Below are 50,707 nucleotides of genomic sequence, written 5' to 3' on the forward strand. Positions count from 1 at the left end.
ATGTTCGGCGCGGTGGTCTGGGTCTTCCAGGACGGCCATCTGTCCGGGCTGCTGGGCTTCACCGCGACAGGCAGCATAGAGACGAGCCTGCCGGTGCTGATGTTCTGCGTGGCGTTCGGACTGTCCATGGACTACGGGGTGTTCCTGCTCTCCCGGATCAAGGAGGAGTACGACCGGACCGGCGACCACCAGTCGTCCATCGTCTTCGGCCTGCGGCGGACCGGCGGGCTGATCACCGCCGCTGCCGTGATCCTGGCCGTGGTGATGGTGGGGGTCGGTATGTCCCGGGTCGCCAACACCAAGATGCTGGGCCTGGGCATCGCGCTGGCGGTCCTGATGGACGCGATGGTGATCCGGACGCTGCTGGTGCCCGCGGTGATGCGGCTGACCGGGCGGGCGACCTGGTGGGCGCCGCCCGTCCTGCGCCGCTTCCACGAGCGGTTCGGCATATCCGAGGGCGGGGACGCGGCCCACGGGGGAACGGACGACGGAGCCCCGCGCCCCGGCGGGCGGCGGGACCCCGAACCGGCGGGCAGGAGCTGACCTCCGGCCCGGCGGCTAGCGGCTAGCGGCTAGCGGCCGCGGTTTCCCGGCCGCCGGGCGCTCCAGGCCCGGATGGTGTCGGCGTACCAGTACGGCTTGCCGCCCTCCACGCGGTCGGGATCGGGGAGGTGCCCGTGTTTGCGGTAGGAGCGCACCGTGTCGACCTGCACGCGGATGTACGTCGCGATGTCCGCGTACGACCAAAGAGTCCGGTCCGGCATATCGCTACCTCCCGAGCGAGCGTGACTGTCCGTCAGCACACTCGCCCTGGCAACGTCGCCGGTGGGGAAGCCACGTGGGCCTGTCGATCATCTGTGACGCGGAACCCGCGTAACGGTGACAAATGTCGCGAACAGGTAACAGTACGCCAGGAGGCGGGTGGAGGCCCGGGTCAGCTGTCGGCCAGCTCGTCCGTGGCCAGGCGTCCGGCACGTGCCGTGCGCAGCAGGAAGTCGGCGATCAGGAGCAGTTCGGCGTCGTCGTAGTCGGAGCAGATTCCGTCGACCGCGTTGTTCATCGCGGTGAAGAGCCGCGCCACCTCGGTCGTGCGCTCCTTGACCACCTGGACCAGAACGGACCGGCGGTCGGCGGGGTTGGGCGTGCGCACCACCCAGTTGCCCCGCTCCAGCCGGTCGAGCACGCCGGTGAGGGTCGCCGGGTGCATGCCGGCGCGCTTGGCGAGGGCGGTCGGTCCGATCGGCCCGTGCCGGCTGATCAGGTCCAGGCACTCCAGGTCGGCGTCCCGCAGATCGAGGTGCATGCCCACCTGGTGGTTGAGCAGCGCCATCTGGATGCTGAGATCGCGCAGGCCGTCCTGGATGCGGTGAGTCAGTCGCCTCCGCCGCCGTGCTGCCGAAGCTGCCGACGTGGTCCCGGGGAGTGTGGAATCCATACGCAGACGATCCTCGTAATCGCTAGCACGCGGGGACAGGCAAAAAACTACCGCACCACCGCGGCGCGACGTCCGGGCGGACGTGATCCTTCCGGCTGCCGCATCTGCGGTCCGGCAGAGGTGGCTTTGGTGCACACCCTCTCACAACCCCATAAGCAGCTCATACGACTTAGGCAAAAGGCCGCTACCCCTGCTGACCAGTGGGGCGGAGGGGAATGGCGAGGTTGTCCGCCTCCCTTGTCCCTGCCTCGTCGGCCGGGTGCGGCGCCCACGGATACCGCAGGCGGAGGCGCCGAAACGGCGCCAGCGGACCGCCGGGTTCCTTTACGTCGTCGCTACGCGTACCCCGCTAGATTCGGGCCGCCCGAACCAGTGGATCCCGGTGGACGTCCGTGATCGACGGGGCACGTGCCGCCGGGGTGCGGCGCGGGCGCAGGCTGCAAGGCGACGGCCGGTGCCTCTGGGGGAGGCACCGGCCGCGCAGAAGCGCCCCCGGCAGGACTCGAACCTGCGGCCAAGTGCTTAGAAGCTATGCCGTGCTGAACGCTACGCTTACCTGCTGTTTCCTGCGGAGATGCTACCCCGTACTTATCAGGGGCACTTGGCGTATCTCCGCTTCGAGTTTGGCCTGATCAGCGCACGGGCCCCGGCCAAGGTACGGCACGGGGCCCGGCGCCAGCCCGCACAGTCCACCATCTGGGTGGAGTTCCCTCGCGCGAAGGAGCTGCTGCACGAGCCGGTCTGGATGGTCGCATATCTGCTACTGACACAAGATCCGATTTCGCCCGAGCGTGGGCCGTGTGCCCGACCCCCGGCCCGCATGGGTCCTCACTCGCCGCCACGCGCTCGGCCACCGCATCGCCCTGTGGCGGGCGGCGCGCGGATGGACCGTAGAGGAGCTGGCGCACGCGGCCGAGGTGCACAGGACGTCCGTGATCCGTGCCGAGAACGGCGCCGTGTCCACGGGCCTCGACGTCCTCCTCCAGCTCGCGGACGCCCTCGGCGTCAGCGTGGAGACGATGCTCGGCCAGGACCCGCCGCGGTAGGGCCCGCCCCCGGCGCTCGACAGGAGGAGTGGCCGGGGGCGGGCGCGTGCCCGTGCCGCCGCCCAATAGGGGCTCCGTGGGCCCACGGCGGAACGGACGGTCAGGGGCCTGGGCCTGGGCCTACATGAAGACCTTGTGCGACGGCAATCGGGGGGGCACCGGCTCTGGCTCTGGCTCCGGGTCGGGTGTGGGGTCGGCCGGGGGCTCGGCGGGCGCCGGGTCGGGCGTGGGCTCGGTCATGCTCATCTCCTCGTGTGGGTGGGGTGGGGTGGGGTGCCTGCGCGGCCCGGCACGGGGGAGCCGGGCCGCACAGGCGATACGACCCCGGCAGATCGGCCCGCCGGGACCGGTCTCAACGACCGCGCCGTGGCGCGGCCAGCCACGTCCGCGGCTGCACGCGCGCCCGCCGCGTCTCCCCGCACGTGCGCATGTCCCGGCACCACACGACCTCTACGGGCCCATGGTCGGCACGGCGGTCCCAGACCATCCACGCGGTCGTGACGCGCCCGCAGTGGTGACAGCGGCGCGGCGCCTGGGGAGCGATCTCGGGCAGAGCTGGTGGCGCGTCCCGGCGCCCTATCAGCGGAGCGCTCACCGGGGGTCGGTGCCGCAGCCCATCTTGCGGCAGTTCGGGTTGTCACAGGACACGGGTCTCCTCCTCTCGCGTGCGGGTGGTGCGGCGGCTGCGGGTGAGTGCGCGGCTCACCTCGGCGCGGAGGCAGCGGGTCAGGGGGATGCTGGCGTTGCACTGGTGGTAGAGCTGGCTGATCAGGATGTGGAGGCGCCGGAAGTCCTCCATGCCGATGCCTTCACGCAAGGCGGCGCGGAGGTCGGCGACGGTGCCCGGCAGTGGCTGCCCTGCGAAGCGCCGAGTGAGCGCCTCCAGATCGGCGGTGCGCTGCGTCTGCCGGAGCGGGGCGTCCAGATACTCCCGCACCGTGTAGACGGCCCCGGTCACGGTGTGCCCGCAAGCAGGCGTACGAGACGGGCCACCAGGTCCGCGGGGAGCGAGGGGACATGGACGTACTCGCGCTCACCGAGGTCAGCCCAGGCGGAGACGCCGCGGACCACCTCGGGGTCTGCGCCGAGGTCGTAGAGCAGGCGCTGGAGGTCGGCGACCGCCTGCTGTCCAGTCGTGGTCGCGGTCGTCTCAGCGGGGGGTAAGGTCTCCATGCTGCGCCCTTCCCGGCGTGGCCACACCCCGGGCCGTGGCGCGGCCGCGGGGTCCTCACACGACGCTAGGGACAGCCCTGGCCCACGCTCCAGCGTGGTGCACGATGGTGCACGGATTCACCCGAGAGCGACGATCGCCGACCGGATCAGATCCCGGGCCCGCTCCCCATACACGGCGAGCTGGTGCAACTCGCGGAAGACGACCGTGTACATCTCGATCTCCCGCGGCTGGGTGATCGTCAGGTAGCCGGAGATCAGCTCCACGTTCACCTGCTCCCGGTCGAACATCACGAAGTCCTCCACGGGCCTCATCGCCGACCGGTCCGGCTGCTGGGGGATGACACCCAGGCTCACCGTCGGCATCGTGCCCGCGGCCATCAGCCGCCACAGCTGCTCCCGCATCACCTCGGCGCCGCCGATCCCCGACCGCAGCACGGCCTCCTCAATGACGTAGCCGAAGGTGCGATGCCGCCCGTGCAGCACGCGCTGGCGGTCCATGCGTTCGGCGACCGCCTCGTCGACGTCGTCGACCGCGATGCCGCGACGACGGCGCGTGGCGTGCAGCACCGCCGTGGTGTACCCGGCGGTCTGCAACAATCCCGGGATCAGCCAGGAGTGGTAACCGCGGATCGCCCGCGCCCGCTCATACCGCGGGCGCACTGCCTGCTGCGCGGCCCGCAGCCCGGAGCGTTCCATCCGCCGCCAGTCCACCCACATGCCCTCAGCCGTACGCAGCGCAGCGGTGAGATCGTCGGCCTGGTCACCGGCGCCGCAGAGGGTGGCCCAGGTGCGGAGGTCCGCGGGCGCGGGCGCGGTGCGGCCGGTCTCGATGCGGGACACCTTGCTGTGGGACCACCCCGCGAGGGCTGCGAACTCGCGGACTCCCAGCTCGGCGTCCAGGCGCAGGTCGCGCAGTCGGGCGGCGAGCGCCTGGCGGGCGGCCTGCGCACTGGACGACGACGAAGCGGGCACGCCCGTCTCAGACCTTGTAGTCCTCGTGCGGGACGGCCCGCGCCCACACCACCTCAAACGCCGCGCGGCACAGCTCGACGACCGCTGGCTCCTCGGTCCACTCCTCCGGCATGAGGTTGCCGTCGCCGTCGAAGTGCCCGAAGCGCACCAGCCGCCCGTCGATGAGCCAGAAGTCGTTCCCCGGCAGCGCCAGATCCGACGCCTGCCGGCGCGACAGCCACCGCACCTCCTCCCCCGCCGCAAGGTTCCGGGGGGTGGTGGCGTGCTCGTACCGGATGTACTCGCTGACCGGCTCCGAGACGATCCGGGCGCGGCGCACGGTCACGCCACGGGTCACCATGGAACGGACCAGGTCGACCCACGCCTCGTGGCCGGCGAGGGCAGCTACGTCGAGGGTGCGGTCAGCCTGCCAGGCGATGAACTGCGGGTCGGTGGGGATGTAGCCGTCGCGCATCTCCAGGTGCACGGCGGAGTGCTGCGCGGCGCGCAGCCGGTCGGGGAGGCTACTGGCCACCGGTCTCCTCAGGGGTGTCGTCCAGGGGCGGGAGGAACTGCCGCATCACCTTGGGCAGCCGGATGATCGTCTCGTGTGCGGGGACGTCCGTCGAGTGCCCGGGAACGCTGCCGACCTCCTTGCACCGGGCGACCTCCTCCTCGGTGGCCCGGTAGGACTGGATGAGGAGGTCGCCGGTGTCGGTGTCGAGCCAGAGCGTCGGGGAGTCGCCGTCAGGGCTGTTGGGGAGGATGCCCAGGAATTTCAGTGACATGCTGCCACCTTCCGGTTGCGGGGAGTTGAGCATCCTGGGTGGTGCTCGGTACCGTCAAGCACCGCTGGTGGAGGGGGAGGTGGGCGCGTGACGCGGCTGGTGAGGTACGTCGGTGGGCCGCTCGACGGGCAGGAGATGGACGTCAGCGACTGGGCCGACGAGGACATCGAGGGTGGCGTGTACCAGGTCGTCGACGGCTGGGAGGACCGAGCGGACTACTCTCCGGACGAGGGCGAGGACCCGCTGCTCTGGCATTACCGCGGGCCCGTCCCCGCATAGGGAACCGGGGCGGCCTGCGACATAGCTGCGACACGCCCCTGCGACCCTCGGACCACCCAACCGAGGAGGACCCGTGGACCAGCAGCCCGCGCCCGAGCAGATGCCCGACGTGCCGCTCGTGGACCGGATGGCGTGGCACGTACAGGGGTGGGACGCGGTGACGCCCGCCGAGAGGCGGTCGCAGGGCGAGTACCTACACCTGGCGACAGTGCTGCTGACAATGGTGCAGCGCGCGGACGATGACCGGGACGCCCGCCTCGCCGGCGAGGGAGAGTAGGCGTCTGCCCGGATACACGGCTGTCGGCGCCCCGCCGTAGGCTGCACTCATGGCCGAGACCCCTATCCCCGAGACCGTATCCGCAGCTCAGCGCACCGTAGACGCCGCCTGGGCAGCGGTGGAGAAGCACCGCAAGACGGTCGACGCCGCACGCCGCACGGAGGCGGCAGCGGCCGGGGCGGAGACGCTGCGGCCCTGGACCGAGGCTGAGGACGCCGAGTACGCGCAGCTGCACCAGGCTGCGGTCGCCGCGGCGGAGGCTCGCGCGGCCGCGCTCATCGAGGCGGGGATCGTGTCGACGTACGACAACGAGGTGGCGATCCGGGGCGCCGCCCGCGAGACGCTGGCCGCCGAGCCCGAGGCGTGACCGAGCCCGCGGGCGCGCGCGAGGTGCCCGTCTGGCGGCCCGGTGACGGGCCCCTGCGCACCCGTTACTGGCGCATCCCGCCCCGGGTCGAGGTGCTGCTGGGCGGCGAATGGTGCCCGGCGGCGCTTGAGCAGCGCGAGGACCGCGCGGACGGCACGGTGGTGTACCACCTGAGCGTGCGCCTGCCCGGCTGCTCCAGCACGGCGAGCCGTTTCTACGCGTGGGGCCCGGCGACGATCCGGCCCGTGCAGCCTTCACCCGGGGAGCCGATCGACACGCACTGGGACGCCGAGGGGCGCATCACGGGGGAGACACGCCCCTCGGCGTGAGGGTGCCCGCGCCGCCGGTGAGGGGGCCGACCGTCCCGGCGGGGACACCTGCGGGGGGTGGGGCAAGACTGCGCCGCACGGGGCGGGTGGGCCATACGCCAATCAGCGCAGATCGGACCGCCGGTAGACCGCCGCGCTGCCGGGACTGTCCACCTGCACGAGCACGCCCTCGTCGGCCAGCACGCGCAGCGCGGTCCGGGCCTGCTTCTCCTCGGCTCGATCCCCCGCGCCGTGCGGCACCCCGGCGTCCCGCAAGGCAGTGACCGCGCGGCCGGTGTCCCACGTGCCATCCTGCGCCGCCACCGCGCGCGCGAGCACCGAGGCGGCTTCAGCGCCCGCCGATGCCGCCACCTCGTCGAAGGCCGCAGCAGCGCGCACGGCGGCGTCGCCCACCTTGGCCACGGCGTTTGCAGTTCGCGGGCGGCCGCCCTTCCGGGCCCGGCGCTCAGCCAGCTCCGTGTCGGCTGCTGCGAGCTCGGCCCGGTCTTCGTCGGTGCCGTGGGTGGCGATGACGGTTCGGACGTGGTCGAGGAGGTCGGCGGAGCGGTCGCGGTCGCCGAGGACGCGGCCGTAGGTGTCCCACATGCGGCGGGGGATGCGGAACTTGGTGCTGAAGGTGTGGTCGGCTTCGGGGTCTGGGGCCATGCGCTCATGTTCCCACAGGGTTTCTCTGACGCAACCCCTTGTGTGGGGACACGGTTTCTGATTACCTTGTGCCCACAAGGTTAGCCGCATCGCCGAGGGGGACCCGATGGCCACCACCGAACAGACCCGCTGCCACCACTGCGGCCGCACCCTCCGCTCCCCCCGCTCCATCGCCCTCGGCTACGGCCCCACCTGCCACCGCAAGATCCGCCGCGCCACCACCGCAACCGCCACCACCGCCAAGCCGGACGCCATCACCAAGGCGACCGAACTGATCGAGCAGGGCGGCATCCTCCCCCTCCGCGGCCGCCGCGTCTTCGCCGTCATCAGCAGCGACGGCGCCCGCACCTACCGCACCGCCGCCCAGGGCTGCACCTGCCCCGCCGGGGTCAAGGGCCGCCACGTCTGCTATCACCGCGTCGCAGCCACCATCCTCAGCCTCGCCGCCTGACCACCCCGCCACGACTGGAGACACATGCCCGACGACCCGCACGCCACCATCGGAGGAGAGATCCACTTCCACGGCGATGGCCGCCCCATCATCCTGGCTTGCGCCTCCTGCGGGGCCACCCGCTGCCACCAGATCCGCGGCGGTATCGGCGACGTCCCGCAGATCACCTGCGCGCACGGCCACGACATCCCGTTCCCCGGGTTTGCCGACCCGGTGACGTTCATGATGGACGTGATCCAGGCGGGCGCGGAGGTGATGCTCCCGCCCGAGTAGCCCGCGCAGCTGCCCCGTTCGCCGAACCCCCACGCGCGCGGGGCACTGCCACGTCAGCGGCTACTCGGCCAGATTTCGTGCCTCGGGTCCCACCAGATCACATGGAACACATTGCCGATCAAGAAGCCCCACAACCGCCCAGGGCCACCGATCCGCAGCTTCCAGACCTTCGTCTGGTCGGACAACCCAAGAGCCACCAACCGGTCCCGAGCCTCCTTGCTCGGCAGCGTGTCCACGTCGTGGCACTTCCCCGGCCATTCGCCCATGTGGAACAACTCGTTGATCGTCTGGCTCTCGAACTTCGTCATCGCAGCCAGCAGCTCGGCCGTCTCCGCCTGGCTCAACCCGGCCAAGCCCCACGGGCCCTCGTTGTCGACGTGCGTGAAGCGCCAGCAGATCCGCGAGTCCGACCGGCCCGCGGATGGCAGCAGAGTCCGAGGGGCACCGACCCGCTTCTCCCCCGCGGCCCCACGTTGCGGCGGGATCTTGACCGGCTTCTTCGCGTTCTTCTTCCCCCCGCTCATGGTCAGTCCTCGTGATCGATGAGGGCCCCGAAGAAGTCCGCTATCTCCTCGTCTCGCAGCTCCTCGTTGGAGCGCGCCATGTCCGGTACGCCGGCGCGGCGACGGGCGTCCAGCCACGGGCCGGGCCGATGGCTCATCTCGGACAGTTCGTGGGCGGTGAAGCCCCCGAGCCCGTCGAGGACCAGATCGATCGACTCCTTCTCGCCCTCGTCCAGGTTGGTCGGGTCGCCGTCGATGGCGTCACTATCGAGTTGGAACCGGCCGCGGTGCTGGTTGTACAGAGCGGGGGCAACGGGCCCGTTCGCCCAAGCCTCGAAGCGCTCGGGGAACAGGGGGCGGTCTTCCCAGGCAAGGTGGTAGCCGTACGAGAAGTAGCAGAGCTTCTGCAGCTTCATCGCGGACATCGGCGCAGCCTGCCGCAAGATGTAGGCGGCTACGTCGTGGACGGTGGCCATGATGGGGTCCCCTCTGGTGTTCTCCGCCCCACCGTAGACGAAGCGTCCCCACGTGCGCTCCGAGGGGCCTACGGCGGCGGAAAGCCCACCCAATCGCGGTAAGGCTAGCGTTCCCCACTGACAGGTGGAACACGCTTTCACGCGGATCCTCGGCGCCTATCAGTCGTTGTAATCGTCGGTGTAGGCCGGCCCGCCCGGCTCGCTCTCACACCCCTGGCCCTCACCGGGGGTACCGAAGTGCGTGATCACCAGCGTGTAGGACTGGGGGATCGCATCGCACCCCCGGTCGGTCCACCGGTTCGCGGCCAGCGACCAGCCGAGGAACACCAGCAGCACGATGCCGGCGATGGTCGTCTTCTGGCGTATCCAGGGGCGCGCGGGCGCGGGCGCGGGGGTCTCGTTCGACATGCCCGCGATTGTCCGGGCCGCCCCGCGCCACCGTACGGGCCGTCATCATTCTGTGACCAAAGGGCGGGTTTCCGGATCTCCGCCCGAACTGTCCGACCCATGCGGTAAACCACCCCCATGAACACCCTTAACTGGCGCAACGCACACGAAGTGCGCCTCACCGACGCGCTCATCCCGAACCCCGCGTCCACATCCCAGATGCAGCAGAACCTCAGCAACGTCCGCGTCGCCTTCGACGCCGGACTCGTCCACATCGACCCCCGGCACCCCGGCGCCCAGGACCTCGACCCGGGCAACGACGAGTTCACCGTCTACGTCGTGGCCGCCAGCGCGATCCGCACCATCTCCTACCAGGAGCCCAAGCGGGTCGTCGGCCCGGAGGTTGAACGGTCCGTAGCGGATTCCATCAGCGTCTGACCTGGTACGCCGCCGCCCCGCCACCGTGCTGCTGGTGGCGGGGCGGCGTTCTGTCCGGGATCAGGCGTCGATCAGAACCGTCAGCGCACCGCTACCAGGGGTACACGCATCCCTCAGCTGCGCGCACAGATGCCACGCCCGGTGCAGCGCCTCACCCTCCACGATCGGGCCGATGACGTACTGCTCGCACCATGCCTCGCACGCATCGCAGTCCGGCTGCCGCTCGGGCAGCCAGTCAGCGTGCGCAGCAATGAGGTGGTCGTCCAGGTTGCCTCTGGTCACCGCCAGGGGGAGGCCCCAGTCCCGAGGGTTCGCGTTCCACCGGCGGGAGCGGACCAGGTTCGTGCCGTAGTCGACGGCGAGCGTGCGGCAGTCGGGGCATGCGGCCATGCGCTGGATGAGGCCGGTCACGGCCGCCACTCCTGCTGGTAGTCCGGGTGGTCGGCGTACGGCAGCGCGAGCAACTGTACGACGACGTCTCCCAGGGCCGCCGCGCCGTAGCCGTCATCGCCAGCGGCTACGGCATCACGGGCGTTGAGGATCCGCCGCTTCGCCTCGACCTCGGCCAACACCCGCGCCGGGCTGTGATCCACGATATGCCGGGCCTGCGACGCGGACGGCCACCCCTCGTCGTAGACGACCGGCTCCCCATGCGAGTCGTAGATCAGCACGGTGTCCCCCTCGTGCTCTTGCAGCGACCACTCGGCGGCCCCGGCCGCCTGGGCACGCTCGGCCTCCTCTTCGAGCCGGGCCCGCAGGAACACCACCAGGTCATCCACCGCTACTCTCCCTCTTCACCCGCGGGCGTGTCGTCCCCGACCCCTTCCCCCGGAACACCGCCTGCACCGTCGCCTTCTTGAGCCCCAGCCGATCGGCGATCGCCTGATACGACAACCCGGCCCCGCCATCCCACAGCTCGCGGATCAGGTCGTCCCGCTCCTGCGACCAGTCCTTGTTCCGCTCGGCCTGCGCGGCCATCACCCGGCTCTTCGCCTTCACCCGCTCCTCGCGGTCGGGGATCGCCTCCACCGTGTCCAGGGCGTCCGCCACGCGCCGCACCTCCTCGTCGCCCACGTCAGCCCTTCCGTTCTCGGCGGGCCGCTTGCGTGAACTGTAGGGGACCCCTACGGTGGTCAGCAAGCAGCACGCACTGCCCAAGTAGAACGGCCCCGGCCGGAGTTGCACCTCCATATGGCCGGGGCCGGACCTCCACACCTGTGACAGCACTGGAGATCCCATGCAGCGTACCGAGACCCCCACGCCCGAGCCCACCCCCGGGCCGCAGCCCAACACCGTCGCGGCCGAGCCCGCCACCGTCGAGGCCTGCGCCAACGACTACCAGCAGCGCAGCAACGAGCACACCGGCGGGCACAGCAGCGCCACCCCCCACACGTTCCACCGCCGCGGCTGATGCCCGGCCTGTCCTGGCTCGGCGGCCGCGACACCGAGCGCACCGACGCCGCATCCGCACGCCGCGCCCGCCAACACCGCCGCAGCATCCCCAAAGCCGCCCGCGAAGCCGAGCGCTGGGAGCAGCAGGACCGCGCCCGCTTCGGCGGCGGCATCTTCCGCCGCGGCCGCTAACCCCCTCGACCGCCGCGCCCGGCGAACCCGTTCCCCCACGGCCGCCGGGCGCGGCACCACCCCAGGAAGGACCACACATGCGAGGCACCCGGGACCGCGCGACCGCCATGACGCCCGTCGCCGTGTTCTTCACCCTCGTGTCGCTCGCCTGGACCGGCTACAGCATCACCGACCTCATGGCCTCCGGACCGTGGGGACTCCTCGCCGCCGCCAGCGTCGACGGCCTGTGGGGCGTCGTGCAGTTCCTCGACTACAAGGGCATCGGCGGCAAGCCCGTGCGGGCCTGCGGGTGGGCGGCGCTCGTCTGCGCCAGCGGGCTCCTCGCCTACCACGGCACCACGATCAACCCCGCCGCCGCGATCGCCGGCGCACTCCCGCCGATCGTCGCGAAAGCCGCATGGCTCGGTGACATCCGGCTGCGCCGCGACCCAACCGCGCTCACCCCCGGGCAGGAAGCGGAGATCAACGACGTGATCCGCGACTCGGAGTACCTCGCCCGCATGAAGGCAGCCCAGATCCGCCGGGACGCCGCCGAGGAGATCGCCCTGATCCGGGCGCAGGCCGACGTGACACTCGCCCGCGACGAGGCCGACTTCGCGGTGGGCCTGGAGCGGCTACGGAAGCGCGCCGAGCTGGAGCGCCGCCGCCCGCTCGGGCTCACCCCGGCTGAGCCCGCCGCTCACCCGGCCGCTGAGCCCGGGGCTGTGGCACCTGAGCCGCTCGGATCAACGGGACCGGTCGCAGTGACGTCCTCGCTGGCCACCACGTCTGAGCCGCCCGCTCAACCCCCCGCCGTCGAGGGCAGGACCTTCGGGTTCACGGCCCCGACGGTGGCTCAGTCGGCTCAGCGGGCTCAGTCCGTTGCGCGGGTCGTTGAGCTTCTGGCTCAGGACCCGGGGCTCACCTCGGGCCAGGTTGCCGAGGCCCTCGCCGTGAGCCCGGCCACCGCGAAGCGCTACCTGCGCGAAGCCCGTCAGGGAGGCCGTTCATGACCGCCACGCCCGGCGCGGACGAGCGCCGCGCCCGCCTCAACCTCCTGCGCGTCCTCGACGGCGCGCGCCCTACCCCGCCACCACCGCCCCTGCCGCCTGCGGGGGAGGGGGAGCGGACGCGGGACTGGCTCGACGAGATCCTCGACGACCGGCCCGCCCCGCCGCCCGCGGCACCGCGCCTCCCCGACTGGCGGCGCCGCGAGCCCCTCCTCGACGCCAGCCGGAAGCCGGTCGACGTGCCCGAGCCGGACGCCGACGAGGACGACCTCGACGACGAGCCTGCGGGCGGGTGGGAAGACGTCGGCCAGCCGCCCGAGCCCGCCACGAAGCCCGGCACCGTACCCGTCCCACGTCCGGCCGCCCCGGCCGTACGCCGCGCCCATGCCGCCTACGCGGGCCTGCCCGCGCGGGTGCGCGTCCTGCTCTACACCGGCAGCGCCGCCGGTGCCGGTTGGGCGCTCGGGGCCGAGCCGCTCTTCGGCGGCTGGATCGCCGCCTGCGGCCACGACACCAGCACCGGGGGAGCACTCGCCCTCGGCACCGGCCTCATCACCGCCACCGCCGTCCTCGTCGACCGCCGCACCCGCGGATGGTGGCCCCCGCTCGCGTGGGCCTGCCGCATCCCCCTCGCGTCCGCCCTGCTCGCCCTCGCCCTCTACGCCCCCGGAGCCACGACATGACCATCCCCGCCACGTTCCTCGCCGCCCCTGCCCAGGCCCCCACCATCCAGGGCGGACACATCCTCGGCACCATCACCCTCTCCGGACTCGCCCTCGGCGCCGCCATCGCCCTCATCCTCGGCACTCGCAAAGCCGACCGCCTCAAGGTTATCCACACCCGCGACGGCATCGGCGTCGCAGGCATCGTCACCGGCACCCTGTGGATCGCCGCCGGCGGCGCCTGGGCCTCCACCGCCGCGAGCATCGGCAGCGTCCCCACCTCCGTCCTCGGGCCCGGCAGCGGCCTCGGTGACCCCGGGGCGGGCGGCGTCGCCCTCGCCCTGACCCTGCTGACGTTCGGCCCGAAGTGGCGGCGCACCATCTGGCCCGCCCTGCTGGGGGTGTCGGCCGCCGCGGCGTACGGCGTGGCCGGCGGCGTCTGGGGGATCGCGGTGAACATCATCCGGATGGTCATCACGCACCTGACCGGCGGCCACTGATGAGCCTGCGCGAGGAGCTGCTCATTCCGTTCCGGGGGAGCCGTGAGGTAGGGCGGGCCCTGGTCGCGGGGTCGCTGGTGATCTGCCGGTGCGCCGGACGCCTGGCCCGGCGGGGGCTGACGGCGGCCTGGGCGCACGCGACCGCGGGCACGACGGCGGGTGACCGGCTGGAGTCCCTCGGGGTGGCCGCGCTGAGCGTGGTGATGGGGGGCGCCGTGGTGGTCGTGGTCAGCGGGGCGGTGCTGCACCTGGTGGCACCGTATGCGCAGGTCATCGGGTGGGTGGCCATGGGCGGGTGGGTGATCGCGGCGTGGGCTGTGGCACCTCCGGTGAACCCCGAGAAGAGGAAGATCATCAAGGGTGGGGGAGCGGCCGCTCCCCCGGCGCCCGCCGGGCAGGAGACGGTCCCGCTGGACGGGTGGACGGTGGTCCGTACCGTCCGGGAGATCGCGGCCCCGCACGGGTGGAAGGGCGCGCACCTGGACGACATCCTCGCGCGCCTCCCCGGCCGGTCCCGGGAAGAGCTGCTCGCGGTTCTCGCCGACGCCCGGATCCCCGTCGCCGATCAGCTCAAACTGACGCTCCCCGGGGGGCGCCAGATCAACAGGCAGGGGGTGCGCGTGGACGCCCTCCCGCCGGGCCTGGAGGAGGCCCCCGTGTGGCCCACCAGCACCCCGCCCGCGGGGCCCGCCGACGGGCTGCCCGAGGCCGCTCCCCGCTCCCCGCACCTCACCGTCCATGGCCAGCAGTAGGCCGGTAGGACCAGCAGGTCAGGCTGTGTCCTACCGGCCGCCTACCCAGTGCCTACCTACCCGACGGGGCATCACGAGCCTTACGCTGGGCGGCATGTCGGCCTACCGGTACAGGTGCGAGCAGTGCGCCACCACGAGCCCCGTCGTGCGGACCCGCGCTGCGGTCGAGCACGAACGCGACCGGCATCGGCGGTACGCACACGGCGGCCACATTCCCGACGGCGAGCGGCTCCAGCGGGCGGCCCGCGCGGGCGTGGACCGCACCGCGGTGGTCGCGCTGGGCGTGCTCGCGGTGGTCCTCCTGCTGGCGCTGCTCGCGCGCTGACGGTCCTGGCTCCGGGCGAGGGAACACACGCCTGCCGTCCCCCCCTATTCTGCCGACATCTAGTGGTTGGATAGGGCTCCACCACCACCGATTGTGGTGAGGCGTCCGCGACGAAGGGCTCAACGCCGAAACGAGCCACTAGACTTCGGGCAGGACGTGCAAAAGGGAGCCCTGCTCTCCACCCCTGGTTGGCGCCTCGGTGGAAGGACTCCCTGCACGGTCATCACCAACCCCGACGGCTAGGAGGACCAATGCCATACTCGCATGCGCGCGAGCAACGCCACAAGGCGACTGCGCCCGACGTCACCAGCAGCGACGTGAAGCGCGAGGTGAAGCTCGGCGCGGCTCGCGGTGTCGGCACCGCGATCGTCACCCTGATCCTGTGGGGGCTGCGCAACATCATCTGAGCGTGACGAAGGCGCCCCCGCCCGGCCGTAGCCGAGCGGGGGCGTACTGCTGCTGCATCAGGTGCGGCGCCGGTCGAGCAGCGCGGGCGTAGTCGGCGCCGGAGTCGTAGGCTGCGGCGCCCCATCCCTCCGGCACACCAACGCATCCGGATCACCCGCGGGCGCCTGAAGGCTGTAGCCGTCCGGGCACGTCTGGCCGGACGGACCTGCGGGACCCTGCGGACCGGCGGGCCCGGCCGGGCCCGGGTCACCCTGCGGGCCAGCCGGTCCCGCAGGCCCGGCCACGCCGTCCGTACCCGCCGCCCCGTCCGCGCCTGGCTGCCCCGTCGCCGACACCCCGGTCGGGCCCGTCGGCCCCGGACTCCCCGGCAAGCCCGGCAGACCGGTCGGACCCTCGGGCCCCGGCGGACCAGACGGCCCGCTCGCACCCTGCTGCCCCGAATCCCCCGGCGCACCGCGCGACCCCGGCGGCCCCGCCACCGGCGTCGCCCCCAACTGCTGCACCTGGTGCGCCAGCTGGTCCCTCGCGGCGTTGGCCTGGGTCAGGTCGTGCGCGAGCTGCTGCATCGTGATGACGACCCACGCCAGGAGCGCCAGCCCGAGGACGACGCTCGCAGCGACCAGGACGTCCGTCCTCCGCTCCTGCCCCCTCTTCACGAACTGGCCCCCTTCGTCTGGAGCCATGCGGTGAGCAGGGCGATCAGCACCGGCGCAATGAGCGCGGTCAGCACCAGGCGACGGTCCGACGCCCGCTGCGCCGCGATCGCGCGCCGCTCATCCTCACGCTGCTCGGCCTCCTTGCGGCGGGCCTCCTCGATGGCCGCCAGGCGGGCGCCGAGCACGGCGGCCCGCTCATCCTGAGCTGCCTGTTGTAGGGCCAGCATGTCCGCGTTGACCTTGCCGTCGAGCCGGGCCGCGACCTGCTGAAGATCCTCCTTGAGGTCGGTTCTTACATCCTCCAGGCGGCGCATCAGCTCGCTCGTGGTCGGCTCGTCGGCCACCGGTCAGGCGCCCTTGGCCAGCGAGGCGGAGTTCTTGTCGCCGAAGAGCCGGGCCAGCAGGCCCTTGACGACGGAGAAGCCCGCAGCCACCCCAGCTGTACCGGCGGCGTACCACATGCTCCCGTTCAGGGGTTCGGTGATGACGATGCCGCCGACGAGTCCGCCGAGCGCGGACGACAGGACCCGCTCCAGCAGGTCCCGGCCGTAGGACAGCGCCTGCTTCTCGATGGTGCCGACAGGCGGCAGGTTGATGTCGCTCATGATGAAGATCCGTTTCTGCTGATGGTGGACAGGGAGATGGGTCAGCGCCAGACGAGGGCGCGGAGGACGCGGTACGCCACTGTGGCGTCCGCGCCCGGCAAGAGTTCGACCTTCAACTGCTCGTCCTTCACGAGCGCCCCGGGCCGGGACACCGCCGCATTGAGGATCCCGTCCGCGCCGATGACGCCCAGGTCCACCGGCAGGTCGGAGGAGTGCCGCTGCGTGGCCAACGGCAGGTCATAGCAGCGCGCGGTCACCCGGGTGCCCGGCGCGCCCTTGACCGTGACGTAGGCCGTCAGCTGGTATGTGCACGGCCCCTGGAGCAGCGCGCTGTCCTTCGCCATGGCGATGGTGGTCCAGCGGCCGGCAGGCAGCGGGCTGTCGGTGTCGGACGACTCGGTCAGCAGTGTCGGCGGCATGTCGGTGTCCTTGGTGGTGGCGGTCGCGGGCGCGGCCGGTGCGGTGTGCGGGGCGGCCTCGACCGCGGGGGCATGCCCCGGCGTCCACTGGCCGTAGTCGTCAGCGAGCGCGGTGTTGAGGTCACAAGAGACGCCGTTGATCGTCTTGGTGGCGCCCTGCCGGATGTGCGCACGCGGGTCCCAGTGGCCCTCGGACCACGCGCGGGTCTGCCACGCCCACGCCGCGTGCTTGCCGTCGAGAGCGGCCTTCACGGTGTCGTAGCCGCCGTACACGCCGGTACGGCTGGTACCGAGCACCGAGGCCGCGCCGTCGAGGTACGCGAGCACCGTGGGCATCTGCTTCGCGGTGGCATCGAAATCGACAGCGAAGTAGATCGGCCTCGACGGCGGCATGCCGGCAGCCGCAGCCTGTGTCGCCGCGGTCTTCGCGTCCGTGATGCCCGCGGCGCGGCCCGAGAGCGGGCGCGTGGCCGTGCTCTCCCAGACCACGACCGTGGACACCCCGTGCGCGGCGAGGTCGTCGGCCTCGGCCCTGGAGATGTTCTTGGTCGCACCGTTGCTCAGGTACCGGCAGGCGAATTTCTTCCCGGCGGCCTTCAGCGCGGCGCCGCCGGGGTGGGTCCAGGCGTAATCCACGCCGTCGTACTCGGTCATCAGACCACCTCGTAGATCGTGACTTTGATGCTCGAATTGACGCCCTGAATCTGCTGATTCGCCGCCGGAGAAGCCACCAATTTGAAGGTGTGACTGCCCGCAGTTGCGAGGGTGCCGGAATAGTTCTGCGCAGTCGTCAGGCGATCCGTCGCCACCTCCTGCCCGAATACGGCCAGGGGTGGCTGCGCCGTGCCGTCCAGCATCATCCGTGCCGTGCCAGTGGCCGTGGTTGCCCCGGTCAGGTCCACATCCCACACGCACTCGGCGGTGTACGTGGCGCCTGCCGTCTGCGTCGTCAGCGTGATCGTGGCGCTCGGAACATCAGCGTTGGTCTGCGCGCCCACAACCATTCCGCTGCCGATGGCGAAATACACGGTCGGCTGGAGGCGATTGAGCCTGTCCGCGGTGACGGTTTCACCCGCAAGAAAACCCATTCTGTGCGCCTCCTAAAGGGCAATAACCATCGGATTTGCGAGCTGGATTTTCGCGCCCGCATCCCAACTGCGGCTAACTCCGTTGACAGCGCGCGTCACCGTGAATGTCTGGGGGCTGCTGGTGCCGGAGCACGCCGTGGCGGTGACAACCTCACCGCCCCCGATGCGCAGATCGAACGGGAACTGTGTGGGCGCGGTGGTCCAGCGGGCGCCGGTGTAGGCCACGCTGAGGGTGGTGGCAGTGGCGCTGATGCCCACAGACAACGTGCTGCCGGACGTGTCGGCTTTGCCCAAGACTGTGTTGCCCGCGATGCCCACGGTCCACGGCCCGGCTGGTGTGCACGTGAACGTGATCGTCCAGGTCCGCACTCCGATCGTCTCGGTGATGCCCTGCACGATCAGATCCGCCCCGCCTGGGGGCTGCCAAGGCGGGAGGTTGGCGATCTGGATACGGTCGCCCACGTCCACAGTCCGGGCGGCGGCGATTAGCTCGGGGCTGCGGTGGAGGAAGACCGTGACCTTCGGGTACCGAACTCCGTCGTATGTACCCAGGTGCACCAACCACCCAGCAAGGGAGGGAAGCTGCCCGTCCGTCTGCACGTTGACGGTGCGGCTGTCGGTGTACCGGCCCACACCGGCCGGGGGGTCCTGCACGGACAGCGGCCCGGTATCGAGCGTTACCCGCGCGCTGGATCCGGAGGTCCGGGAGACGGTGATGTCGTTGCGGGTCTGCTGGTCGTCGTCCTCCGGCTCCAGCGGCGGAGCCACCTGCTGCTGCGCATAGTCGAGGACCAGCCGAGGAGTCTGGTTGTACAAGCTGGTCCGTGGCCGGTACGCAAGCGCGATCGCGTCACGGGGCTCATACACGATGCCGACGTCCGCGTCCGCCGCGCCCTGGACGATGGAAAGCGCTGTGCCCGCGCCCTGTGGGCCGACCGGTGCCGCCCCGGCCGTTCCGTAGGGGACGGTGAGCGGGATGCCCTCCTCGCCGCACACGCGGATTGCCCGCTGCGCAGCGGACTCGCCGGAGAACCCGGTGTCGGCCGAGTCGAACGCGGTGGCTTCCGCGTCGGAGAACACAGCGATGTGCCCGAGGCGGAGGTTGCTGAAGTTCCCGAAGGTCTGGCGGATGCCGGAGATGCGCCCCATGGTGCCCGTGTACGAGCCCGTGCCCGATCCACCGCTGACACCGACGACGATCCACCCGATGTGCCACTGGACGCTGCCGCCGACCTGGGTGAGGGAGAAGACCTGCCGGGTCCACGGGCCGATGATGTCCGTGCCCACGGTGAGCGCCTGGTCGATCACGAGGTTGCCGTCGCTGTCGGTCCCCCGCACCCGGACATTCCCGGCCTGGTAGTCAACGGTCCACGTCCGCACGGTGCCCGTGCTGGTGATCGTGACCAGTGTGATGTAAGCCCCCGGCGCGGAGTCGAGGGCGTACACGAACTGAACCTGCCACGACGACGGCGTGGCCACCGGAACAGTGCAGACGAACGACGAAAGCGCTGGCCATGTGGGTAGCGGCAGGGACCCGGGGAGGGTGTCATCAGACGCGAACTGGGCGCCGGTCACGCGAGCGGGGATGGTGCTCTGGATGGGGCTGAATGCCTGTGTCGCGTCGTGCTCGTCCTCGAACGGCCAGTACGCGACCGTGGTGGGCCAGCTCGTGATGCGGCGCCGCAGCGTCGAGTCCAGCGCGGACGCGCCCTGCTGAAGGCGGCGCAGGATGCCCGCGCCGGTGAGTGCGGCTGTGACGAGTTGCCCGGAAGGGCCCCAGCGTCCGGGCCACGACGGGACCTCGATCACCGCGCGCACGTCGCGGTCCGTCAGGGCGCCCGGCGGCACCGTCCACGCCCGGCCAGCGCTGTCGGTGAAGCCGGTGGTGCCGGCCGCCTGCGACTCGAACGAGGGGTTCGCGACGACGGTGCCGCCGATGCCCGACCGGACCTCTACAGCGTGTACGCGCCCCACGATGGGCACCATGTCCTTGGTGCCGGTGGTGTCCTCCGGGCCGACTTGGAGGCTCACGGTGCCGGTGACCAGCGTTCCCGCGCCGCCTGTGGCGGTGAAGGCGGGGAGCGCCGTCCAGGTGCCGGTGATGCTGTCCGACCAGTAGATCGTGGACGTTGCCCCACCGGACCCGTTGTTGACGTCCAGTGTGGCGCGGATCGCCGCGCGCGCGGGCATGGCATCGGGCACGTCGGCGGTCATGAACCAGAACCCGCTGGTGGACTGCCACGAGAACGAGAGCTGGCCTTCTCGGATCCACAGCACCCACAGGGCGTCCGCGTCGGCGGTGCCCCACCGGCCCACGATGGACTGGTGCAGGTTGGGGTCGTGCCAGTTCGCCGTGGCCTCGGCGCGCACGTCGATGTCGCCGGTGATCTGGAGAGCGGTGACGCTGGGGGTGGTCGCGATGCGGGTAGTGCTGCCGTCGAGGTCGAGGTACACCTCGTCGCCGGGCACGCTGATGCGGAGCGGGGTGTTGCGGCCGATCAGCCCGTAGTACGGCCCCATGGGGTTCTGGGGAACGTACCGCCCGTCCGGATTACGCAGCTTCAGGTCGACGCGAGTGGGGTCGGCCTGGGTGGTGTAGTCGCTGCGCCCGCGGGTGATCGTGATGGTCTGGCCGATCATGGTGTCCGACGTGATGTCGGTCCATGCCCCTGCGAGGATCTCGGCCCGCAGGCCGGTGTCCGCGTCGTCCGGGAATCCCATGCTCACCCCTGTCCGATCACCATCTGGACATCACCGCCGGAGACCGCGATCGACTTGCGCAGCGCGGTCATCCACGCGTCGCCGTTCCCACGCAGCTCGATGACCAGCCGCTGTGGCGGCCCGACAGGTGATACCCGTGTTGTGGCGGCCCGGTCGGGCCGCTGCGTGACCAGCGCCCCCGCGGGGGTGCCGGGGACCGCCAGTTCGCCGTGCGCCGCCGCAGCGAGGGCGGATGCTGACCGGCGGACACCGCCCGACTGCGAGGCCATACCGGCGATGAGGGCCTGGCCGATCGCGATGCCGGAGTGGAGGACCCAGCCCTTGCCCGCGAACGGCCCCTCCTTGGCGGGGCTGAACGGGAACAGGTTCCGGGCGCCAGACAGGACGGACCCGACCGCGCTTTTCACGGGTTTGGCCATCGACGCGATGCCGCTGATGAACCCCGACAGGAGTGCCTGTCCGGACTTGTAGAGGTAGGAGCCGAGGTCGCCGAGTGCGTTCTTGGCTCGGCCCGGTAGGTCGCCGATCCAGGACACCACCGCGCGCAGCCCGGTAGACGTGGCGGTGATCATGCGGTCCGTGGCGTCGACCATCACCTGCCCGAGCCGCGCGGCGATGTTGCCCAGCGCGGTGATGACCTTGCCCGGTAGGCCCCCGAACCAGCTGACGATGGAGCGCACCAGGTCGGGGATGATGCTGTGCCCGACCAGGACGTCGTACAGCCACTGGAACAGGCGCACGACCTCGGTGACCAGCCACGACACCCAGCCGATGACCGTCCCGAACGCGGACTGCAACCCGCTGAGCGCCTTGACGAGCCCCGCCAGAACGGGCACGACGACACCAGTGATCACGTCCGTTGCGAGCACCAGCAGCATCGTCGTGAGCTGGGCCAGCGGCGGGATCAGCGGCAGGACAGCGGGCAGCAGTTGTGTGATCAGCGTGACGCTAAGCAGCGCGAACTGCGGCACGAGCGGGGCCACTGCGGTGAGGATCTGCCCGATGCTGATGCCGAGCTGGATCAGCACCGGGGTGAGCACCGGGATGAGCGGGATCATCTGGTTGATGAGGCCCATGAAGGTGGTCAGGTACTTCGCCGCGAGGTCGTCAATCACCTCCGACAGGCCCTCGATGACCGGCTTCAACGCCGTGCCCAGGGCCTTCGCGATCTGCGCGATCGGCCCTGCCAGCTTCTGGAACACGGTCTGGAGGCCCTTGAGGAGCGGGGTGAGCACGGGAAGGATCGCCGCGATCAGGTCTCCGATGACCGGCAGCAGCGGTGCGACCGCGGTCAGAAGCGCGCCCACCGCACCGGCGAGCGCCCCGAGGACCGGAGCCAGGGCGGCCACGACCGGTACCAGCGCCTGCGCAAGCTGCCCCGCGAACACGCCGACGGCGTCGAGCAGCGGCATCAGCGCGGTGAGCAACTGCCCGATCGGTGCGATGAGCTTGTCGAGGACCGGCGCGAGCAGGATCAGCACGCCGAGGAACGGGTTGAACGCCGCCACGAGCAGGCCGATCGTCGGCGTGCTCGACGCCAGCGCCGTGAGTAGCTGCACGAGCGGGCCCATCAGCTGCGGCAGTGCCGCGATGACCGGCTGGAACCCGGTGAGGAGTTGCCCGAACGCCGTCGCGGCGGTCACCAGGACCGGGCCGAGCTTTTCCAGCATCGGCCCCAGCGCTCCGCCGAGCGCCGTCACCAGCTGCTGCACTGGCGGCGCGAGCGCCGTCAGTACCGGGGCGATCGTCTGGATCGCTGTCACCAGCAGCGGCCCCGCGGTGCGGGCGATCAGGCTCATCGTCTGGAACAGCGACTGCAGCCCCTCCTGCGCGGCCGGTGTCGCCAGTCCGTCTGCGAGCGCCCGGGTGATCGTCTGCAACGTGTTGAGGAACCCGGCACCGCTGGCGTTCGCGGGAGCGAACAGGTCGCCGATGATCCGGCCGATGTTCGCCGCGATCACGCCCATCTGCTTGATGAGGCCGATGGCCTGGTCGATCGCAGTCTTGAGACGGCCCGACTTGAACGCGGCGTCGAGCTTCTCGCCGATGCTGGCCGCCCCGCGCCCGGCGGCGGCGGTCAGTGCCTGGAACGCCGGGCCTGCGGCCGCGGCGAGCTGTGTCATGGCCTTGATGACGATCCCGGGAATCCCGGCCAGGTTGTGAAGGCCTCCCGCAGCGGACGCCATGGCTTGTCCGAGCGTGCCGTCCTTCGCAACGCTACGAGCTGCTCCGAGAGCGCCCTTCGCCATCTCGTTGAGCGCGCCAGCGGTCTGCACCAGACCCGTACGGAGCACGGGCAGCACCGCGACCGCGGTGCTCTTCAGCGATCCGGCGAGCCCCTCGAAGAGGCGCTGCTGCACGGCCTGCTGTAGTGCGGTCCACGCCCCGCGGAGCGCGAGGACCTGGAGAACGAAAGCTCTCGCCGCGGGGCTCAGCTTCGCGAGGGCCTGCGCGAGCTGGTTCACGCCGCCCGCGGCACCGCCGCCGGCCGCGGCGCCGAGCGCCTCGGCCGCCTTCTGGATGTTCTCCAGACCCTGCGCCGCAGTGCGCGCCTGCTGCTGCCGGGCGTCCGCGAGCGCCTGCTCTTGGTCGGCGAGATTCCGATTGGCGTCGGTGACGTTCTGCCGTGCGTCGACCATCGTCTTGGAGCCGTCGACGCCGGCCTTGTTCGCCGCCGCCGTGTCGGTGCTGAGCCTGTTGACCTGGAGCTGCTGCTCCTTCAGCGCCTGCGTCGCCTCGTCGTACGCCAGCTGCGCCCGCGCGATCGCGTCCGTGTCGCCCGTCGGCTTGAGCTGCTGCAACTGGGCGGCCGCGTCCTGGAGCGCGAACTGGGCGTCCCGCTGCTGGTTCTGCGCGTCGACCAGCTGGTTGTTCATGTCCTCCAGGTCGCGCGTGGCCTGGACCCGCGCGGCATTGAGGTCGAGCTGTGCCTGGCGTGCCTGCCGCTGCGCGTCCGCAACCTGCCGTTCCGCCCGCGCGGTCTGCTGCGCCGCCTGCTGGTTGGCGTAGGCCGCCTGCTCCCGGGCGTCCCGCAGGGCGCGTACGGCGTCGGCGGCCTGCCGCGCCGCCGACGCACCGCCCCCACCTCCACCGCCAGACGGCGGAGCCAGCGCCGCTTTGAACGCGCCGCTCACCCCGCCGAGCCCGACCTTGAGCGCGCCGAACGCACCGGCCAGAGCAAATACCCCGGACGCGCCGATCGCCGCCGCCGGAGCGATGTTCGCCAGCGCCGCCACAAGCCCGGCCGCCACCGGGATCGCCGCACCCAGCGCGCCCGCGATCAGCGCCGCCTTGCCTGCCACACCGGCCAGCGCAGACGCAGCGTTCCCCGCAGCCCCCGCGATCCCGCCGAGGTCTGCGGTGATCTCGAACAGCCCACCGCGGCCGGTGCCGCGCTCAGCGGCTTGCAGGCGCCGCAGCGCCGCTTCCGCGCTGGCTGTGCGCGCCGTCACCGTCACGGTCGCCCGCGACCGGTCCAGGCGCGTCACCAGGTCGCGGATCGCCCGCAGTTCCGCCGCGGTCGCGCCCATGTCCGGGCGGACGGTGACGGTGGTGCGGCGGGCGTGGATCTCGTCGAGGCGTGTCGCGAGGTCGTTGAGGCGGGTCATCGCCAGCGCGGTGGACACGTTGACGTTCAAGTTGATCTTCAACGCGTTCGCGCGGCGGACGAACGCCTTCACGTCCCGCTCGGCCTGCCGCACATCCGCGCTGATCTTGATCTGTGCGCTCATGCCCCGCAGCGACCGGTCGATCGCCGCGGCCTGCGCCTCGATGTCCGTGCGCGCGGCCCGCATCCGGGCCTCCACCGCGTCCAGCGCACGGGCGAACCGGTCGTCGTCGAGAGTGAGATTCACGCCCAGCGAGCGGGCGCCGAGCGCGGTGAGACGGGAGTCGAGCCTGTCGATCGCCCGGTCCGCCGGGCGGACATCCGCGTCGACGCGGACGGTGCCGGACAGGCCGCTCAGGGACCGGTCGATCTCGGCGAGCTGGGTGTCGATCCGGCCCTTGAACGCGGTGAACTTCGCGCCCGCCGTGTCGAGGGTTCGCGTGAACGAGCCGCCGTCGAGGCGCAGGTACGCGTTCAGCTCGCCGACCGTGAGCGACATCCCCGCCCCCTACCTGCCCCCCTTGCCGGGAGGCGCGAAGTGCCGCGAAATGCGGGAGCCGGTGGACAGCAGGCCGAGGATGCGGATGCGGAGCCACGTCCACGTGCGCTCCCGGAGCACACCGGAGCGCACGTCGATCCCGTACACCTGGTGGAGGTCGGCCTCAATGAGCAGCCACTGCTGGAGCAGGGTCCGCCAGGTCAGCCCTTCGATGACCTCGCCGCGGTCTTCCCAACCGGGCGGCCGCTCGTACCATTCGTGGAGGCCCGTCGCGGGGTCTTGGCGGCCTTTGCCGACCCACTCGTCTTGGCCGCGGCCCGCCGATCCGCCCTGTTCTGCGGCGCGGCGAGCTTCGTAGGGTCCCCCGCTGCCTGCCAGTACGCCTCAGCGTCTTCGACACCGCGGGACACCCACAGGATCGCCGTCAGCCCGGCGTGCCGGGTCCACGCCCAGTCCACGCCGTCCGCGGACATCTCCTCAGCGGCCGGCCCGAGTGCCAGCGCGACCAGGTCCCGCTCCTCATCGTCGTCCAGCATCTCCGATTCGGCGGGCTCGCCGCCCGCCATGAGCTTGGTGGCGAGGGTGGTCACGCGGAGGATCATCAGGCCGTCGTCGGCCGGCGGAGACGGGATGCGGTAGGTGCGCTTGGTGCCGTCGCGCCCGGGGATGGGCAGCTCCAGGCAGTCGTCGTAGAGGCCGTCGAGTGCCTCAAACTTTGCCATGGGTCAGGCCGCCACGGGGTTGTCGATGGAGAGGAGCTGCCCGGTACCGGTCAGCGTGGCCTTCACCTGCTCCAGTGCCGTGCGCGACCCACCAGCAGGCTCCCAGGTGACGAGCGCGGTTCCCTGGTACGCCTCCGGCAGACCGTCGCGGTCGTAGAAGCGGATGCCGACCTTCGACGCGGCACCGAACGCGAACGCCGCCGCGCGCAGCGCCTCGTGCACCGGAGAGTACGCGGTCGAGTCGGGGGTGGCCTTCCGGTTGAACGTGGCCTCCGCGCTCCAGCTCTGCCCCGTCTTCGTGTTCGACGCCCAGCCGCCCTCGTCGTAAGTCGAGTCGTCCTCGATGTTCGGATCGGCCTTCCAGGTGTAGTTCGTGATCGCGGGCAGCAGCGTCCACGTGGGCGACACGTCGGTGCCCATGTTGACCTCGACCACCCACCGGCGGGCGAGGGTGGTCTCTGTGGGTGTGGCCATCGTGGCCTCCTACTCGTATGCGTGCGGAGAGGGTCGGGTGGTCTGGAAGTAGAAGTTGTGGGTGCGCTCGTCGCGGCCGTGCGCGTCCTCACCGAGGAGCACCTCGGACTGCCGCCAGGACACGGCGACCCGCACCGACCGGAGCGCGTAGCCGCGACGGTTGTGGAGCAGCGCCAGCACCGCGTCCCCAAGGTCGAGGACCGCGAGCGGGTCGGTGCCGGCCCGGACGCGGATCTGCACCGCGGTAACGGCGTCCGTGGTGACGTCGTCGTCGACCGGGTACGGGGTCAGGCAGATCACCCGGTCCGGCTGGTCCGGCATCGAACGGTGCACGATCGCGCTGTCGTCGGGCCCGTACGGGGTGTCCTCGCGGTACACGCCCAGCCCGGCGTCGACGAGTAGGTCTGTGAGGCCGAGCACCAAGTCGGATGTGTAGCCCACGGATCACCCCCCTTGGTGTGGTTGGTCAGCTGGCCAGGTAGGCGCGGAGCCGGACTGCGATCGCCTGCACCATCTGGCTCTGAAGCTCGTTAAAGGGCTGCTCCAGGTACTTGGCCTGCCGCCCGGGGGCGTGCCGCCATGTCAGTTCCTCGTGCTGCCGACGCGCGTACACCGTGTTGTAGGAGACGGTCCCTTCCAAGCCGTCCCGGCTGGCCTTGCCGGACTTGGACAGGTCCTCGCTGAGCAGGGGCACAACGGCTCGTGATGCGGCGAGCAGTAGCTCCAGGCCGTCGTCCATGCCGTCCTCGGCGTGCTCCCTGGCCTCCTCGGCGATGAGGGCCCCGTGCCAGGTCAGATCGCTGTACCGGCCCACGCTGACCTCCTACTGGAGGTAGATCTCCAGGTGGTCGACCTGGACGAGCCCGTGGGTGTCGTACTCGGCGACCTGGAGCACGGCGGGCCGGGTGCCGTCGGGCAGCGTGACTCGTGACTCGGTGGTCACGGTCGGTCCGAGGTCGCAGAACACCTGGCTACTGCTGGTGACCTCGCGGCCGTCCGGCGCCCGCGCCACCCGCGTCTTGCGCTCCAGGTAGCACGGCACCTGCTGCGGAGCCCCGTACAGCGGGCCGCGGGCACCGTCGCCGAGGTACGCCTCCACGGTGACGGTGTCCCGCAGCAGAACCGGGGGGATGGCCATCACCAGCACCCCCACCCGGGCGAGCCGACCGCGACCCGGAACACACCCACCGGGAGCACGGCGAACGCACGGTAGACCCGCGGGCCGATCGTGGCCGCCGCGACACGGTTGTCCCCTGCTCCGTACTGGATGGACAGGGCCCCGAGGGTGACGCCCTGGATCGGCCCGGAGGTGTCGACCTGCTCGCCGACCGCGGCCCAGAACTCCACCTGCGCGCACGCTGCCTGTGCGAACGCCGCAGCGACCGCGGTGTTCGTCGGCAGCCCCGCATCGTCGGTGTCGTACCAGGCCGCAGGCAGCACGTCCGAGTCGAGCAGCTCGCTCGCGCGGGCGAGGAGCCGGTCGATGTCGTCCGGTGCGGTCTTCCCGGAATAGGCGGCGTAGTCCGCGGAGGTGGCGTAGACGCGCCCCATACGGCACCCCCTATGCGCTGGTGCCGATGACCACGACGTCGTACGACACAGCGGTGCCGCCCGCACTGTTGACGACCTTCAGCAGGTCGCCGGTCGATGCGGTGACTGCGTAGCCGGTGGCGTCGGCCGCACCGGCCGCGGCGAGGAAGAATGCGCCGGGGCGCAGCGTGACGGTGCCGGTGCTGTTGAGCAGGGTCGCCCACGGGTTTGTGCCCTCGGCGCCGAGGACGACGTTGTTCGTGTTCGCGGCGTCGGCCCGGATGTACAGGCCTTTGACCTTGACGAAGGTGATCGTCGCCCCGAACGCGTCCACCAGAGTGCCAGCCAGGTCGAGGTTCTCCGTGCCGGACGCCGCGAGGGTGCGCCGGTCGGAGAACACTCGGTCGGCTTGCCCGGCGCCGGTGCCGGAGGCGAGCTGCACGGCGGCCCGTACGGACACCGGAAGGCTTGCCGTACCGAGGTCCAGCGCGGACGACTGCGTGAAACCCACCGAGGCGGAGAGAGAGGAGGTGAGAGACATGGACGCCTCCTTGTCAGGTCGCGATGACGAGCGGCGTCGCGGCCTTGAACGCCGGGGTCGCGATCGTCGCCGGGGCCGTCGTGGTCAGCGTGCTGCCCGAGGACTGCGCGAGGTTGACCTCCCCGGTGAGGACCGGCTTGGCCCCGCGGGAGCCCACCAGAGTCGGCGGGGTCGTCGCCTTCACCATGAGCGCGGCGTAGTAGATCCCGCTCTTGGCGATATGCTGCGCCGCGCCGAGCGCGAAGGTGACGGCGGTGTCGGCGGCCCAGGCCGTGGACGTCTTGTCGGCGGACTGCGACAGCAGCGCACCGGCCGGGGAGTACAGCGCCGCCCAGTAGTTCGCGGGGGTGTCGGCCGCCGTCGCGCCGGAGATGAACGTCAGGTTGCTGACGACGTCGCCTTCGACGAGGTAGAGCGCGACGGACGTCATCACGCCGGTCGCGAGGGCGGTGACGTCCGCAAGGCCCACCCGCGGGAGGTTCGCCCGGTGGAACTGCTGGGTCGGGTCGGGGCGGCCGGCGGTGTTGAGCCAGCCGAGGTCGTCGCGGACGTTGCCGCGGAACGCGCCGTGCACGGTCACTGCTCGTCTCCCGTCTGGGTGTCGCCCTCGGTGGGCGTCTTGGTGGCGAGCAGCGCGTCGCGCTTGCCCGTGATCGTGACCCTGTTCTTGCCCGCGACCTCGGCGTCGAGGACGCGCACGGCCTCCTCGTAGGAGGCGGCGTCGAGGTGCGCGAGGACGTCGTCCACGCTGTGCTCGGCGGAATCGAACGGCTCGTCGCCCGCGGGCGGGGTCTCCGGCTCGTCGGGCGCGGGGCGGTCGAGACGGTAGCCGTGCCGGTCGAAGTAGGCGTAGGCGGCACGGCCGTGGTCGGTCGACGTGTCCACCTCGGCGGTGCCGCCGGTGAAGCTGATGCCGACGACCTTGCCGGTGAAGCCCTTCAGTGGGGCGGTGACCTGGACGATCATCAGCCGCTCACCTTCAGGTTCCGCATGACGCCGCACGCCCGCGTGTTCCGGACGACGGCCGCGACCGGGCCCATCTCGATCTCGCCGCTCTTCACCGCGCCCGGAAGGCTGAAGTCCGGCATGAACGTGTTCACCAGCGGCTGCCCTGCCAGGGACGCGCCGTGCAGGGCGTCCAGGCCGAAGCTGACGGCGTACAGGTCGGTCAGGCCGCTGATGCTGCCGCCGCCCCCGGCGCCGTCGGCGTCACGGGACTGGATCGGGATGATCGGCGCGGTACCCAGCGACGTGTCGCCGATGTCGACCAGGACCCACGGCCCGTACATCTCGACCTGCCGGCCGAGCTCGTCCTTCTGCGCGGTGTACATCGCGGCCCACCGCGCGAGCGCGCGCACGCGCGTGATCGAGGTGGTGTTCCCGATGATCGCCTTCACCCCGGGCGGGAGCGCGCCGGGCTCGCCCTGGTCGCCACCACCGGTGTGCGACGGCACGATCCGCGACAGGAAGTCGTCCAGCCGGTCGAGCGCCGTCATGGCCAGGGCCTGGGTGTTGATGGTGCCCGCGGTCCAGTCCAGGTACCCCGCGGTCACGTCCTCGTTGACGGGCAGGTACTCGGTGTCCGTGCCGGTGAGGAGTACGTCCAGGCCGTCGAAGCCGTCGTCCGTGGCGGAGTCGCCGAGGATGAGCTGCTCCTGGAACTTCGTGCGGATCGCGGTGAGCAGCTGCTGCGACTGGAACGTGATCTCGTTCGTCGCCGCCGCTCCGAGCCGCGCGAGGACCCGGTCGATCGCGAAGCTGCCGCCGAGCGGCGACAGGTCCACGGTGAAGCGCTGCCGGTTCGCCTGCGACGGGGTGTACTCCTGGTTGAACTGCCGGAACTGCGCCGCGCGGGCGGCGATCAGCCGGGTGTAGCCGTAGGTCAGCGTGCCGCCGCCGGTCGCCGGGCTGACCGTGTCGTCGAAGACGATCTGGTCGAGCAGCCACGAGTAGCGGCGCAGGTTGTCGATGACGGCGAAATCAATGTCATCCTGGACATTGACCTGCGCCTGAGCGAGGGTGACGGGCACGGTGGCCCTCCTTACGTGTTGAAGGTGTTCTTGATCGCGGCGCCGATCGATGTGGGCCGCTGGCGGGTCTTGCTCTCTCCGGAGCCGCCCTGGTCGCCGCCGGACCGGCCGGCACCGCCCTGCTGGAGGGCGAGGCGCTGGTCCTTCTTCGCGGCGTCGGTGATGAGGCCCTTCAGCGCAGTGCGGAACTTCTTCGGGTCGGACGCGTCGAGCGCGTCAACCTCGTCGCAGAAGCTGCGGGAGTCGAGCAGGCGGTCGCCGTCGACTCCGTTGGAGTAGGCGATCCGCAGCACGGTGGCTTCCACCCGCGCGGAGATCGCGTCCTCCTGCGCAGCGGTGGTCTGCCCCTGCGTCTCCTTCAGCTGCGCGAGCAGCTTCGCCGGGTCGGTCTCCTCGGAGTCGTCCTTGACCAGGCCGAGGGCCTTGCCGATCTCCTGCGCCATCGCCGACTTCGCGTCGTCGACGGCCTTCGCGACCGCGGTCCTCGTCGCCGCCGCGTTGTCCTTGGCGCGCCTCTCCCACTCGCGGGCGTGGGCCTTCCAGTCGGTGCCGCCGTCGTCCTTCGCGGACTTCCCGTCACCGCTGTCGGTGGCCTTGCTGCCCTTGTCGTCGGAGCCGTCGCCATCGTCCTTGGCGCCGTCGTCGACCTGACCGCCGTCACCGCCGTCGGTGCTGCTGGTGTCGGAGCCGTCTTCGCCCTCGCCGCTGCCACCCGCGATGGCGTAGATCGGTGCGCCGTTGCGGCGGTAGCCGAGCACGTCCAGTGCGCTGTGCGTAGCGAGCGGGTGCTTGAAAGGGCTGGTGTGCATGGGTGATCTCCCCTTTTCGGGTTGCCCTTCGGCCGTGCGGCGTCCGGGCGGGTGGGTGTGCTCGACCGGGCCGCCTGTGTGGCGGGCCGGAGACTGTGGGGGCCGGGGTCAGCCCTTGCGGCCTGCCGCGCCGAGCTTCGCGAACCCGGCCTTGCCGAACTTCTTCCGGCCGATGAACGCGGCGAGCGCGGCGGGGTCGTGCGCGCCCTTCGCGGCGAGCTGCGCGGTGAGCTTCTTGAACCGGCCGCCGGAGCCGAGCTTGGGCGCCATGGTGTGCCTCCAGGTCAGGTGTTGATCCGCTCCCGGATCGTCTGCCGGGGCAGGCCGGTCCGGCGGGACAGCACGGCCAGGCGCAGTTGGTACGCCCCGATGGACGCCTGGGCCCGGCGCCGCGCGGCGTCGTCCAGTGCGACGGCCTCCCGCCGCTGCCACGCGCGCAGTTGCCCTTCCAGGTACCGCTGCTGCTGCGAGTCCGCGTACGTGGCGCGCCCTGGAGCGTGCTCGTGCGCGGGCGCGCGCGTGACCCCCGGCAGGTACGGGCGCAGCGAGTGGTGGCAGTTCGGGTGGTACAAACCTGCGGCCCTGGCCTCGTCGAGGGATCCTGCGACGCGCACCGGCACGGTGGCCTGGGCGCCGACCGCGGGCCGGGCGAGGACCACCCGCCTGCCGGGCGCGGGGTCAAGGGTGAGGATCTGTGACTCCCACGGGCGGCACAGCGGGCACTCCAACGGCGAGTTGGACACGATCACCAGGGACAGGCCGACGCCGGTAAGCAGCTCGGTGTGCCCGCCGACGAGCGCCTGCCCGGCCGCGGTACGGACGGCCATGTCGACCCAGCCGGTCATGGACCAGGCGCGGTCGTGGTCGTCGACGAGCCCGGTGATGCCGCGCCCGGCGAAGCTGTTGAGGGCGCGCTGCACCTCTGCGGCGCGGTCGCGGGCGCGCTCGGCGCGGGCAATGATCTGCCGGTACGCGCTGGTGACCGAGGCGGTGATCCGCCGGTACAGCGGACGGGAGTCCCGGTCCAGGCCGGCCGCGAGGTCGCGTACGGAGCGGGCACCGCCCCGGGCGGCCGCGTCCGCGGTGCGGGCCTGTGCTGCGGTCAGGCGGCCGAGGTCCGCGAGCGCCTCGGTGCGGCCGCGGTCGTAGGCGTCGAGGAGCGCGCGGTCCATGGCGGTGGTGGCAGCCCTGCGCAGCGCCGCCGACGTGGTGTCGACAGCGCTGCGCAGGTCCCCTACCGCCCGGACCCGTCCGTCCGCCCACCGAGGTGAGTTCAGGTTCTGACCGAGTTCGTCGGCCAGGAGGTGTAGCAGTTCGAGTTCGGCCGCGGCGTAGAGGTCACGGACCGGGCGGGCCAGGGTCGCCGCTGTCGCCGGGGAAGTCGCCACCGCCGCCTCCCGGGTTGTGGTCGGGGCTGGCCACGTCGCGGCCGGACTCGGCGAGGATCCGCCGCACCTCTTTGGCCTGCTCCTCTGTGGGCAGGTCCGGGTTCGTGAGCGCGACGAGGGTCTGCGTGGACGCGGCCTCGGCGGTGCGGAGCGCGGCGGCGGTCTGCGCGAGGACGAGCGGGTCGGAGGCAATGGAGTCGGCGAAGATCATGGTCGGTCGCTCGACGGGTACGGACGGCAGGCCGGGAAAGAGCGACGACGCCTCCAGCGCGAGGAGGGTCTCGACGATGTCCGGGACGCCGACCGCGAAGGGTTCCGACTTCGCCGCGCGCGTCGCCTCCGACCGCGCCCCCTTGGCCTTCACCTCCGCAGCCGTGACGGCGGTGCCGTCCGAGTCCTCGCCGAAGCTGCCGGTGTTGTACCCGGCGTTGCGGATGATCTGGTCGCGCAGTTCGTCGCAGGTGGCCTTGTGCTCGGCGTGCCGGATCCCGAACTGGTTCAGGGTGATCCCGGCGCCGGTCTCGGTCGGCGGGATGTTCAGCGGGGAGTAGACCTCCCGGTCCTCCCACGACATGCCCTGGCCCACGCCGTTGTTGTTGAGGTAGCCCTGCGGCACCACGATCCGGCTCTTCGCGAGGCGGATGTCCCGCATCCAGGACGTGTATGTCTCGTCGAGCGCGTCGAGGAGTCCTTCGGACCCCTGGAAGTCCGACAGGCCGAGCGAGTGCGCGCCGGGGATGTCGTACCAGTCCCTGTTGTCCGCCGTGTTCGGGATGTAGGAGACGGTCATCCGCCGCGGGCCGATGCCGACCGTGCGGGCGGCCTGGAGCCCCCGGGTCTCCGGGAACGAGCCGAGCGCGGAGTCGGGCAGGCGCTTGCCGAGGTTATCCTCCGAGCCCTCGTACACGCCGTGGAGGATCGTCCCCCCACGCTCGTGCCGCTCCAGGTGCCGGATGACCTTGGTGCCGTCCACGGCGATCACCGACCAGAACGTCACGGCCATCAGCACGCCGTGTCGCATCTCCGGCGCTGCGGCGTCCGCGCGGACGCTCTCGATCCACGGCCGGTCGCTGATGTCGGTGTCCCACGCGGTGCGCAGGTAGACCCCGCCGAGCGCGGACGCGCGCTGCGCCGCAGTGAGGAGGGCGCGGTTGAGGCTGGTCTCCTGGAGCAGCTCCAGCCGCTCCTGGAGGGCGCTCCCGCCGTCGGCCTTGATGTCGGGGGCCTTGAGCGTCGCGGGCTCGCTGAACAGGAGCGCCGCGCTGGTGCGGGCGAGGTCGCCGGCCATGGGCACGTGGATCTTGACGCGCTTCTCTCCGAACGGCACCGGTTCGCCCCAGAAGAACCGGGCGACCATGCCGACCAGGCCGCGCCGGAACTGCGAGGGGCGGTTGATGGGCTGCTGCCCGTACTGGCCGATGCGAGTGGACCGCCAGTAGTACCGGTCGGCGATCTTGTTCGGGTTCGCGGAGTACCAGGCTGCCCAGTCCTCCAGGGCGGTCCGGACCTCCGGCGCGTACGGCGGCCACGACGTGTTCGGCTCGGGGAGCGGCACGGCAACCTCCCCTCGTACGGCTCAGGCCGCGGTCTCAAGATCAGTGGGGCGCAGGAGCTGCCGCCACTCGTGCGCGGTGGAGTGCAGGGCGTATCGCAAGGCGTCCACGCTGTGGTCGTCCTGCTTGATCGGCTTGTCCTCGCCGCGCTCCGACGCCCTGTCGTCCCACGCGTAGCCGGGCAGTTCACGAAGCAGGCCCGCGCAGGAGCGGTGCACCGACACGAGCCCGCCACCCAGGGCCACACCGACTGACCTGATGCCGTCGAGGACGTCGTTGTGCGCCTTCGCAACACCCTGCACCCCGTCGCTCCACAGCTGCGTCATGAACGACGCCGCGGACGGGTCGACGAACAGCCACTCCGGCATGACGCCGCGCTGCCCACGGTGCTCGTACGTGCCCAACCAGTCCTGCACGGCCCGGCTGTACTGCGCGTCGGTCAGCTGCCGACGCGCGGCCCGGGAGTCGTGCCGGTACTCGCTCGCCACGTACAAGCGCCGGTCGTCGCCGAGGCCGACGAGGAGCGCGGACAGAGGGTTGACGGTGCCGTAGTCGATGCCGACGGCGATCCAGCGGTGGACCTGTGGGAGGACGTCGATGACGTACCGGTCTGGGTCCCACATGTCGTAGACGACGCCCTCGGCCAGGCACCATTCGCCCTTGACGTACCGTCGGTAGAACAGCCCCTGGTATTCGGCCTTGATCGATGTGACGAACGCGGGGTCGAGGTAGGGGTTGTCGTCCAGGGTGAAGCTGAACCGGTGGAGGTCCAGGGCCTCATCCGCGGTGCTGCTGCGGACCGTGCCGTCGCGGTCGAGGTGCAGCCGGGCGCGGTCGAGGTAGTTGCGCTTCAGCCAGTGGTTCGGGCCCTCGGGGTTGGTCGTACCGAACCACTTCGCGCCGTGGACGCTCAGGCGGGTGCCGAGCATCTTGAAGAACGACTCGGGGTACGTGGTGACCTCGTCGCAGTACGCCCCGGCGAGGGTCAGGCCCTTGATCTTGTCGGCGGCCTTCTCGTCGTTCGCTCCGGCCACGTAGATCGTCCGGCCGAGGAGGATGACCTCACCGGCGCCGGCCTTGTACTGGCAGCGGCGGATCCCGACCATCTCGATGATCGGGTCGATGACGTTCCGCTTCAGGGTCCGCTCGGTCTTCCCGACCATGAGGAGTGCCCCGGGCGGCCCGGTGCGGACGTACTGGAGCCACACCATGATGCTGGAGACGGTCTTCGAGGACCGGACGGCGCCTTCCCACAGGTTCCCGCGCGCGGTGGCGAGCCGAACGGCCTGGAGCTGCTTGCCGCGGAGGGGTGCGATCATCGCCTGCCCTCTCAGCCGGCGTCGTCGCTGCCGCCCATCATGCCGCGCAGCCACTGGTCGACGGCGGCGAGGCCCTGCTGGTCGGTCTCGGGCGGGACGAGCTTGAGGGACCGGTCGATGGCCATGCCCGCGGCGCCCATCAGGGCGCGTTTGGCGTCGGCGGGCGGCTCGTCGACGGACCGCTCCTCGTAGGTGTTGTCCTTGCCGCCGAAGCTGTAGACCTTCGCGGGCTCCCACATTTGTTCGGTGAGCCGCTCGGCGTCGCCCTGGAGTGCCTCCGCGAGGTCCATGCGCCGGGCGGCGAGCTGGGCCTTGCGGTTCTGTGTGGCGATCTCGGTCATCGATGCGTTGTCGAAGGTCAGGCCGAGGCGTACGGCGTAGACGCTGACGGTGCGCGTGCCGATGCCGAGACGGCGGGCGATCTCGTTACGTGGAAGGCCTTCGGCATGCAGGGCGCGGATCTGCTGCTCGTGGCGTTCGCGGTCCTCGGGGGTGAATCGGGTCATGGGTCACCTCCGGTCGCGGGCGGCCGCGCCCTGCGCGCGGTGTCAGCTGGTGGTCTGGCAGGCGTCCCACCGCCATGTGCCGCCCTCGCGGGTCCAGGGCTGGCCCTTGCGTTCCATGTCAGGGATGTTCCCGGCGCCGTAGCTGACGCGGGCGAGGTCGCCGGAGAGCTGGTCAACGTGGATGCCGGTGGCCTTCTGGGAGCCGTACTGCTGGTGGCCCTGCTTGGCGAGGTCGTTCCACGCGTCATGCGTCAGCTGCTGTTTGCAGCGGGCCGACAGGTAGTCGTACCCGTCCGGGTCGCCCGAGAAGAGCTTCGCGGTGTAGTCGGCGACGGCCTTGGTTAGGGCGGCTTTGTCGGGCACCTGGCTGGCTTCGGGCGGCAGCTTGACGCCGCCTGTGGAGGTGGGCGGGTCTGCCTTGTCGTCGCTGCTGTTGGAGGAGCAGGCGCTGATCGTGAGGAGCGCGGCGGCGCCTATGGCCGCGGCGGCGAGTCGGGTACGCATCGGGCCAGCGTGCCGTACCGGGCGCTTACGTGAAGGTGCTGTGACGGACCTGTGATGGTCCGACGTCAGCCGTCGACGCGCTCGGGCCAGTGCCAGGTGCCACCGTGGTGCAGGGACTCGTCGTGGGCGCAGCCGCCAGCCGCGAGCGGGTGGAAGAAGGCGCCGGTGGGGTTGAGGACGGCGAGCCCGACGAGGTCGGTGTTCGGCTGCACCTCGGTGATGACGGCGGCGCGGCACTCCTGGCCGTACTCGCCGTCCGGTGTGCCGTAGCTGCGGTAGTGGACGATGCGGCCGATGCTGGGCTGCACGGTGGGCTCCTCGCGGTGGGCGGCAGGGCGGGCGCGCCGGGAACGACGAAGCCCCCGGCCTGTTGGGCTCGGGGGCTTCGGAGGTTCTGTGTCCGGGCACGCCGGACTTGCGGCCCAGGATGCGGCACAAGATCGGCTGTCGTCAAGCGCCGGCCGATCCGGCACGTTCAGCGCTTTGGGAAGGTGATGTCCGCGTAGGCTCCCGCGAGGTCCTCCAGCAGCGTCACCCGGTCGCGGACGCTGGAAAGCTCCTCCGCGTCCTTGAGGTTCCTGGTGATGGCTTTGTAGAGCGCGGTGCGTGCTTCTTCTCGGGCGTCGTCACCTGCGACGGACATGAGGGCTCCTCGGTTCGGGCGGTTTGCAGTGCTTCTCTGACGCTACTGCGTGGGTATGACAGCGGGGGCTCAGGCGGCGTCCGGCGTCTGCAGCGTCCACTCCTGCCGGCACCGGAAGCACGCGACCAGCGGCGCGCCCCCGTCCCCGGACGACATGCCCAACGTCCCACCGCACAACGGGCACGGGCGGTCCACGACCTGCGCCTGCCTCACCCCGTCGAGTGCCCGCTCGACCTGCCCGGCCGCCTGCTTGCTGGCCGCCTCGACGCGGCGCAGCTGCTCCGTGGTCAGCCGCAGGAACGGACCCGGCGCGCGCTCAACCCGGCCGAGGAGCCACGCTGCGGCGAACGGCGCCGTCCGGTACTGCCGGTACCGCCACCGACGCGGGTCCGCCTCGTCCTCCGCGGCGAGCTTGTTCCGCAACTCCCGGTCCGTGGGCGCCCAGTGGGCGGGGGCGGGGCGCATGACGGGTCGCTGGACTTCCTGGGCGAGGACGTCGGCGGCGTAGACGAGGTCGGTGTCGAGGGTGCGGATGACGTCGACGATGTGGAGGCGGATCGGGGCCGGGCTGGCTCCGAGGGTGTAGCGGGAGTCGGCGCGTTCAGCAAGGCGGAGTGCGGCGCGCTCCTCGGCGGTGTCGTCGTCGGCGTCGAGGAGGTGCTGCACGCCCATGGCGGGGGGCCAGGTCGAGCCGTGGCGGGTGGTGAGGAGGTCGTGGAGGTGGGGCCAGTTGTCGATGACGTACTGGAGGTGCGCGGCGGTCTGCTCGGCGGTGGCGGTCATCTGTGCCTCGTTTGTGCTGGTGGCGGTAGGGTGATCGCACCGCGTGAGGGCGCCCCGGTGAGCTGCCAGGCCAAGGGGCGCCCTTCGTCGTGTCAGGCCTCGGCGGGCTCGTACGTGGCGGCGAAGATGTCCGGCTTGCAGGGGTAGAACTCGCCCTGCACACCTTTGATCACGTAGTCGTTCAAGCTGGCCGTGATCGGGCCTTCGAGAGTGTCGATCCGGATGCTGTGCGGGGCGTCCCCGCCGAACTCGGCGCAGCGGTCCGGGTCCGCGCACGCGTAGCTGGCGGTGCTGCCGCTGCTGAGAATCCAGTCGATGATGCCGGTCGCGCCTTCGGCCGTGCCGTTCCACTGGCGAGCTTCGATCTCGACGGGGCGCTTACGGAACATGGGCATGGTCAGTTCTCCTTCGTGGTGGTGGCGCAGGTCGTGCACCGCTCGCTGAACGTGCAGGTGCACGGCGTCTCCAGGACGACTGGAGCGGGCGCGGGTTGGTAGCGGTCGGTGCGGTGGGCGCAGTCGCAGGGTGCGCCGGGCCCGCCGGGGCTGTCGCAGTGCTGGTCGCGGGGTGCGCGCCGATCGGCGGCGTCTGCGCATGTCCGGCAGATCATCGGGTGTCCTCGGGCTGGGTGATGTCGACCTTGAGTCGCATGTGGTGTCCGTGTTCGGCGACCACCAGGTCGGCGATGGTCTGCTCCGGGGCGGGTGTGAGGTCGTGGTCGGCGCGGGGCGCTTCGCAGGTCTGGCCGTAGAAGTCGGCGGCGCAGGGGCCGCCGTTGCCCTGGTAGGTGTGGGTGGTGATGGGCCGCTCGCCCGCCGCGGTGCACTGGTGCTTGTCGGCGTACTCGCGGGCGATGTCCTCGTCGGTGTAGTGCTCGCCTGCCTGGGTGCCGCAGGTGTGGCATTGCCAGATCCAGCCGGCGCCGGGGATGAGGACAGTGCGGAGCCCGAGGTGCGGCTCGGCGCGGAGCTTGGCGAGGAGGGTGTCGGTGGTGGGCTCGTCGTGGATGACGAGACCGGTCTGCCGTGCGCACTTCGGCCCGTCGAGCCAGGCCCGGACGTCGGCGGTGGTGACCGGGCGGTGGTCGCGGTCGGCGATGTCGCACATCTCGCGGACGAACGCGAGGGCGTCCTGCGCGGCGTAGAGCTCGCGGCCAAGGTCATCGGCGACCTGACGGGCTTCGTCGGCGGTGAGCTCGGCCGGGTCGGGCCCGCTCATCTCTTCCTCAGTGGCGGTCTCCGCGGCGGCCGCGAAGGACACGGCGGCGCGGGGCTGGCAACCGTGGCCGCAGAGATTCGGCGGGTCGCAGCACATCGCGCAGCGGCAGCAGAGCGGCTGATCGCGGTAGTTGCGGTAGGTGACGTCGGGGCAGCCGCAGACGCAGCACCGTGCGGGCTCGGTGGGCGTGGTGCCGTCGATGAGGTCGGTGATGATGTCGCGGTGGTCGACGGTGCATCCGGCGTCCTCGCCGCCGCACGCCTTGGCGTCGGCAACGGCGCGACGGACGGAGGCGAGCGTGGCCTCGGCGGTCCTCGCGCGTTCGGCCCAGTGGCTCAACCAGCCGCGTACGCGCTGCTGTTCGGCAAGGTGTTCGGCCGCGCGCTTGCGGGCGCTGCGCCACGCGGCCCGGCAGCGGCGGGCGTCGGCGGCATGGAGGGCGATCTCTTCGGCGTAGGCGCGTACCCATGGCAGGTCGTGGGGTTGGGGGTCGTAGCCGGGTCCGGTGTGGGTGAGGGCGTCGAGGATGCGGCGCAGGCGGGGGCGGGTCACGGGCGGTCGGTCCTTCCGGGGGCATCCGCGCGGATGCGGTCGGCGCGGGCGCGGATCATGGCGGCGGTGTCACGGCGGGCGCGGCAGACGGGGCACGAGCATGTGACGTTGGCGGCCACGAGATCGGCGACCTCGCGCAGTTCGGCGGCGCGCACCTCGATCACGAGCGGGAGCAGGGCGTCGGCGTAGGACGCCCAGCAGCGCTCGCAGTCCGGGCAGCCGCGGTCACCGGGCGCGAAGCCGCACTCGCCGCAGAAAGCCCCCGCGGCGCTCAGGGCGGCGGCGATGCGCTGCCGGAGGTCGTCGGTGCTCACGCGTCACCGCCCGCGGGCCCGGCGGCTTCGCGCCCGTCCGGGGTGAGGGCGAGGCGCCGACCCTTCCCGGGCTCGTACGGGCCGCGCGCGATCAGTCCGGCCTTCAGGAGTTTCCGCAGGGTCGCGGGGTAGATCCCGGAGCCGTTGTCGGGGCTGCCGGGGTCGCGGCCGACGTACAGCTGGTGGTCGCGGATGTCGGTCAGGGCCTGGCGTTGGGCGGGGCTGAGGCTGGGGGTGCTCACTGCTCACCTCCGGCGAGGATCGCGTCCGCCAGCGCCAGCGCGGGCTTGATGTGGCTGCACGGGGCTTCCTCGCAGCAGTCGGGGCAGACGACGAGCCCGTTGCCGAGCACGCCCGGCTGGTAGTTGGCGGCGGCCTGGTCGAGCACGGTGACGAGCGCGGCGCCGACGCCGGGGTGCATGGCGGCGATGTAGTCGGCGTTCGCGCCGTTGCTCATGGGCTCGTTGACGACGTAGACGGGCGCCTGGTCCTCGTCGCCGGGCTGGTTGTGGAGGAGCCGGTCGCCGTGGTCGAGGGAGAGCCATGGCCCGGCGGTGAGCTGGGGGTCGGCGAGGCGACCGCGGAGCAGGGTGGCGGCGGCCTGGAGGCGCTCAGCGGGGGTGGGCGTGCTCACGCCTGCTCACCGCCCGCCGCAGCCGGGTCGAGGTTGTCGGCATACCGGTCGAACAGCGATCGGTAGTAGTCGCGGTGCGCGGGCCAGTGGCACGCGTCGTCGGCTTCGAGCATGGCGCCCAGTTCGCGGGCGTGGGCGGCGAGCAGCCTACGGGCGGACGCCTCGGCCTCGGCGAGGGTCAGGTCGGGGGTGGCGAAGATGGCGTCGCGGAGGGCGGCCAGCGTCGGCGGCAGGGCGTCGTCGGCCTGCCGCTCGCGGGCCGCGTCGTCGTCCACGGCCGGCTCGTCGGCCCAGATGGCGAGCCGCCCGTACCCCAGCTCCTCGTGGCTGCCGGTGTGCCCGGCCCGCAGGTCGCACGTGTGGCTGTCGGGGCCGGGGGCGTTGCACACCCGGGCGTAGGTGCCGGTGAACACGCCCAGGCGCAACGCGCAGCCGTTGGTGCGCTTGCCCTCGGCCCATTCGAACTCGATGGCGACGGGCCCGCCGTCGGGCGGCGTGCAGACGCGGGTGACGGTGACGGTGCGGGCGCCGGTGTCGGTCTGGCAGGTGTACCGGTCGCCGACGGCGGGGTGTTGTGCGGGCGCGGTGTCGCCCGGAACCGGGTTGCTCACTGCTCGCTGCTCCCTTCGGCGGGGGTGCCGTCGGCGTGCTGGACGAGGCGGTAGCCGCTGCTGGTGGGCCGGAGGCGGTCGAGGCGGATGCGGGTGGTGCGCATGCCGGGGGCGAGAGGCGCGTCGGTGAAGGTGCCGTCGCCGTTGCGGAGGATCTGGGCGGCGGTGACGTGGGTGGTGTCGACGGTCTTGATGCGGAGGTAGCGGCCTTCGCTGCGGGGGTCGTTGTCGGCCCAGATCTGTCCGGGCGTGGGCGTGGTCGTCATCGCTCGCTGCTCCCCTCGGCGGCCGGGACGCGCGGACTGACCGAGCACCGGGCGGTCAGGAACCTTGCGGCCTGCCGGTACTGGTCGCGGTCGTCCTCCGTGAGGTCGCCCCAGAGCGGGTAGTCGCCGTTGTTGACGTGGACGTCGGCCTCGGACAGCAGCTGCGCCAGGTGCTCGGGGCTCAGTTCTCTGGTGTTGGCGGGCTGGTCGGCGAGTTCCATCCGGACGGCGATGCGGACGACGTCCTGGACGGTCTGGTCGATGAGGGTGAACAGTGCGGTGGGGGTGACGGGGACGCGGGTGAGTGCGGCGGTGGCTTCCTGCTGGGTGGCGAGGTAGGTGCGGGCTTCGGCGAGGGCGGTCTGGGCGGCGTAGAGCTGTTTGGCGATCTCGGTGGTGTTGGGTGCGGTGATCGGGCGGGGGGTCATGTGTTCCTCCGGTTGGGGTTGTGGCGGGCCCCAGATTGGCGTCTGCGGGGCGTTCAGGGAGTTCGGTGGGGCATCGGGTGTTCGAGGGCCCGCGGGGCCCGCAGATCGGCGCCTGTGGTCGTTCGGTTAGCGGTACGGGTTCGGCGGGGTGGCGCAGGGGCAGTCGGGTTGGCACACGAGGGAGGTGGGTGGCTGGGTGGGGTACGGCCAGGCGCCGGGTGTGTGGCCGGGCCCGTAGCCGGTGGTGGGGTCGCCGCGTGCCGGGGGTGTGTGGCGGGTTGGTCGGATGAGGTCGCGGAGGTACGCGGACCAGTCGCCGTCACGGCGGAGGGCGCGGGTGTCGTCGGGCTGGAGGTCCATCACGCGGCTCCGGCGTGGGCGCGGGTGCAGGCGGCGCAGTGGGTTCGGCCGGGGCGTACGACGGGCTGGCCGCAGTCGGCGCAGCGGCGGAGCACGGTGGCCTCACTGTGGGGCTCGTCGGTCTGCGAGGGAGATGGGTCTTCGCGCGGCGGCGCGGTGCCCCCTACCTGTGGCTGAGGTGAGTGCTCAGCCATCTCTTGGTCAGCTCTCTGGGTCCTACCGAAGGTAGGTCTGGACTGGTCCCCCCCGGCGGGAACGGGTTCCGGACCCCGTTGCAGAACGGTGTCCGACCCCGTTCCGGAACGGTGTCCGAACTCCTCGGAAACCGTTCTGGAACGGTTTCCGGAACCCCCGGCGGGAACGGTGTCCGGAACCCGTTCCGCGTCGGTGTCCGGCTTCATCGCCGCCACCTGATCCGCGACCTCCTTCGCCTTGATCGCAGCCTTCCGCCGGGCCTGCCGGGTGTCGGTGTAGAGGTGGGCCCACAGCTCCCAATCCGGCCGCTGGGCGGGGATCAGCAACTGGTACACCGCGGTCTTGTTCGGCCGGCGGCGCTTCTCCAGCAACCCCACGGCGACGAGGAGTTTCAGGCAGCGGCTGACCGTTTCGTCGGTGCACCCGGCGATTGCGGCGATGGTCTCCTGCCCGACGAAAATGCTGGAGCCGTCGGCGTCGGCGTAGCTGGCGAGGATGAAGCCGATGTGGAAGGCCTTGCAGACCTCCGGCCGGCGGCAGCGCAGCGCTTCGTCCCGCACGCGGTTGATCCATGCGTTGCGGGGCGTTTGGACGGTGCGGTCGCGGTCGGTGCTCAAGGTCTCTCCGGCGGTGCAGTCGGGGTGTGGTGGGGCTGGCCGGGGCCCGCGGCGGGGGAAGACGCCGCGGGCCCGGTGGGGTCAGCGGTAGTTGTGGATGACGAGCCATCCGGGTTGCGGGTGCGCGGCCTGCCCGATGCGGGCGGCGACGGCGTTCAGCGCCTCGTTCCACGCGGTCATCTCGTCGACCGTGGCGAGCCCGCCCGGGGCGAGCGGCAAGACGGTGTTCTCCTCGATGCGCGTGTAGCGGGTGACGAGGAGCAGCTGCTCGTAGTCGCCGACGACGATCTGGCCGACGCTGTCCGCCAGGAGGTCGGGGCCGTCGCCGAGCGCCTTGTCGAGCTGGTCGAGGTCGGTGTCGTTGGGGATCTCGAAGCCGTAGGCGACGGCGATGGAGTGGTACAGGCCCATGTCGGGGTTCCGTTCGGGTGTGGTGGCGGGTCCGGCCGGGGCGCGGGGCCCCGGCCAGGCGGGGGTCAGCGCGGGGCGTTGTGGAGGTCCCGGGTGCGCTTCGCCCGCTCGTGTTCCTCGTACTGCTCCTCGCTGGGGTAGCCCGCGAAGTCCGAGTCGAGGACGACCGATGCGGACTGCGGGCCGGAGCCGACCTCGTCCAACGTCCCGTCCATGCGCCGCCTGCGGTACATCGCACGGGCGGCCTCGGCGAGGGAGGCGGCCTCTTCGTCGTCGCGGGCGGCCTCGGCGCGGGTGATGCGGAGCTTGACGGTGGGCTTCTTGTCCTCCCCGTCGGCGTGGCCGGTGTACGAGGTGGAGGTCAGCTCGACGATCGCGAAGACCGTGCTGCCGGGCCGCTCGAAGAGGCCCTGCTTCTGGGCGGCGGTGAGGGCGACGTCGAGGAACGCGGCACCCGAGTCGAGCTTCATCTCGGGGACTTCGTGCTTGGCGAGCTTGGGCATCTTGGCCCTTTCTGCTGGCGGGTGTTGATGGTGGCGAACGTGCTGGTCAGGTGCCGAATCGGTCGCGTTCGGCGTGCGCAAATGTGGTGTCTCGTCGCGCAGGTCGGAGGGTGGCGGCCGTGCCGGTCGTGTGGTGGAGATCACTTCACGTCCTCCGGGAAGTGGGCCGGGTTGGGGAGCTGGTCGAGTGCGTCGCCGAGCTGGTCGGCGAGACTGCGCCAGCGGGCGGCCTGGGTGGGGGCGGTGGTGTCCCGCGTGTCCGCCGCGGCGAGGAGGGCCTCGACGACTTCGCCGAGGTCGTCCGAGGTGGGGAAGACGAGGCTGATCACGGCGGCCTCACGCGGCGGGATTCGCGGCGTAGTACGCGTCACGGATCTCGCGCTTCGGGATGCCCCGCTCCGGGACCCTGATGCCGTTCTCCCGGGCCCAGGCGCGGATCGCCGCATAGTCCTCGGCGCCGCCGGGCGTGAGCGTGGTCGTGCTACCCGGCTTCGGCTTCGTGCTCTTCGCCGCGACCAGGTCCCGCTCGGCGTTCGCCAGTTGGGCCTTGAGCCGCTTCACGCGGGCCTCGGCGTCGGAGACCCGGGCCTCGCGTTCGGCGGCCTGCCGCAGGTCGGCCAGCGCGGAGCGGGCTTTCCCGGCGAGGGACTGGACGCGGGTGGAGTTGTGGGCGGCGCCCCAGGCGATCAGCGCCTCGACGGTGTCGGGCAGACCGCTGGCGGGCGGGGTGGGGGTGATGTCGGTGACGGTCACGGTGGTCTCCTGGAAGTCGAGGTCGGCCAGCGCCTGGTCGAGGGCCTGGGTGGCGGTGAGGTCGCCGCGGGCGATGGCGTCGCGCTGGTTGGGGGTGAGGCCGGCGCGCATGCCGTGGGAGTCGCCGGTGCGGTCGGTGGTGAGCGCGTCGTCGAGGCAGGCCTCGCGGACGGGGCAGCGGGCGCAGTACCAGACGGCGGTGCCGTAGCCCTGTCCGGCGCCCGGGAACCAGAGGTCGACGTCTGTGCCTGCGCAGGCGGCCTGCTGCCACCAGCGGGCGGGTGCGAGGCGCGGGGCGGTCACAGGGCACCGGCCTGGTAGTCGGCCTGTGCCTGCGCGTACTGCGCGGACAGTGCTGCCTCCGCGCAGACCTTGTGGGCGCTGGCGCCCTTGGAGTCGAGGAGCGGGGTCGGCTTGCCGCAGTATCGGCAGGGGCGGTCGTCGCCGCCCCAGTGGCGCCAGGAGCGCCAGTCGAGGAGCTGGCCGGGCCGGAACACCGGAACCCCAGCCGGTCGGCGTGTGCGCGGCTTCCGCGCGGCGCGGGCGCTCACGGCTGGCCCCCGGTGCGCGCGCGGCCGCCCCGGAGCTTGGCCCGCTGCTTGGACGTCAGCCCGCCGTACACGCCGAACCTGTGGCTGGCCGCGAGGGCGCCTTCGAGTTCGAGGGCCCAGGCGAGGCACTGCTCGCGGACGGGGCAGTACCTGCACGCCGAGAGGGCTGCGCCCGCCGCCCGCTCGTCGAAGAACACCTCGGGGTCGTCGTCACGGCAGTTGGCGCGGTCCATCCAGACGGACGCGTCGTCGGTGGTGTCGGGTGCGCGGTTGTTCACTGCCCCTCACCGCCCTGCGCGGTGGCGACGGTGGTGCCGGTGGTGCGGAGGCGGCGCGCGCGGGCGGTCTCGGCGGCCCGGCAGCGCTCGCACGTCTGCTCCCCACCCGCCCGGTGCTGGTTGTAGCCGCGGCGGCTGCCGCACTCCGGGCCGGTGGTGGGCGGGAGGAGCTCGGGCTTGGGCTGGTAGGTGCCGTATGGGCGCAGCGTGACGACGTCGGCGAGGGCCTCCTCGTACACGGCGGTGGTGACGCCGGTGGGCAGCGTCATCCGGCCACCGCCGTGGGGAGGCGCCAGACGCGGATGACCGCGCCCGGCTCGTTGAGCGCGTCCAGGCCCTCACCCGGGAACATCTTCCGGGCGGTCACCTCGACGACTCGGGAGTCGTCGGCGATCGCACCGGCGGTGGTGAGCGCGTCGAACGTGGCGCGGAGGAGCTTGTCGATGTCGCCGCTGTCGCGGGTCGTTGGCCAGGTTGTGCGGCGTTTCGGAGCGGAGGCGGGCTTGCGGACGGTGAACGCGATCTCGATGGACAGCGGTCCGTCCAGGGGCTGCGGCCGGGCCATGGGCATGCCGCCATAGGTGGTGATGTGGCGGCACGTCATGGCGGCGGTCGCGGCGTCCTCGACGGCTGCGCGCCAGGGCTTGACGCGCTTGGACTGCTCGATGAGGCGGCCGTTCCCGACGTGCCGCTTCGAGCCCTGGGGGGCGGGCCGGTGGCCGTGGACAGTGATGATGAGGTCGGCGGGGTTCGGGTCAAACACCGGGGGCCTCCTCCCGGGTGGTGCCGCACCCGCGGCAGACGAGGCCCGCCTCGGTGCGGTCGTGGGCCGTGGACATGTGGCCGCACCGGGCGGTGTGGCACGGCAGGTACGCGTCCGCCACGGGCCGGGGTGCGGCCGGAAGCGGGGCCGGGGTGCGGCGGTGCTCCCGCCCGGCCCACAGCACCGCGAACAGGACGGCGGCGACGGCGGCCAGGGCGAGTGCGGCGCCGGTGAGGGCGATGGGGATGTTCACCGGGCCGCCTCCTCCCGGTTGTACGCCTCGGCGGCCTGCTGCTCGTTGATCCGGCCGAGCTGGCGGACCTGCGCGTCCAGCGACGCGCAGGCCTCCTCACGCTGGCGCAGGCGGCGCAGCAGCTCGGACCGTTCGGCCTTCCACGCGTCCGGGACCGCGGCCGCCGGGGCTGCCTTCAGGCGGCGCCGAAGCTCCTCGTTCTCCTCGCGGGCCTGGTCGAGCTGGCGGGCGAGGCGGACGACGTTGAAGTGCTCGGTGCCCGCGGTGCCGACGGCGTCCTCGCGGGCGTCGGCGAGCCGCCGGATCTGCTGGTTGGCTTCCGCCAGGTGACGGCGCAGCGTGCGCTTCGTCGTCATCACGCCTCACCACCCGCAGGGACAATCGGCCACTCCGTACGGACCGACGCCGCCTTGTCGTACTCGCCGCGGCCCACGAAGTACGTGGCCAGGCCCTCCGCCTGCTCGCGCGCCCACACCACCTGCCGGTCGTGCAGGTCGTCCACGCCCAGGTCGCGCAGTTGCTCGAACTGCTGGTACTGGCCCAGCTCGAACCGCGGCCGGTCCGCGCGCGGCATCGCGACGAGCTGTCCGATGCGGTACGCCACCCTCGCGGCCATCAGCGCGTCGTACTCGCTGCCGTGGGCCGCGGCCTCGTCCCATCCGAGGCTGTAGACCTGGGCGACGGTGATGAGCTGCCGCGGGCCCTGCGTCGGCGACGGTCGGCGGCGTCGCGGGAGGACGTGCTTGTCGAGGACGCTGGTGTCGATGACCCGCATGCGCCGGGTCGGGGGGAGCGCGTCGTCGAGGCCGACCCCGAGGTGGCGGCGAGCCTCCCGGTCGATGATCGACAGGTCGTAGACGACGTTGTGGCCGACGATCGGCACCCCGGCGGTGACGGCCTGGCCCAGCTCGGCGAGAACCTCCTCGATGACCTGCTTCGCCGGGGCGCCGTGGGCGCGGGCGTGCTCGGTCGTGATGCCGTGCACCGCGGCGGCGCCCGCAGGGATCTCGATCCCGGGGTTGGCGAGCCACGTCTTCGGCTTGGCACCGTCGCGGCCGACGCGGATCACGGCGGCGGACACGACACGGTCGGTGTCGATGTCGATGCCCGTGGTCTCCGTGTCGAGGGCGCACATGGGCTCGGTGTGCCAGCTCATCGGCCGGCCCCCGCTCCGGGCTGCGCCACGGCGGGCCACCCGGCGGTGTCGGCGGGGGGCTCGTCGTCGACGATCTCGCCGTCGTAGACGCCCTCGTCGTCCGGGCCCGGCTTGTCGTCCGGGGCCTCGCCGGTGCGGGTGTCGATGCCCTTCGCGATGTCGTCGGCGATCCGGACCAACTCCTGTGAGAGCGGGTCGGTGCCCTTCGGGTCGACGTGCCCGGCGCGGTTGGCGCGGTGCCAGACGGCGCGGGCGTCCTCGACGGTCCGGCACTGCCGGGCCTCAGCGGCGTAGTCCGGGCGGGGCGCCTCCAACGCGGGCCGGTCCGTCTGCGCGCCGGGGTCCAGGGCCATCGCCGTCGTCAGCGGGCCGGACAGGGCCTGCCGCGGGGTGACGCCGCGCAGCTCAACGACGATCACGGGGAACTTCTTCGTCTTCCCGGCGCGGACCACCTGCCGGGGCTCGATCCGCAGGGTGACCGGCACGAACCCTTCGCCGTTGGTGCCCTTGAGGACCATGTCGACCATTCCGCCCCACTCGGCGGCGGCGTAGAACGAGTGGGTCTCGGCCCGCCACATGCCCATGCCCGTGAGGTCGGGCAGCATCACGTTCAGGCGCGAGGTAGCGGCGCAGACGGTGCCTTTCTTCTGCTGGTGCCAGTCCTCGCCGAACTGGCGAGCGCACAGGCAGGGCTGCCGTGTGAGGAGTTCCGTCTCGCCGTCGCACCGGCGCTGGCAGCCGCCGCCGGTCCACAGCTCGTTGTACTGGTTCAGCGGGTCACCGGGGGTGATCAGTGCCTCGATCGCGGAGGCGGTGGTGATGACGCGCCACTGGGCGATGTTCGAGTTGAGCGGCGTCCACTGCTCCGCCGTGCCGCCCCACAGCTCGGCCGCCCTGCGGACGTGCTCCTCGCTGTGGGAGGTGACCACGAACGTGGCCGAGCGGACGGGCTGCTTGCCCTTGGTGTAGCCGGTGCGGAGGCGGCCGTGCTCAGCGGCGCGGGCCTGGATGTTGAGGAGTCGGGCGCCCATGGTCAGGCTGCCTTTCGGTCGGTGGCGGCGGGGGCCCACGACGGGACGACCGTCGGGTACGCGCCCGCCGCGGGTGCGGAGTGCAGGTAGCGGGTAGTGGCCAGCGCCCCGAGGAACCCGGCGAACTGCTCGCGGCCGGACGGCAGCTCGATCAGGCGGTGGGAGCGCGGCCGGAGATTGAGGATCGCGGTGCGCGTCGCGCGGGGCGCGGGCTCCTCGGTGTCGTCCGGGAGGATGATCAGCGGGGCGTGCCGGAGCGCGGCGAGCTGGAGCGGCTGCTCGTCGTAGACCGTGGTGGCGGGCTTCTTCGCGCTGGTCTTGTAGTCGACGAGCCAGAGCTGACGGCGCCCGTGCGGGCCGGTGGGGAGCCAGATCCACAGGTCGCCGGTCCCGGCGTACCCGCGGGCCCGGTTGAAGACCGTGCTCTCGACGGCCTCGACGTCCCGGTCGAAGTCGATCCGCCACAGCCGGAACCAGCGGGCGAGCTGGACGGCGTAGGGCTCGACTTCCGGGTCCGCCGGGTACGGCGTGCCCAGGACGAGGGCCTGCGCCCGGACGTGGACACGGGTACCGAGGTCCTTCGCGCGCTCCGACGAGGCGCGGTGCAGCCCGACCAGCTCGCGGCGGAGCGCGGTCGGCTCGGTGCGGGCCCGCCGCGCGGTCGCGATCGGGTCGGCGAGCACGGCGTCCGCGGCGCACCCGGCGGCCCACGGCAGGAGTGCCGGCTTGGCGATGGCGGACAGGGCGTTGGTGACGCTGATGAGGTCGGGCCCCCCGGCGGGGTCGCGGTAGTAGCGACCCCGCTCGGTGGCCTGCGCGAGGCGCGGGTCAGTCACGGCCGTCCTCCGTCGTGCTTGTGGTGCGGGTGTAGGTGCGGTTGCCGGGCCCGGGGTTCGGGACGAGGTGGCCGTGGGCGGTGAGCCACCGGGCGTCGAGGCGGGCGGTGTTCCGGTTGTCGCCGAACCCGGCGCGCGCGTTGGCGGCGGCGAGGTCGACGGCGCGGATCGGGACGGGCATGTGCTGTATGGCCACGGCCAGGTGCGCGCGGCGCGTCAGAACGGTGGAAGCGGGAGGCATCCCGTGGTCACTCGTCACCCGGGATCACCTTCAGGGCGTACTTCCAGACCCACGAGCTTCCATCCACGTACAGGCGCGGGAAGTCCCAGATGTTCTGCTCGGGGTCGCCCACGTATCGGACGCGGTCGATGGGAAGGCCCGGCATCTCGACCTCGATCACGCGGGAGTCGGGGAGGTGCAGGGCGAAGCCGTAGCGGCCGTCGCCGTCGAGGTTGGGTTGACGAATGTCGATGGCCTTGATGCCCATGCCCGCGAGGTCGTTGACGAACTGGCGGATCGCGGCGTGGGCGTTGACCTCGCTGGCTTCGGGGACAGGGCCAGAGCCGGGGTTAATGATCAGCGTCACGACGCGGCCCTCCGGTCCTGCTGCCGGGGCAGCTGCACCACCGGCGCCGGGGCGCCCGCACGGGCCGCCTCGTCCGCCAACTGCTGCGTGTCCGCCGCGGTGAGGTCCATCTCCGCTGCGGTGTCGAGGTAGGCGAGGTCGAGCACGTCGCCGAGGGCACCGTCCAGCTCACCCTCCGCCGGGTCGCGGTTGATCGTGCCGAGGTCTTCCAGAGCGTCGATCAAGCGGCGGCCGCGGTCGGCGTCCTCGACGAGGACGCGGCCGATCGCGATGAGCGCGGCCCGCTGGATGGCGTCGGCGCGGAGCCGCGCGGGGCGGCCGAGCGCGGGCTCGGTGATCCCGATGTTCTTGTTGATCACCGGGCACCCCCGGTGCACTGGTGGCCCGCGGTCCGCGGTCCGCCGCACGAGCACTGCTCCGGCGGCAACACACCCCGCACGGGCGGCGCCATGGCGTTCATCTGGTGCCCTCCCTGGGGCTGGTTCTGACGGAGGCGGCCGCCGACGACGGTCCCGATCGGGACCTGAAGGGCCAGCCAGCCGAGGACGATCAGTGAGGCGGTCAGGTGGCTCATGCGCGAACCCCCATCCGGTGGCGGCCGTGAGCACGGCGCACCGCACCCGCCACCACCCGCGACACACGGCCCACCCCGCGGGCAGCCGCCGTCACATACCGGCGGACCATGTCCTGAGCGGTACGGGCATCGGCGGCACGCGCGGCCAGCCACGCCCGCCCGTCCTGCCACGAACGGCGCACGTTCTCCGGGTGGTTGGCCACGTGGCCCGCGAGGAGCATCAGGCCCTGCGGCCCGGCGACCGCGGCGACCACGGTGGCGATGACCTGGGTGTCAGTCACGGCGACCACCCCGCCCGCGGGCGTTCACGGCCATGCAGAACAGCACCCACGCGATCCCGAGCGCACCCGCGGTCAGCGCCCACACGGCGTCAGCGGCGTT

At 71.8% G+C, this 50,707-nt stretch carries 84 protein-coding genes (1 of these 84 cut by a window edge); 17 read left to right on the forward strand and 67 right to left on the reverse strand.

Features of this window, described 5'->3' with window-relative positions:
• The coding region (locus tag ACWERV_RS16845; RefSeq protein WP_452933473.1) for an MMPL family transporter at positions 1-543 on the forward strand (543 nt) is incomplete at its 5' end.
• 29 nt (positions 544-572) lie between these two features.
• On the opposite strand, the gene ACWERV_RS16850 is transcribed toward ACWERV_RS16845, so the two are convergent.
• Both ACWERV_RS16850 and ACWERV_RS16855 read right to left on the reverse strand, forming a co-directional pair.
• A complete protein-coding gene (locus ACWERV_RS16850) occupies positions 573-764 on the reverse strand; it encodes a MarR family transcriptional regulator (protein ID WP_398181430.1) in 192 nt (63 codons plus the stop codon).
• A 170-nt stretch (positions 765-934) separates the two neighbouring features.
• Positions 935-1,435, reverse strand: coding sequence for a MarR family transcriptional regulator (locus ACWERV_RS16855; RefSeq protein ID WP_398181432.1), 501 nt, complete (start codon positions 1,433-1,435; stop codon positions 935-937).
• An 800-nt stretch (positions 1,436-2,235) separates the two neighbouring features.
• Here ACWERV_RS16855 and ACWERV_RS16860 point away from each other — a divergent pair.
• Positions 2,236-2,481: a helix-turn-helix domain-containing protein gene (locus tag ACWERV_RS16860; protein WP_452933475.1), complete on the forward strand. Its 246-nt coding sequence runs from the start codon at positions 2,236-2,238 to the stop codon at positions 2,479-2,481.
• A 637-nt stretch (positions 2,482-3,118) separates the two neighbouring features.
• Here the strand turns inward: ACWERV_RS16860 and ACWERV_RS16865 are convergent.
• From ACWERV_RS16865 to ACWERV_RS16885, 5 genes are all read right to left on the reverse strand, one after another.
• The gene (locus ACWERV_RS16865; protein ID WP_452933476.1) at positions 3,119-3,439 is read right to left on the reverse strand and encodes a hypothetical protein; all 321 of its coding nucleotides are present in this window, start codon (positions 3,437-3,439) and stop codon (positions 3,119-3,121) included.
• Positions 3,436-3,654 (reverse strand): hypothetical protein, encoded by a 219-nt coding sequence (locus ACWERV_RS16870; RefSeq protein WP_452933478.1) that lies wholly within the window; start codon positions 3,652-3,654, stop codon positions 3,436-3,438. The genes ACWERV_RS16865 and ACWERV_RS16870 overlap by 4 nt, the downstream gene beginning before the upstream one ends.
• Positions 3,655-3,771: 117 nt before the next feature.
• A complete protein-coding gene (locus ACWERV_RS16875; protein WP_452933480.1) occupies positions 3,772-4,626 on the reverse strand; it encodes a helix-turn-helix domain-containing protein in 855 nt (284 codons plus the stop codon).
• Positions 4,627-4,633: 7 nt separating this feature from the next.
• The gene (locus tag ACWERV_RS16880) at positions 4,634-5,140 is read right to left on the reverse strand and encodes a DUF6879 family protein (RefSeq protein ID WP_452933481.1); all 507 of its coding nucleotides are present in this window, start codon (positions 5,138-5,140) and stop codon (positions 4,634-4,636) included.
• Positions 5,130-5,393 carry a hypothetical protein gene (locus ACWERV_RS16885; RefSeq protein WP_452933482.1) on the reverse strand — a complete coding sequence of 88 codons (264 nt, stop codon included), beginning with the start codon at positions 5,391-5,393 and terminating at the stop codon, positions 5,130-5,132. The genes ACWERV_RS16880 and ACWERV_RS16885 overlap by 11 nt, the downstream gene beginning before the upstream one ends.
• An 87-nt stretch (positions 5,394-5,480) precedes the next feature.
• On the opposite strand from ACWERV_RS16885, the gene ACWERV_RS16890 reads away from it, so the two are divergent.
• The 4 genes from ACWERV_RS16890 (at position 5,481) to ACWERV_RS16905 (ending at position 6,645) form a co-directional block, all read left to right on the forward strand.
• Entirely contained in the window at positions 5,481-5,672 is a 192-nt protein-coding gene (locus ACWERV_RS16890; protein WP_452933483.1) for a hypothetical protein, read from the forward strand.
• 73 nt (positions 5,673-5,745) lie between these two features.
• The gene (locus ACWERV_RS16895; protein ID WP_452933485.1) at positions 5,746-5,949 is read left to right on the forward strand and encodes a hypothetical protein; all 204 of its coding nucleotides are present in this window, start codon (positions 5,746-5,748) and stop codon (positions 5,947-5,949) included.
• A gap of 49 nt (positions 5,950-5,998) precedes the next feature.
• Entirely contained in the window at positions 5,999-6,316 is a 318-nt protein-coding gene (locus ACWERV_RS16900; protein ID WP_452933487.1) for a hypothetical protein, read from the forward strand.
• Complete coding sequence (locus ACWERV_RS16905) at positions 6,313-6,645, forward strand: hypothetical protein (protein ID WP_452933488.1); 333 nt, start codon at positions 6,313-6,315, stop codon at positions 6,643-6,645. The genes ACWERV_RS16900 and ACWERV_RS16905 overlap by 4 nt, the downstream gene beginning before the upstream one ends.
• Before the next feature lie 102 nt (positions 6,646-6,747).
• On the opposite strand, the gene ACWERV_RS16910 is transcribed toward ACWERV_RS16905, so the two are convergent.
• Positions 6,748-7,290 carry a hypothetical protein gene (locus tag ACWERV_RS16910; protein ID WP_452933490.1) on the reverse strand — a complete coding sequence of 181 codons (543 nt, stop codon included), beginning with the start codon at positions 7,288-7,290 and terminating at the stop codon, positions 6,748-6,750.
• Positions 7,291-7,396: 106 nt separating this feature from the next.
• Here ACWERV_RS16910 and ACWERV_RS16915 point away from each other — a divergent pair, with 106 nt between their 5' ends.
• A complete protein-coding gene (locus ACWERV_RS16915; RefSeq protein WP_452933492.1) occupies positions 7,397-7,741 on the forward strand; it encodes a DUF6011 domain-containing protein in 345 nt (114 codons plus the stop codon).
• Between the two features lie 24 nt (positions 7,742-7,765).
• On the forward strand, positions 7,766-8,014 hold the full coding sequence (locus ACWERV_RS16920; RefSeq protein WP_452933493.1) for a hypothetical protein: 249 nt from the start codon (positions 7,766-7,768) through the stop codon (positions 8,012-8,014).
• Positions 8,015-8,067: 53 nt separating this feature from the next.
• Here the strand turns inward: ACWERV_RS16920 and ACWERV_RS16925 are convergent, their stop codons facing one another.
• From ACWERV_RS16925 to ACWERV_RS16935, 3 genes are all read right to left on the reverse strand, one after another.
• Entirely contained in the window at positions 8,068-8,538 is a 471-nt protein-coding gene (locus ACWERV_RS16925) for a hypothetical protein (protein WP_452933495.1), read from the reverse strand.
• A 2-nt stretch (positions 8,539-8,540) separates the two neighbouring features.
• A complete protein-coding gene (locus ACWERV_RS16930; RefSeq protein ID WP_452933497.1) occupies positions 8,541-8,993 on the reverse strand; it encodes a Panacea domain-containing protein in 453 nt (150 codons plus the stop codon).
• Positions 8,994-9,152: 159 nt separating this feature from the next.
• A complete protein-coding gene (locus tag ACWERV_RS16935; RefSeq protein WP_452933499.1) occupies positions 9,153-9,401 on the reverse strand; it encodes a hypothetical protein in 249 nt (82 codons plus the stop codon).
• 117 nt (positions 9,402-9,518) lie between these two features.
• Here ACWERV_RS16935 and ACWERV_RS16940 point away from each other — a divergent pair, with 117 nt between their 5' ends.
• Complete coding sequence (locus ACWERV_RS16940) at positions 9,519-9,818, forward strand: hypothetical protein (protein ID WP_452933501.1); 300 nt, start codon at positions 9,519-9,521, stop codon at positions 9,816-9,818.
• Positions 9,819-9,878: 60 nt separating this feature from the next.
• Here ACWERV_RS16940 and ACWERV_RS16945 read toward each other — a convergent pair whose 3' ends face one another.
• Genes ACWERV_RS16945 through ACWERV_RS16955 form a run of 3 tightly spaced genes read right to left on the reverse strand, consistent with a single transcriptional unit; the run spans position 9,879 to position 10,892 of the window.
• Positions 9,879-10,229, reverse strand: coding sequence for a hypothetical protein (locus tag ACWERV_RS16945; protein ID WP_452933503.1), 351 nt, complete (start codon positions 10,227-10,229; stop codon positions 9,879-9,881).
• A complete protein-coding gene (locus tag ACWERV_RS16950) occupies positions 10,226-10,597 on the reverse strand; it encodes a DUF6221 family protein (RefSeq protein ID WP_452933505.1) in 372 nt (123 codons plus the stop codon). Before ACWERV_RS16950 ends, ACWERV_RS16945 begins: the two co-directional genes overlap by 4 nt.
• Positions 10,590-10,892: a hypothetical protein gene (locus ACWERV_RS16955; protein ID WP_452933507.1), complete on the reverse strand. Its 303-nt coding sequence runs from the start codon at positions 10,890-10,892 to the stop codon at positions 10,590-10,592. Before ACWERV_RS16955 ends, ACWERV_RS16950 begins: the two co-directional genes overlap by 8 nt.
• Before the next feature lie 163 nt (positions 10,893-11,055).
• On the opposite strand from ACWERV_RS16955, the gene ACWERV_RS16960 reads away from it, so the two are divergent.
• From ACWERV_RS16960 to ACWERV_RS16995, 8 genes are all read left to right on the forward strand, one after another.
• A complete protein-coding gene (locus ACWERV_RS16960; RefSeq protein ID WP_452933509.1) occupies positions 11,056-11,229 on the forward strand; it encodes a hypothetical protein in 174 nt (57 codons plus the stop codon).
• Complete coding sequence (locus ACWERV_RS16965; RefSeq protein ID WP_452933510.1) at positions 11,229-11,402, forward strand: hypothetical protein; 174 nt, start codon at positions 11,229-11,231, stop codon at positions 11,400-11,402. The genes ACWERV_RS16960 and ACWERV_RS16965 overlap by 1 nt, the downstream gene beginning before the upstream one ends.
• A 77-nt stretch (positions 11,403-11,479) precedes the next feature.
• The gene (locus ACWERV_RS16970) at positions 11,480-12,394 is read left to right on the forward strand and encodes a winged helix-turn-helix transcriptional regulator (protein ID WP_452933511.1); all 915 of its coding nucleotides are present in this window, start codon (positions 11,480-11,482) and stop codon (positions 12,392-12,394) included.
• The gene (locus ACWERV_RS16975) at positions 12,391-13,074 is read left to right on the forward strand and encodes a hypothetical protein (protein WP_452933512.1); all 684 of its coding nucleotides are present in this window, start codon (positions 12,391-12,393) and stop codon (positions 13,072-13,074) included. The genes ACWERV_RS16970 and ACWERV_RS16975 overlap by 4 nt, the downstream gene beginning before the upstream one ends.
• A complete protein-coding gene (locus ACWERV_RS16980) occupies positions 13,071-13,553 on the forward strand; it encodes a hypothetical protein (RefSeq protein ID WP_452933514.1) in 483 nt (160 codons plus the stop codon). The genes ACWERV_RS16975 and ACWERV_RS16980 overlap by 4 nt, the downstream gene beginning before the upstream one ends.
• The gene (locus tag ACWERV_RS16985) at positions 13,553-14,305 is read left to right on the forward strand and encodes a hypothetical protein (RefSeq protein ID WP_452933516.1); all 753 of its coding nucleotides are present in this window, start codon (positions 13,553-13,555) and stop codon (positions 14,303-14,305) included. Before ACWERV_RS16980 ends, ACWERV_RS16985 begins: the two co-directional genes overlap by 1 nt.
• A 94-nt stretch (positions 14,306-14,399) precedes the next feature.
• Positions 14,400-14,630 (forward strand): hypothetical protein, encoded by a 231-nt coding sequence (locus ACWERV_RS16990; protein WP_452933517.1) that lies wholly within the window; start codon positions 14,400-14,402, stop codon positions 14,628-14,630.
• Between the two features lie 251 nt (positions 14,631-14,881).
• Positions 14,882-15,037: a hypothetical protein gene (locus ACWERV_RS16995; RefSeq protein WP_452933519.1), complete on the forward strand. Its 156-nt coding sequence runs from the start codon at positions 14,882-14,884 to the stop codon at positions 15,035-15,037.
• 653 nt (positions 15,038-15,690) lie between these two features.
• Here the strand turns inward: ACWERV_RS16995 and ACWERV_RS17000 are convergent.
• The 53 genes from ACWERV_RS17000 to ACWERV_RS17260 form a co-directional block, all read right to left on the reverse strand.
• Positions 15,691-16,038 carry a hypothetical protein gene (locus ACWERV_RS17000; RefSeq protein ID WP_452933521.1) on the reverse strand — a complete coding sequence of 116 codons (348 nt, stop codon included), beginning with the start codon at positions 16,036-16,038 and terminating at the stop codon, positions 15,691-15,693.
• Positions 16,039-16,041: 3 nt separating this feature from the next.
• On the reverse strand, positions 16,042-16,299 hold the full coding sequence (locus ACWERV_RS17005) for a hypothetical protein (RefSeq protein WP_452933522.1): 258 nt from the start codon (positions 16,297-16,299) through the stop codon (positions 16,042-16,044).
• Positions 16,300-16,340: 41 nt separating this feature from the next.
• Positions 16,341-17,372, reverse strand: a complete 1,032-nt coding sequence (locus ACWERV_RS17010; protein ID WP_452933524.1) for a DUF1906 domain-containing protein — start codon at positions 17,370-17,372, stop codon at positions 16,341-16,343.
• Positions 17,372-17,806, reverse strand: coding sequence for a hypothetical protein (locus tag ACWERV_RS17015; RefSeq protein ID WP_452933526.1), 435 nt, complete (start codon positions 17,804-17,806; stop codon positions 17,372-17,374). Before ACWERV_RS17015 ends, ACWERV_RS17010 begins: the two co-directional genes overlap by 1 nt.
• A 12-nt stretch (positions 17,807-17,818) precedes the next feature.
• Positions 17,819-20,527, reverse strand: a complete 2,709-nt coding sequence (locus ACWERV_RS17020; protein WP_452933528.1) for a hypothetical protein — start codon at positions 20,525-20,527, stop codon at positions 17,819-17,821.
• 2 nt (positions 20,528-20,529) lie between these two features.
• Positions 20,530-24,633, reverse strand: a complete 4,104-nt coding sequence (locus ACWERV_RS17025; protein ID WP_452933530.1) for a hypothetical protein — start codon at positions 24,631-24,633, stop codon at positions 20,530-20,532.
• A 200-nt stretch (positions 24,634-24,833) separates the two neighbouring features.
• Entirely contained in the window at positions 24,834-25,355 is a 522-nt protein-coding gene (locus ACWERV_RS17030) for a DUF7426 family protein (RefSeq protein WP_452933532.1), read from the reverse strand.
• A 3-nt stretch (positions 25,356-25,358) separates the two neighbouring features.
• Positions 25,359-25,829: a phage tail tube protein gene (locus ACWERV_RS17035; protein WP_452933534.1), complete on the reverse strand. Its 471-nt coding sequence runs from the start codon at positions 25,827-25,829 to the stop codon at positions 25,359-25,361.
• Positions 25,830-25,838: 9 nt separating this feature from the next.
• Positions 25,839-26,270, reverse strand: coding sequence for a minor capsid protein (locus ACWERV_RS17040; protein ID WP_452933536.1), 432 nt, complete (start codon positions 26,268-26,270; stop codon positions 25,839-25,841).
• A gap of 25 nt (positions 26,271-26,295) precedes the next feature.
• A complete protein-coding gene (locus ACWERV_RS17045) occupies positions 26,296-26,643 on the reverse strand; it encodes a hypothetical protein (RefSeq protein ID WP_452933538.1) in 348 nt (115 codons plus the stop codon).
• Positions 26,644-26,652: 9 nt separating this feature from the next.
• On the reverse strand, positions 26,653-26,967 hold the full coding sequence (locus tag ACWERV_RS17050) for a hypothetical protein (RefSeq protein ID WP_452933540.1): 315 nt from the start codon (positions 26,965-26,967) through the stop codon (positions 26,653-26,655).
• On the reverse strand, positions 26,967-27,380 hold the full coding sequence (locus ACWERV_RS17055) for a hypothetical protein (RefSeq protein ID WP_452933542.1): 414 nt from the start codon (positions 27,378-27,380) through the stop codon (positions 26,967-26,969). Before ACWERV_RS17055 ends, ACWERV_RS17050 begins: the two co-directional genes overlap by 1 nt.
• 10 nt (positions 27,381-27,390) lie before the next feature.
• The gene (locus ACWERV_RS17060; RefSeq protein WP_452933544.1) at positions 27,391-27,900 is read right to left on the reverse strand and encodes a hypothetical protein; all 510 of its coding nucleotides are present in this window, start codon (positions 27,898-27,900) and stop codon (positions 27,391-27,393) included.
• A 13-nt stretch (positions 27,901-27,913) separates the two neighbouring features.
• The gene (locus ACWERV_RS17065; RefSeq protein WP_452933546.1) at positions 27,914-28,480 is read right to left on the reverse strand and encodes a hypothetical protein; all 567 of its coding nucleotides are present in this window, start codon (positions 28,478-28,480) and stop codon (positions 27,914-27,916) included.
• Entirely contained in the window at positions 28,477-28,866 is a 390-nt protein-coding gene (locus ACWERV_RS17070; protein ID WP_452933548.1) for a hypothetical protein, read from the reverse strand. The genes ACWERV_RS17065 and ACWERV_RS17070 overlap by 4 nt, the downstream gene beginning before the upstream one ends.
• Positions 28,866-29,930, reverse strand: a complete 1,065-nt coding sequence (locus tag ACWERV_RS17075; protein WP_452933550.1) for a major capsid protein — start codon at positions 29,928-29,930, stop codon at positions 28,866-28,868. The genes ACWERV_RS17070 and ACWERV_RS17075 overlap by 1 nt, the downstream gene beginning before the upstream one ends.
• Before the next feature lie 11 nt (positions 29,931-29,941).
• Positions 29,942-30,739 carry a hypothetical protein gene (locus tag ACWERV_RS17080; RefSeq protein WP_452933552.1) on the reverse strand — a complete coding sequence of 266 codons (798 nt, stop codon included), beginning with the start codon at positions 30,737-30,739 and terminating at the stop codon, positions 29,942-29,944.
• A gap of 108 nt (positions 30,740-30,847) precedes the next feature.
• Positions 30,848-31,009, reverse strand: a complete 162-nt coding sequence (locus tag ACWERV_RS17085) for a hypothetical protein (RefSeq protein WP_452933554.1) — start codon at positions 31,007-31,009, stop codon at positions 30,848-30,850.
• 14 nt (positions 31,010-31,023) lie between these two features.
• A complete protein-coding gene (locus tag ACWERV_RS17090; protein ID WP_452933556.1) occupies positions 31,024-32,127 on the reverse strand; it encodes a phage minor capsid protein in 1,104 nt (367 codons plus the stop codon).
• Positions 32,078-33,682, reverse strand: coding sequence for a phage portal protein (locus ACWERV_RS17095; protein WP_452933558.1), 1,605 nt, complete (start codon positions 33,680-33,682; stop codon positions 32,078-32,080). The genes ACWERV_RS17090 and ACWERV_RS17095 overlap by 50 nt, the downstream gene beginning before the upstream one ends.
• 21 nt (positions 33,683-33,703) lie before the next feature.
• Positions 33,704-34,999 carry a PBSX family phage terminase large subunit gene (locus tag ACWERV_RS17100; RefSeq protein ID WP_452933560.1) on the reverse strand — a complete coding sequence of 432 codons (1,296 nt, stop codon included), beginning with the start codon at positions 34,997-34,999 and terminating at the stop codon, positions 33,704-33,706.
• An 11-nt stretch (positions 35,000-35,010) separates the two neighbouring features.
• Positions 35,011-35,505, reverse strand: coding sequence for a helix-turn-helix domain-containing protein (locus ACWERV_RS17105; RefSeq protein ID WP_452933562.1), 495 nt, complete (start codon positions 35,503-35,505; stop codon positions 35,011-35,013).
• Between the two features lie 42 nt (positions 35,506-35,547).
• Positions 35,548-36,009 (reverse strand): hypothetical protein, encoded by a 462-nt coding sequence (locus tag ACWERV_RS17110; RefSeq protein ID WP_452933564.1) that lies wholly within the window; start codon positions 36,007-36,009, stop codon positions 35,548-35,550.
• Positions 36,010-36,074: 65 nt separating this feature from the next.
• The gene (locus ACWERV_RS17115; RefSeq protein ID WP_452933566.1) at positions 36,075-36,317 is read right to left on the reverse strand and encodes a hypothetical protein; all 243 of its coding nucleotides are present in this window, start codon (positions 36,315-36,317) and stop codon (positions 36,075-36,077) included.
• 167 nt (positions 36,318-36,484) lie between these two features.
• Complete coding sequence (locus ACWERV_RS17120; RefSeq protein WP_452933568.1) at positions 36,485-36,652, reverse strand: hypothetical protein; 168 nt, start codon at positions 36,650-36,652, stop codon at positions 36,485-36,487.
• Positions 36,653-36,721: 69 nt separating this feature from the next.
• Positions 36,722-37,435, reverse strand: a complete 714-nt coding sequence (locus ACWERV_RS17125) for a hypothetical protein (RefSeq protein ID WP_452933570.1) — start codon at positions 37,433-37,435, stop codon at positions 36,722-36,724.
• 92 nt (positions 37,436-37,527) lie between these two features.
• Positions 37,528-37,830, reverse strand: a complete 303-nt coding sequence (locus ACWERV_RS17130; protein WP_452933572.1) for a hypothetical protein — start codon at positions 37,828-37,830, stop codon at positions 37,528-37,530.
• A 211-nt stretch (positions 37,831-38,041) separates the two neighbouring features.
• The gene (locus ACWERV_RS17135) at positions 38,042-39,205 is read right to left on the reverse strand and encodes a hypothetical protein (protein WP_452933574.1); all 1,164 of its coding nucleotides are present in this window, start codon (positions 39,203-39,205) and stop codon (positions 38,042-38,044) included.
• Positions 39,202-39,519, reverse strand: a complete 318-nt coding sequence (locus tag ACWERV_RS17140; RefSeq protein WP_452933576.1) for a hypothetical protein — start codon at positions 39,517-39,519, stop codon at positions 39,202-39,204. Before ACWERV_RS17140 ends, ACWERV_RS17135 begins: the two co-directional genes overlap by 4 nt.
• Complete coding sequence (locus tag ACWERV_RS17145) at positions 39,516-39,761, reverse strand: hypothetical protein (protein ID WP_452933578.1); 246 nt, start codon at positions 39,759-39,761, stop codon at positions 39,516-39,518. The genes ACWERV_RS17140 and ACWERV_RS17145 overlap by 4 nt, the downstream gene beginning before the upstream one ends.
• On the reverse strand, positions 39,758-40,153 hold the full coding sequence (locus tag ACWERV_RS17150) for a hypothetical protein (RefSeq protein WP_452933579.1): 396 nt from the start codon (positions 40,151-40,153) through the stop codon (positions 39,758-39,760). Before ACWERV_RS17150 ends, ACWERV_RS17145 begins: the two co-directional genes overlap by 4 nt.
• On the reverse strand, positions 40,150-40,764 hold the full coding sequence (locus ACWERV_RS17155; protein ID WP_452933581.1) for a hypothetical protein: 615 nt from the start codon (positions 40,762-40,764) through the stop codon (positions 40,150-40,152). Before ACWERV_RS17155 ends, ACWERV_RS17150 begins: the two co-directional genes overlap by 4 nt.
• Entirely contained in the window at positions 40,761-41,030 is a 270-nt protein-coding gene (locus ACWERV_RS17160; protein WP_452933583.1) for a hypothetical protein, read from the reverse strand. The genes ACWERV_RS17155 and ACWERV_RS17160 overlap by 4 nt, the downstream gene beginning before the upstream one ends.
• Positions 41,027-41,458, reverse strand: coding sequence for a hypothetical protein (locus tag ACWERV_RS17165; protein WP_452933584.1), 432 nt, complete (start codon positions 41,456-41,458; stop codon positions 41,027-41,029). The genes ACWERV_RS17160 and ACWERV_RS17165 overlap by 4 nt, the downstream gene beginning before the upstream one ends.
• Before the next feature lie 359 nt (positions 41,459-41,817).
• Entirely contained in the window at positions 41,818-42,630 is an 813-nt protein-coding gene (locus tag ACWERV_RS17170) for a helix-turn-helix domain-containing protein (protein WP_452933586.1), read from the reverse strand.
• An 81-nt stretch (positions 42,631-42,711) separates the two neighbouring features.
• Positions 42,712-43,041 (reverse strand): hypothetical protein, encoded by a 330-nt coding sequence (locus ACWERV_RS17175; protein WP_452933588.1) that lies wholly within the window; start codon positions 43,039-43,041, stop codon positions 42,712-42,714.
• Positions 43,042-43,106: 65 nt separating this feature from the next.
• Entirely contained in the window at positions 43,107-43,544 is a 438-nt protein-coding gene (locus tag ACWERV_RS17180; protein ID WP_452933590.1) for a hypothetical protein, read from the reverse strand.
• Between the two features lie 140 nt (positions 43,545-43,684).
• Complete coding sequence (locus ACWERV_RS17185; protein ID WP_452933592.1) at positions 43,685-43,873, reverse strand: hypothetical protein; 189 nt, start codon at positions 43,871-43,873, stop codon at positions 43,685-43,687.
• A 7-nt stretch (positions 43,874-43,880) separates the two neighbouring features.
• Entirely contained in the window at positions 43,881-44,600 is a 720-nt protein-coding gene (locus ACWERV_RS17190; protein ID WP_452933594.1) for a WhiB family transcriptional regulator, read from the reverse strand.
• Entirely contained in the window at positions 44,597-44,794 is a 198-nt protein-coding gene (locus ACWERV_RS17195; protein ID WP_452933596.1) for a hypothetical protein, read from the reverse strand. The genes ACWERV_RS17190 and ACWERV_RS17195 overlap by 4 nt, the downstream gene beginning before the upstream one ends.
• Before the next feature lie 50 nt (positions 44,795-44,844).
• Positions 44,845-45,126, reverse strand: a complete 282-nt coding sequence (locus ACWERV_RS17200) for a WhiB family transcriptional regulator (RefSeq protein ID WP_452933598.1) — start codon at positions 45,124-45,126, stop codon at positions 44,845-44,847.
• Positions 45,123-45,395 (reverse strand): hypothetical protein, encoded by a 273-nt coding sequence (locus ACWERV_RS17205; RefSeq protein WP_452933600.1) that lies wholly within the window; start codon positions 45,393-45,395, stop codon positions 45,123-45,125. The genes ACWERV_RS17200 and ACWERV_RS17205 overlap by 4 nt, the downstream gene beginning before the upstream one ends.
• Positions 45,392-45,889 (reverse strand): RusA family crossover junction endodeoxyribonuclease, encoded by a 498-nt coding sequence (locus ACWERV_RS17210; protein ID WP_452933601.1) that lies wholly within the window; start codon positions 45,887-45,889, stop codon positions 45,392-45,394. Before ACWERV_RS17210 ends, ACWERV_RS17205 begins: the two co-directional genes overlap by 4 nt.
• Positions 45,882-46,142: a hypothetical protein gene (locus ACWERV_RS17215; protein ID WP_452933603.1), complete on the reverse strand. Its 261-nt coding sequence runs from the start codon at positions 46,140-46,142 to the stop codon at positions 45,882-45,884. Before ACWERV_RS17215 ends, ACWERV_RS17210 begins: the two co-directional genes overlap by 8 nt.
• Complete coding sequence (locus tag ACWERV_RS17220; RefSeq protein ID WP_452933605.1) at positions 46,139-46,498, reverse strand: hypothetical protein; 360 nt, start codon at positions 46,496-46,498, stop codon at positions 46,139-46,141. The genes ACWERV_RS17215 and ACWERV_RS17220 overlap by 4 nt, the downstream gene beginning before the upstream one ends.
• A complete protein-coding gene (locus ACWERV_RS17225; RefSeq protein ID WP_452933606.1) occupies positions 46,498-47,298 on the reverse strand; it encodes an exonuclease domain-containing protein in 801 nt (266 codons plus the stop codon). The genes ACWERV_RS17220 and ACWERV_RS17225 overlap by 1 nt, the downstream gene beginning before the upstream one ends.
• Positions 47,295-48,329, reverse strand: coding sequence for a recombination directionality factor (locus ACWERV_RS17230; protein WP_452933608.1), 1,035 nt, complete (start codon positions 48,327-48,329; stop codon positions 47,295-47,297). Before ACWERV_RS17230 ends, ACWERV_RS17225 begins: the two co-directional genes overlap by 4 nt.
• A 2-nt stretch (positions 48,330-48,331) precedes the next feature.
• Positions 48,332-49,165, reverse strand: coding sequence for a hypothetical protein (locus ACWERV_RS17235; protein ID WP_452933609.1), 834 nt, complete (start codon positions 49,163-49,165; stop codon positions 48,332-48,334).
• Entirely contained in the window at positions 49,158-49,346 is a 189-nt protein-coding gene (locus ACWERV_RS17240; RefSeq protein ID WP_452933611.1) for a hypothetical protein, read from the reverse strand. Before ACWERV_RS17240 ends, ACWERV_RS17235 begins: the two co-directional genes overlap by 8 nt.
• Positions 49,347-49,413: 67 nt before the next feature.
• A complete protein-coding gene (locus ACWERV_RS17245; RefSeq protein WP_452933613.1) occupies positions 49,414-49,752 on the reverse strand; it encodes a hypothetical protein in 339 nt (112 codons plus the stop codon).
• Positions 49,749-50,111 (reverse strand): hypothetical protein, encoded by a 363-nt coding sequence (locus tag ACWERV_RS17250; RefSeq protein ID WP_452933615.1) that lies wholly within the window; start codon positions 50,109-50,111, stop codon positions 49,749-49,751. The genes ACWERV_RS17245 and ACWERV_RS17250 overlap by 4 nt, the downstream gene beginning before the upstream one ends.
• A 211-nt stretch (positions 50,112-50,322) precedes the next feature.
• Positions 50,323-50,607, reverse strand: coding sequence for a hypothetical protein (locus tag ACWERV_RS17255; RefSeq protein WP_452933617.1), 285 nt, complete (start codon positions 50,605-50,607; stop codon positions 50,323-50,325).
• A 99-nt stretch (positions 50,608-50,706) separates the two neighbouring features.
• Position 50,707 carries a 1-nt sliver of a hypothetical protein gene (locus ACWERV_RS17260; protein ID WP_452933618.1) on the reverse strand. Its footprint extends 425 nt past the window's final position, so just 1 of its 426 coding nucleotides falls inside the window; its start codon lies off the right edge, out of view — the gene reads right to left on this strand; only part of the stop codon is in view: it crosses the right edge, with 1 base visible at position 50,707.

This window comes from Streptomyces sp. NPDC004031, from assembly GCF_053604375.1.

Bases quoted from the DNA above. Each gene is read 5' to 3' on its own strand.
- ACWERV_RS16850 (WP_398181430.1), bottom strand. From the start codon at position 764: ATGCCGGACCGGACTCTTTGGTCGTACGCGGACATCGCGACGTACATC.
- ACWERV_RS16855 (WP_398181432.1), bottom strand. From the start codon at position 1,435: ATGGATTCCACACTCCCCGGGACCACGTCGGCAGCTTCGGCAGCACGG.
- ACWERV_RS16870 (WP_452933478.1), bottom strand. From the start codon at position 3,654: ATGGAGACCTTACCCCCCGCTGAGACGACCGCGACCACGACTGGACAG.
- ACWERV_RS16885 (WP_452933482.1), bottom strand. From the start codon at position 5,393: ATGTCACTGAAATTCCTGGGCATCCTCCCCAACAGCCCTGACGGCGAC.
- ACWERV_RS16900 (WP_452933487.1), top strand. From the start codon at position 5,999: ATGGCCGAGACCCCTATCCCCGAGACCGTATCCGCAGCTCAGCGCACC.
- ACWERV_RS16910 (WP_452933490.1), bottom strand. From the start codon at position 7,290: ATGGCCCCAGACCCCGAAGCCGACCACACCTTCAGCACCAAGTTCCGC.
- ACWERV_RS16915 (WP_452933492.1), top strand. From the start codon at position 7,397: ATGGCCACCACCGAACAGACCCGCTGCCACCACTGCGGCCGCACCCTC.
- ACWERV_RS16920 (WP_452933493.1), top strand. From the start codon at position 7,766: ATGCCCGACGACCCGCACGCCACCATCGGAGGAGAGATCCACTTCCAC.
- ACWERV_RS16925 (WP_452933495.1), bottom strand. From the start codon at position 8,538: ATGAGCGGGGGGAAGAAGAACGCGAAGAAGCCGGTCAAGATCCCGCCG.
- ACWERV_RS16930 (WP_452933497.1), bottom strand. From the start codon at position 8,993: ATGGCCACCGTCCACGACGTAGCCGCCTACATCTTGCGGCAGGCTGCG.
- ACWERV_RS16935 (WP_452933499.1), bottom strand. From the start codon at position 9,401: ATGTCGAACGAGACCCCCGCGCCCGCGCCCGCGCGCCCCTGGATACGC.
- ACWERV_RS16940 (WP_452933501.1), top strand. From the start codon at position 9,519: ATGAACACCCTTAACTGGCGCAACGCACACGAAGTGCGCCTCACCGAC.
- ACWERV_RS16960 (WP_452933509.1), top strand. From the start codon at position 11,056: ATGCAGCGTACCGAGACCCCCACGCCCGAGCCCACCCCCGGGCCGCAG.
- ACWERV_RS16965 (WP_452933510.1), top strand. From the start codon at position 11,229: ATGCCCGGCCTGTCCTGGCTCGGCGGCCGCGACACCGAGCGCACCGAC.
- ACWERV_RS16970 (WP_452933511.1), top strand. From the start codon at position 11,480: ATGCGAGGCACCCGGGACCGCGCGACCGCCATGACGCCCGTCGCCGTG.
- ACWERV_RS16975 (WP_452933512.1), top strand. From the start codon at position 12,391: ATGACCGCCACGCCCGGCGCGGACGAGCGCCGCGCCCGCCTCAACCTC.
- ACWERV_RS16980 (WP_452933514.1), top strand. From the start codon at position 13,071: ATGACCATCCCCGCCACGTTCCTCGCCGCCCCTGCCCAGGCCCCCACC.
- ACWERV_RS16985 (WP_452933516.1), top strand. From the start codon at position 13,553: ATGAGCCTGCGCGAGGAGCTGCTCATTCCGTTCCGGGGGAGCCGTGAG.
- ACWERV_RS16990 (WP_452933517.1), top strand. From the start codon at position 14,400: ATGTCGGCCTACCGGTACAGGTGCGAGCAGTGCGCCACCACGAGCCCC.
- ACWERV_RS16995 (WP_452933519.1), top strand. From the start codon at position 14,882: ATGCCATACTCGCATGCGCGCGAGCAACGCCACAAGGCGACTGCGCCC.
- ACWERV_RS17005 (WP_452933522.1), bottom strand. From the start codon at position 16,299: ATGAGCGACATCAACCTGCCGCCTGTCGGCACCATCGAGAAGCAGGCG.
- ACWERV_RS17010 (WP_452933524.1), bottom strand. From the start codon at position 17,372: ATGACCGAGTACGACGGCGTGGATTACGCCTGGACCCACCCCGGCGGC.
- ACWERV_RS17015 (WP_452933526.1), bottom strand. From the start codon at position 17,806: ATGGGTTTTCTTGCGGGTGAAACCGTCACCGCGGACAGGCTCAATCGC.
- ACWERV_RS17020 (WP_452933528.1), bottom strand. From the start codon at position 20,527: ATGGGATTCCCGGACGACGCGGACACCGGCCTGCGGGCCGAGATCCTC.
- ACWERV_RS17025 (WP_452933530.1), bottom strand. From the start codon at position 24,633: ATGTCGCTCACGGTCGGCGAGCTGAACGCGTACCTGCGCCTCGACGGC.
- ACWERV_RS17030 (WP_452933532.1), bottom strand. From the start codon at position 25,355: ATGGCAAAGTTTGAGGCACTCGACGGCCTCTACGACGACTGCCTGGAG.
- ACWERV_RS17035 (WP_452933534.1), bottom strand. From the start codon at position 25,829: ATGGCCACACCCACAGAGACCACCCTCGCCCGCCGGTGGGTGGTCGAG.
- ACWERV_RS17050 (WP_452933540.1), bottom strand. From the start codon at position 26,967: ATGGCCATCCCCCCGGTTCTGCTGCGGGACACCGTCACCGTGGAGGCG.
- ACWERV_RS17055 (WP_452933542.1), bottom strand. From the start codon at position 27,380: ATGGGGCGCGTCTACGCCACCTCCGCGGACTACGCCGCCTATTCCGGG.
- ACWERV_RS17060 (WP_452933544.1), bottom strand. From the start codon at position 27,900: ATGTCTCTCACCTCCTCTCTCTCCGCCTCGGTGGGTTTCACGCAGTCG.
- ACWERV_RS17070 (WP_452933548.1), bottom strand. From the start codon at position 28,866: ATGATCGTCCAGGTCACCGCCCCACTGAAGGGCTTCACCGGCAAGGTC.
- ACWERV_RS17080 (WP_452933552.1), bottom strand. From the start codon at position 30,739: ATGCACACCAGCCCTTTCAAGCACCCGCTCGCTACGCACAGCGCACTG.
- ACWERV_RS17085 (WP_452933554.1), bottom strand. From the start codon at position 31,009: ATGGCGCCCAAGCTCGGCTCCGGCGGCCGGTTCAAGAAGCTCACCGCG.
- ACWERV_RS17100 (WP_452933560.1), bottom strand. From the start codon at position 34,999: ATGATCGCACCCCTCCGCGGCAAGCAGCTCCAGGCCGTTCGGCTCGCC.
- ACWERV_RS17105 (WP_452933562.1), bottom strand. From the start codon at position 35,505: ATGACCCGATTCACCCCCGAGGACCGCGAACGCCACGAGCAGCAGATC.
- ACWERV_RS17110 (WP_452933564.1), bottom strand. From the start codon at position 36,009: ATGCGTACCCGACTCGCCGCCGCGGCCATAGGCGCCGCCGCGCTCCTC.
- ACWERV_RS17120 (WP_452933568.1), bottom strand. From the start codon at position 36,652: ATGTCCGTCGCAGGTGACGACGCCCGAGAAGAAGCACGCACCGCGCTC.
- ACWERV_RS17125 (WP_452933570.1), bottom strand. From the start codon at position 37,435: ATGACCGCCACCGCCGAGCAGACCGCCGCGCACCTCCAGTACGTCATC.
- ACWERV_RS17130 (WP_452933572.1), bottom strand. From the start codon at position 37,830: ATGCCCATGTTCCGTAAGCGCCCCGTCGAGATCGAAGCTCGCCAGTGG.
- ACWERV_RS17160 (WP_452933583.1), bottom strand. From the start codon at position 41,030: ATGACGACCACGCCCACGCCCGGACAGATCTGGGCCGACAACGACCCC.
- ACWERV_RS17165 (WP_452933584.1), bottom strand. From the start codon at position 41,458: ATGACCCCCCGCCCGATCACCGCACCCAACACCACCGAGATCGCCAAA.
- ACWERV_RS17175 (WP_452933588.1), bottom strand. From the start codon at position 43,041: ATGGGCCTGTACCACTCCATCGCCGTCGCCTACGGCTTCGAGATCCCC.
- ACWERV_RS17180 (WP_452933590.1), bottom strand. From the start codon at position 43,544: ATGCCCAAGCTCGCCAAGCACGAAGTCCCCGAGATGAAGCTCGACTCG.
- ACWERV_RS17205 (WP_452933600.1), bottom strand. From the start codon at position 45,395: ATGACGCTGCCCACCGGCGTCACCACCGCCGTGTACGAGGAGGCCCTC.
- ACWERV_RS17220 (WP_452933605.1), bottom strand. From the start codon at position 46,498: ATGACGACGAAGCGCACGCTGCGCCGTCACCTGGCGGAAGCCAACCAG.
- ACWERV_RS17225 (WP_452933606.1), bottom strand. From the start codon at position 47,298: ATGAGCTGGCACACCGAGCCCATGTGCGCCCTCGACACGGAGACCACG.
- ACWERV_RS17230 (WP_452933608.1), bottom strand. From the start codon at position 48,329: ATGGGCGCCCGACTCCTCAACATCCAGGCCCGCGCCGCTGAGCACGGC.
- ACWERV_RS17240 (WP_452933611.1), bottom strand. From the start codon at position 49,346: ATGCCCGTCCCGATCCGCGCCGTCGACCTCGCCGCCGCCAACGCGCGC.